This window comes from Cytobacillus luteolus (genome assembly GCF_017873715.1).
Classification (GTDB): Bacteria; Bacillota; Bacilli; order Bacillales; family Bacillaceae_L; genus Bacillus_BV; species Bacillus_BV luteola.
The window spans coordinates 55,895-106,251 of sequence record NZ_JAGGKM010000009.1 but is presented as its reverse complement, the minus strand read 5'-3'; the positions used below and the strand labels follow the sequence as shown (position 1 = coordinate 106,251).

53 protein-coding genes, 13 tRNA genes, 1 rRNA gene and 1 pseudogene (1 of these 68 cut by a window edge) are annotated in these 50,357 nt (G+C 36.1%); 51 read left to right on the top strand and 17 right to left on the bottom strand.

Annotated elements, in window-relative coordinates; genetic code table 11:
- From rrf to J2Z26_RS20380, 16 genes are all read left to right on the top strand, one after another.
- Positions 1-94 (top strand): 5S ribosomal RNA (gene rrf / locus J2Z26_RS20455); the annotation flags it as partial.
- A gap of 311 nt (positions 95-405) precedes the next feature.
- Positions 406-481 (top strand) — tRNA-Thr (locus J2Z26_RS20450).
- A 23-nt stretch (positions 482-504) separates the two neighbouring features.
- Positions 505-588 (top strand) — tRNA-Leu (locus J2Z26_RS20445).
- A 39-nt stretch (positions 589-627) separates the two neighbouring features.
- Positions 628-702 (top strand) — tRNA-Gly (locus J2Z26_RS20440).
- A 24-nt stretch (positions 703-726) separates the two neighbouring features.
- Positions 727-815: transfer RNA gene (locus J2Z26_RS20435), tRNA-Leu, on the top strand.
- Between the two features lie 100 nt (positions 816-915).
- A tRNA-Arg gene (locus tag J2Z26_RS20430) sits at positions 916-992 on the top strand.
- Positions 993-1,004: 12 nt separating this feature from the next.
- Positions 1,005-1,081, top strand: a tRNA-Pro gene (locus tag J2Z26_RS20425).
- A gap of 16 nt (positions 1,082-1,097) precedes the next feature.
- Positions 1,098-1,170: transfer RNA gene (locus J2Z26_RS20420), tRNA-Ala, on the top strand.
- Between the two features lie 8 nt (positions 1,171-1,178).
- Positions 1,179-1,271, top strand: a tRNA-Ser gene (locus tag J2Z26_RS20415).
- A gap of 30 nt (positions 1,272-1,301) precedes the next feature.
- A tRNA-His gene (locus tag J2Z26_RS20410) sits at positions 1,302-1,377 on the top strand.
- A gap of 133 nt (positions 1,378-1,510) precedes the next feature.
- Positions 1,511-1,585, top strand: a tRNA-Gln gene (locus J2Z26_RS20405).
- A gap of 20 nt (positions 1,586-1,605) precedes the next feature.
- Positions 1,606-1,679, top strand: a tRNA-Gly gene (locus J2Z26_RS20400).
- A gap of 11 nt (positions 1,680-1,690) precedes the next feature.
- Positions 1,691-1,767 (top strand) — tRNA-Ile (locus J2Z26_RS20395).
- A gap of 93 nt (positions 1,768-1,860) precedes the next feature.
- A tRNA-Ser gene (locus J2Z26_RS20390) sits at positions 1,861-1,951 on the top strand.
- A gap of 190 nt (positions 1,952-2,141) precedes the next feature.
- Positions 2,142-2,432: a DUF6407 family protein gene (locus J2Z26_RS20385; RefSeq protein WP_193535084.1), complete on the top strand. Its 291-nt coding sequence runs from the start codon at positions 2,142-2,144 to the stop codon at positions 2,430-2,432.
- A gap of 189 nt (positions 2,433-2,621) precedes the next feature.
- Complete coding sequence (locus J2Z26_RS20380; RefSeq protein ID WP_209794424.1) at positions 2,622-3,443, top strand: hypothetical protein; 822 nt, start codon at positions 2,622-2,624, stop codon at positions 3,441-3,443.
- An 84-nt stretch (positions 3,444-3,527) separates the two neighbouring features.
- Here J2Z26_RS20380 and J2Z26_RS20375 read toward each other — a convergent pair whose 3' ends face one another.
- Positions 3,528-3,692 (bottom strand): hypothetical protein, encoded by a 165-nt coding sequence (locus J2Z26_RS20375; RefSeq protein WP_193535082.1) that lies wholly within the window; start codon positions 3,690-3,692, stop codon positions 3,528-3,530.
- A gap of 220 nt (positions 3,693-3,912) precedes the next feature.
- Here J2Z26_RS20375 and J2Z26_RS20370 point away from each other — a divergent pair, with 220 nt between their 5' ends.
- The gene (locus tag J2Z26_RS20370) at positions 3,913-4,416 is read left to right on the top strand and encodes a GNAT family N-acetyltransferase (protein WP_227413644.1); all 504 of its coding nucleotides are present in this window, start codon (positions 3,913-3,915) and stop codon (positions 4,414-4,416) included.
- A 104-nt stretch (positions 4,417-4,520) separates the two neighbouring features.
- Here the strand turns inward: J2Z26_RS20370 and J2Z26_RS20365 are convergent, their stop codons facing one another.
- On the bottom strand, positions 4,521-4,814 hold the full coding sequence (locus J2Z26_RS20365; protein WP_193535080.1) for a hypothetical protein: 294 nt from the start codon (positions 4,812-4,814) through the stop codon (positions 4,521-4,523).
- A gap of 248 nt (positions 4,815-5,062) precedes the next feature.
- Between J2Z26_RS20365 and J2Z26_RS20360 the strand changes: the two genes are divergently transcribed.
- The 3 genes from J2Z26_RS20360 to J2Z26_RS20350 all read left to right on the top strand — a co-directional run bounded on the left by J2Z26_RS20360 (position 5,063) and on the right by J2Z26_RS20350 (position 8,659).
- The gene (locus J2Z26_RS20360; RefSeq protein WP_193535079.1) at positions 5,063-6,121 is read left to right on the top strand and encodes a C40 family peptidase; all 1,059 of its coding nucleotides are present in this window, start codon (positions 5,063-5,065) and stop codon (positions 6,119-6,121) included.
- A gap of 94 nt (positions 6,122-6,215) precedes the next feature.
- Complete coding sequence (locus tag J2Z26_RS20355) at positions 6,216-7,016, top strand: PhzF family phenazine biosynthesis protein (RefSeq protein ID WP_193535078.1); 801 nt, start codon at positions 6,216-6,218, stop codon at positions 7,014-7,016.
- A 95-nt stretch (positions 7,017-7,111) separates the two neighbouring features.
- On the top strand, positions 7,112-8,659 hold the full coding sequence (locus J2Z26_RS20350; RefSeq protein WP_193535077.1) for a histidine kinase N-terminal 7TM domain-containing diguanylate cyclase: 1,548 nt from the start codon (positions 7,112-7,114) through the stop codon (positions 8,657-8,659).
- 123 nt (positions 8,660-8,782) lie between these two features.
- On the opposite strand, the gene J2Z26_RS20345 is transcribed toward J2Z26_RS20350, so the two are convergent.
- Together J2Z26_RS20345 and J2Z26_RS20340 are read right to left on the bottom strand one after the other, a co-directional pair.
- Positions 8,783-9,835: a DUF4030 domain-containing protein gene (locus J2Z26_RS20345; protein ID WP_193535076.1), complete on the bottom strand. Its 1,053-nt coding sequence runs from the start codon at positions 9,833-9,835 to the stop codon at positions 8,783-8,785.
- A 1-nt stretch (position 9,836) separates the two neighbouring features.
- The gene (locus J2Z26_RS20340; RefSeq protein WP_193535075.1) at positions 9,837-10,397 is read right to left on the bottom strand and encodes a sigma-70 family RNA polymerase sigma factor; all 561 of its coding nucleotides are present in this window, start codon (positions 10,395-10,397) and stop codon (positions 9,837-9,839) included.
- A 222-nt stretch (positions 10,398-10,619) separates the two neighbouring features.
- Here J2Z26_RS20340 and J2Z26_RS20335 point away from each other — a divergent pair, with 222 nt between their 5' ends.
- The gene (locus tag J2Z26_RS20335; protein WP_193535074.1) at positions 10,620-11,012 is read left to right on the top strand and encodes a DUF4181 domain-containing protein; all 393 of its coding nucleotides are present in this window, start codon (positions 10,620-10,622) and stop codon (positions 11,010-11,012) included.
- A 634-nt stretch (positions 11,013-11,646) separates the two neighbouring features.
- Here J2Z26_RS20335 and J2Z26_RS20330 read toward each other — a convergent pair.
- Genes J2Z26_RS20330 through J2Z26_RS20320 form a run of 3 tightly spaced genes read right to left on the bottom strand, consistent with a single transcriptional unit; the run spans position 11,647 to position 14,004 of the window.
- Positions 11,647-12,378, bottom strand: coding sequence for an ABC transporter permease (locus J2Z26_RS20330; RefSeq protein ID WP_193535073.1), 732 nt, complete (start codon positions 12,376-12,378; stop codon positions 11,647-11,649).
- Positions 12,375-13,094 (bottom strand): ABC transporter permease, encoded by a 720-nt coding sequence (locus J2Z26_RS20325; RefSeq protein ID WP_193535072.1) that lies wholly within the window; start codon positions 13,092-13,094, stop codon positions 12,375-12,377. Before J2Z26_RS20325 ends, J2Z26_RS20330 begins: the two co-directional genes overlap by 4 nt.
- Positions 13,069-14,004 (bottom strand): ABC transporter ATP-binding protein, encoded by a 936-nt coding sequence (locus tag J2Z26_RS20320; protein WP_193535071.1) that lies wholly within the window; start codon positions 14,002-14,004, stop codon positions 13,069-13,071. Before J2Z26_RS20320 ends, J2Z26_RS20325 begins: the two co-directional genes overlap by 26 nt.
- Positions 14,005-14,179: 175 nt before the next feature.
- On the opposite strand from J2Z26_RS20320, the gene J2Z26_RS20315 reads away from it, so the two are divergent.
- From J2Z26_RS20315 to J2Z26_RS20295, 5 genes and pseudogenes are all read left to right on the top strand, one after another.
- On the top strand, positions 14,180-14,851 hold the full coding sequence (locus J2Z26_RS20315) for a response regulator transcription factor (protein WP_193535070.1): 672 nt from the start codon (positions 14,180-14,182) through the stop codon (positions 14,849-14,851).
- Positions 14,848-16,206, top strand: a complete 1,359-nt coding sequence (locus J2Z26_RS20310; protein ID WP_193535069.1) for a sensor histidine kinase — start codon at positions 14,848-14,850, stop codon at positions 16,204-16,206. The genes J2Z26_RS20315 and J2Z26_RS20310 overlap by 4 nt, the downstream gene beginning before the upstream one ends.
- Positions 16,207-16,228: 22 nt before the next feature.
- A complete protein-coding gene (locus J2Z26_RS20305) occupies positions 16,229-16,720 on the top strand; it encodes a hypothetical protein (RefSeq protein WP_193535068.1) in 492 nt (163 codons plus the stop codon).
- A 224-nt stretch (positions 16,721-16,944) separates the two neighbouring features.
- Positions 16,945-18,645 (top strand): methyl-accepting chemotaxis protein, encoded by a 1,701-nt coding sequence (locus J2Z26_RS20300; RefSeq protein ID WP_193535067.1) that lies wholly within the window; start codon positions 16,945-16,947, stop codon positions 18,643-18,645.
- Positions 18,646-19,013: 368 nt separating this feature from the next.
- Positions 19,014-19,316: pseudogene (locus tag J2Z26_RS20295) on the top strand (hypothetical protein); the annotation flags it as partial.
- Between the two features lie 63 nt (positions 19,317-19,379).
- Here J2Z26_RS20295 and J2Z26_RS20290 read toward each other — a convergent pair.
- The gene (locus J2Z26_RS20290) at positions 19,380-19,838 is read right to left on the bottom strand and encodes a staygreen family protein (protein ID WP_193535065.1); all 459 of its coding nucleotides are present in this window, start codon (positions 19,836-19,838) and stop codon (positions 19,380-19,382) included.
- An 86-nt stretch (positions 19,839-19,924) separates the two neighbouring features.
- Positions 19,925-20,296, bottom strand: a complete 372-nt coding sequence (locus J2Z26_RS20285; RefSeq protein WP_193535064.1) for a GtrA family protein — start codon at positions 20,294-20,296, stop codon at positions 19,925-19,927.
- A gap of 235 nt (positions 20,297-20,531) precedes the next feature.
- On the opposite strand from J2Z26_RS20285, the gene asnA reads away from it, so the two are divergent.
- Both asnA and J2Z26_RS20275 read left to right on the top strand, forming a co-directional pair.
- On the top strand, positions 20,532-21,527 hold the full coding sequence (gene asnA, locus J2Z26_RS20280; protein ID WP_193535093.1) for an aspartate--ammonia ligase: 996 nt from the start codon (positions 20,532-20,534) through the stop codon (positions 21,525-21,527).
- 217 nt (positions 21,528-21,744) lie between these two features.
- Entirely contained in the window at positions 21,745-22,257 is a 513-nt protein-coding gene (locus J2Z26_RS20275; RefSeq protein ID WP_193535063.1) for a methylated-DNA--[protein]-cysteine S-methyltransferase, read from the top strand.
- 247 nt (positions 22,258-22,504) lie between these two features.
- Here J2Z26_RS20275 and J2Z26_RS20270 read toward each other — a convergent pair whose 3' ends face one another.
- The 4 genes from J2Z26_RS20270 to J2Z26_RS20255 form a co-directional block, all read right to left on the bottom strand.
- Complete coding sequence (locus tag J2Z26_RS20270; protein ID WP_193535062.1) at positions 22,505-22,885, bottom strand: CPBP family intramembrane glutamic endopeptidase; 381 nt, start codon at positions 22,883-22,885, stop codon at positions 22,505-22,507.
- Positions 22,886-22,934: 49 nt separating this feature from the next.
- Positions 22,935-23,372, bottom strand: a complete 438-nt coding sequence (locus J2Z26_RS20265) for a ferritin-like domain-containing protein (protein WP_193535061.1) — start codon at positions 23,370-23,372, stop codon at positions 22,935-22,937.
- A gap of 150 nt (positions 23,373-23,522) precedes the next feature.
- Positions 23,523-24,665 carry an acyltransferase family protein gene (locus J2Z26_RS20260; RefSeq protein WP_193535060.1) on the bottom strand — a complete coding sequence of 381 codons (1,143 nt, stop codon included), beginning with the start codon at positions 24,663-24,665 and terminating at the stop codon, positions 23,523-23,525.
- Positions 24,666-24,804: 139 nt separating this feature from the next.
- On the bottom strand, positions 24,805-26,136 hold the full coding sequence (locus J2Z26_RS20255) for a YheC/YheD family endospore coat-associated protein (RefSeq protein WP_193535059.1): 1,332 nt from the start codon (positions 26,134-26,136) through the stop codon (positions 24,805-24,807).
- A gap of 208 nt (positions 26,137-26,344) precedes the next feature.
- On the opposite strand from J2Z26_RS20255, the gene J2Z26_RS20250 reads away from it, so the two are divergent.
- Together J2Z26_RS20250 and J2Z26_RS20245 are read left to right on the top strand one after the other, a co-directional pair.
- Positions 26,345-26,911 carry an MOSC domain-containing protein gene (locus J2Z26_RS20250; RefSeq protein WP_193535058.1) on the top strand — a complete coding sequence of 189 codons (567 nt, stop codon included), beginning with the start codon at positions 26,345-26,347 and terminating at the stop codon, positions 26,909-26,911.
- A 17-nt stretch (positions 26,912-26,928) separates the two neighbouring features.
- The gene (locus J2Z26_RS20245; protein ID WP_227413637.1) at positions 26,929-27,345 is read left to right on the top strand and encodes a GNAT family N-acetyltransferase; all 417 of its coding nucleotides are present in this window, start codon (positions 26,929-26,931) and stop codon (positions 27,343-27,345) included.
- A gap of 138 nt (positions 27,346-27,483) precedes the next feature.
- On the opposite strand, the gene J2Z26_RS20240 is transcribed toward J2Z26_RS20245, so the two are convergent.
- On the bottom strand, positions 27,484-27,642 hold the full coding sequence (locus J2Z26_RS20240) for a hypothetical protein (RefSeq protein ID WP_193535057.1): 159 nt from the start codon (positions 27,640-27,642) through the stop codon (positions 27,484-27,486).
- A 185-nt stretch (positions 27,643-27,827) separates the two neighbouring features.
- Here J2Z26_RS20240 and J2Z26_RS20235 point away from each other — a divergent pair, with 185 nt between their 5' ends.
- The 6 genes from J2Z26_RS20235 to J2Z26_RS20210 all read left to right on the top strand — a co-directional run bounded on the left by J2Z26_RS20235 (position 27,828) and on the right by J2Z26_RS20210 (position 32,195).
- Positions 27,828-28,142 (top strand): DUF3892 domain-containing protein, encoded by a 315-nt coding sequence (locus J2Z26_RS20235; RefSeq protein ID WP_193535056.1) that lies wholly within the window; start codon positions 27,828-27,830, stop codon positions 28,140-28,142.
- Between the two features lie 210 nt (positions 28,143-28,352).
- A complete protein-coding gene (locus tag J2Z26_RS20230) occupies positions 28,353-29,333 on the top strand; it encodes an ABC transporter ATP-binding protein (protein ID WP_209794426.1) in 981 nt (326 codons plus the stop codon).
- An 11-nt stretch (positions 29,334-29,344) separates the two neighbouring features.
- Positions 29,345-30,145 (top strand): ABC transporter permease, encoded by an 801-nt coding sequence (locus J2Z26_RS20225; RefSeq protein WP_193535054.1) that lies wholly within the window; start codon positions 29,345-29,347, stop codon positions 30,143-30,145.
- Between the two features lie 3 nt (positions 30,146-30,148).
- Entirely contained in the window at positions 30,149-30,946 is a 798-nt protein-coding gene (locus J2Z26_RS20220; RefSeq protein ID WP_319638028.1) for an ABC transporter permease, read from the top strand.
- 142 nt (positions 30,947-31,088) lie between these two features.
- The gene (locus J2Z26_RS20215) at positions 31,089-31,304 is read left to right on the top strand and encodes a hypothetical protein (protein ID WP_193535053.1); all 216 of its coding nucleotides are present in this window, start codon (positions 31,089-31,091) and stop codon (positions 31,302-31,304) included.
- Positions 31,305-31,691: 387 nt separating this feature from the next.
- The gene (locus J2Z26_RS20210) at positions 31,692-32,195 is read left to right on the top strand and encodes a DoxX family protein (RefSeq protein WP_193535052.1); all 504 of its coding nucleotides are present in this window, start codon (positions 31,692-31,694) and stop codon (positions 32,193-32,195) included.
- A 51-nt stretch (positions 32,196-32,246) separates the two neighbouring features.
- Here the strand turns inward: J2Z26_RS20210 and J2Z26_RS20205 are convergent, their stop codons facing one another.
- Positions 32,247-33,356, bottom strand: a complete 1,110-nt coding sequence (locus tag J2Z26_RS20205) for a metal ABC transporter solute-binding protein, Zn/Mn family (RefSeq protein WP_193535051.1) — start codon at positions 33,354-33,356, stop codon at positions 32,247-32,249.
- A 355-nt stretch (positions 33,357-33,711) separates the two neighbouring features.
- On the opposite strand from J2Z26_RS20205, the gene J2Z26_RS20200 reads away from it, so the two are divergent.
- From J2Z26_RS20200 to J2Z26_RS20155, 10 genes are all read left to right on the top strand, one after another.
- Positions 33,712-34,716, top strand: a complete 1,005-nt coding sequence (locus tag J2Z26_RS20200; RefSeq protein ID WP_193535050.1) for a permease — start codon at positions 33,712-33,714, stop codon at positions 34,714-34,716.
- A 15-nt stretch (positions 34,717-34,731) separates the two neighbouring features.
- Complete coding sequence (locus tag J2Z26_RS20195; protein ID WP_193535049.1) at positions 34,732-35,667, top strand: TIGR03943 family putative permease subunit; 936 nt, start codon at positions 34,732-34,734, stop codon at positions 35,665-35,667.
- 275 nt (positions 35,668-35,942) lie between these two features.
- Positions 35,943-37,610, top strand: coding sequence for a ribonuclease J (locus J2Z26_RS20190; protein ID WP_193535048.1), 1,668 nt, complete (start codon positions 35,943-35,945; stop codon positions 37,608-37,610).
- Between the two features lie 146 nt (positions 37,611-37,756).
- Positions 37,757-37,939: a hypothetical protein gene (locus J2Z26_RS20185; protein ID WP_193535047.1), complete on the top strand. Its 183-nt coding sequence runs from the start codon at positions 37,757-37,759 to the stop codon at positions 37,937-37,939.
- Positions 37,940-38,497: 558 nt separating this feature from the next.
- Positions 38,498-39,025, top strand: a complete 528-nt coding sequence (locus J2Z26_RS20180) for a hypothetical protein (protein WP_209794418.1) — start codon at positions 38,498-38,500, stop codon at positions 39,023-39,025.
- Positions 39,026-39,051: 26 nt separating this feature from the next.
- Positions 39,052-40,194, top strand: coding sequence for an FAD-dependent monooxygenase (locus tag J2Z26_RS20175; RefSeq protein WP_227413636.1), 1,143 nt, complete (start codon positions 39,052-39,054; stop codon positions 40,192-40,194).
- A gap of 138 nt (positions 40,195-40,332) precedes the next feature.
- Positions 40,333-41,424, top strand: coding sequence for an endospore germination permease (locus tag J2Z26_RS20170; RefSeq protein WP_193535045.1), 1,092 nt, complete (start codon positions 40,333-40,335; stop codon positions 41,422-41,424).
- On the top strand, positions 41,405-42,889 hold the full coding sequence (locus J2Z26_RS20165; RefSeq protein ID WP_193535044.1) for a spore germination protein: 1,485 nt from the start codon (positions 41,405-41,407) through the stop codon (positions 42,887-42,889). The genes J2Z26_RS20170 and J2Z26_RS20165 overlap by 20 nt, the downstream gene beginning before the upstream one ends.
- Positions 42,889-44,028, top strand: coding sequence for a Ger(x)C family spore germination protein (locus tag J2Z26_RS20160; RefSeq protein ID WP_193535043.1), 1,140 nt, complete (start codon positions 42,889-42,891; stop codon positions 44,026-44,028). The genes J2Z26_RS20165 and J2Z26_RS20160 overlap by 1 nt, the downstream gene beginning before the upstream one ends.
- Positions 44,029-44,054: 26 nt before the next feature.
- Positions 44,055-44,549 (top strand): YfbM family protein, encoded by a 495-nt coding sequence (locus J2Z26_RS20155; protein ID WP_193535042.1) that lies wholly within the window; start codon positions 44,055-44,057, stop codon positions 44,547-44,549.
- 137 nt (positions 44,550-44,686) lie between these two features.
- Here J2Z26_RS20155 and J2Z26_RS20150 read toward each other — a convergent pair whose 3' ends face one another.
- Positions 44,687-45,109 carry a DUF1284 domain-containing protein gene (locus J2Z26_RS20150; protein ID WP_193535041.1) on the bottom strand — a complete coding sequence of 141 codons (423 nt, stop codon included), beginning with the start codon at positions 45,107-45,109 and terminating at the stop codon, positions 44,687-44,689.
- Between the two features lie 170 nt (positions 45,110-45,279).
- On the opposite strand from J2Z26_RS20150, the gene J2Z26_RS20145 reads away from it, so the two are divergent.
- Positions 45,280-45,963: a 5'-methylthioadenosine/adenosylhomocysteine nucleosidase gene (locus tag J2Z26_RS20145; RefSeq protein WP_193535090.1), complete on the top strand. Its 684-nt coding sequence runs from the start codon at positions 45,280-45,282 to the stop codon at positions 45,961-45,963.
- A 67-nt stretch (positions 45,964-46,030) separates the two neighbouring features.
- Here the strand turns inward: J2Z26_RS20145 and J2Z26_RS20140 are convergent, their stop codons facing one another.
- Positions 46,031-46,957: an SDR family oxidoreductase gene (locus J2Z26_RS20140; RefSeq protein ID WP_193535040.1), complete on the bottom strand. Its 927-nt coding sequence runs from the start codon at positions 46,955-46,957 to the stop codon at positions 46,031-46,033.
- A 137-nt stretch (positions 46,958-47,094) separates the two neighbouring features.
- Here J2Z26_RS20140 and J2Z26_RS20135 point away from each other — a divergent pair, with 137 nt between their 5' ends.
- From J2Z26_RS20135 to J2Z26_RS20120, 4 genes are all read left to right on the top strand, one after another.
- Complete coding sequence (locus tag J2Z26_RS20135) at positions 47,095-47,274, top strand: hypothetical protein (RefSeq protein WP_193535039.1); 180 nt, start codon at positions 47,095-47,097, stop codon at positions 47,272-47,274.
- A 154-nt stretch (positions 47,275-47,428) separates the two neighbouring features.
- Positions 47,429-47,986 (top strand): cysteine hydrolase family protein, encoded by a 558-nt coding sequence (locus tag J2Z26_RS20130; RefSeq protein ID WP_193535038.1) that lies wholly within the window; start codon positions 47,429-47,431, stop codon positions 47,984-47,986.
- Between the two features lie 318 nt (positions 47,987-48,304).
- Positions 48,305-49,531, top strand: coding sequence for an MFS transporter (locus J2Z26_RS20125; RefSeq protein ID WP_193535037.1), 1,227 nt, complete (start codon positions 48,305-48,307; stop codon positions 49,529-49,531).
- Positions 49,532-49,780: 249 nt separating this feature from the next.
- Positions 49,781-50,357 carry the 5' portion of an alpha/beta fold hydrolase gene (locus J2Z26_RS20120; protein ID WP_193535036.1) on the top strand. The gene runs 224 nt beyond the window's last position, so the window shows 577 of its 801 coding nt (coding positions 1-577); it begins with the start codon at positions 49,781-49,783; its stop codon lies off the right edge, out of view.

Here is a 50,357-nt window from a genome sequence, read left to right as displayed (position 1 = left end):
TCACACCCGTTCCCATGCCGAACACGGAAGTTAAGCTCTTCAGCGCCGATGGTAGTTGGGGGTTTCCCCCTGTGAGAGTAGGACGTCGCCAGGCTATGTCCCTTAATTGGGGCTATTATTTTGCCCAAAACTAAAATGGGCCCATTGGTGAAGCGGTTAAGACACTGCCCTTCACGGCAGTAACACGGATTCGAATCCCGTATGGGTCACCAGGGTTTTTCACGAAGTGAAAATAATCTCCCTTAATTTCTTAATTCGCCGGTGTAGCTCAGTTGGTAGAGCACGGCCGAATAAGCTTCTTGAATAATCTTCAGCGTACTAACCGAGCTGCTACTTGAATATGCTTGCTGAGATTAGGACGACAAATACAAATAGCAACCCTTAATATTAAAACTATCTTAATTCGCCGGTGTAGCTCAGTTGGTAGAGCAACTGACTTGTAATCAGTAGGTCGAGGGTTCGACTCCTTTCGCCGGCACCATTTTCTTTTTTAACTCTATACATGCGGGTGTGGCGGAATTGGCAGACGCGCTAGACTTAGGATCTAGTGTCATTGACGTGGGGGTTCGAGTCCCTTCACCCGCACCAACGTTTTTTGCGCTAGCAAAAGAACGTTCCATATGTGTTGCGGAAGTAGTTCAGTGGTAGAACACCACCTTGCCAAGGTGGGGGTCGCGAGTTCGAGCCTCGTCTTCCGCTCCAAAAATTGTCTGCTTTCTTTTATGTGCCGGGGTGGCGGAACTGGCAGACGCACAGGACTTAAAATCCTGCGGTAGGTGACTACCGTACCGGTTCGATTCCGGTCCTCGGCACCAAAGTTTTTGCGTAACGAAGTGGAGAAAAATAACTTTTCCGAAACATCGCAAAGCGAAATGAACTTTCCTTAAAGTGACCAGATTATTTTGTTAATATCATGCGCCCGTAGCTCAATTGGATAGAGCGTCTGACTACGGATCAGAAGGTTATGGGTTCGACTCCTTTCGGGCGCGCCATTATTTTAATTACGGGGAGTAGCTCAGCTTGGTAGAGCACTTGGTTTGGGACCAAGGGGTCGCAGGTTCGAATCCTGTCTTCCCGACCAGTTTTAGTACTATTAAGGGGCCTTAGCTCAGCTGGGAGAGCGCCTGCCTTGCACGCAGGAGGTCAGCGGTTCGATCCCGCTAGGCTCCATGTTAAATGGAGGAATACCCAAGTCCGGCTGAAGGGATCGGTCTTGAAAACCGACAGGGGTGTCAAAGCCCGCGGGGGTTCGAATCCCTCTTCCTCCGCCATTATTCTATTGTGGCATTTAACTTAATTTGGCGGTTGTGGCGAAGTGGTTAACGCATCGGATTGTGGTTCCGACATTCGTGGGTTCGATTCCCATCAGTCGCCCCATTTATTTAAATATTATTTAAGAAACTCCTTTCGATGATAATTAGTGATATTTCCTTTTAAATATCCTAAAATATCCTCTTGCGGTGTTTTTTTATGAAGTAAGTCTAGAAGTTTATTCATGTTGATTATTCAATGGGCTATAGCCAAGCGGTAAGGCAACGGACTTTGACTCCGTCATGCGTTGGTTCGAATCCAGCTAGCCCAGCCATTACTTTATAAGAATAAATTGCGGGTGTAGTTTAATGGTAAAACCTCAGCCTTCCAAGCTGATGTCGTGAGTTCGATTCTCATCACCCGCTCCATTTGTTTTAATGGGCCTATAGCTCAGCTGGTTAGAGCGCACGCCTGATAAGCGTGAGGTCGATGGTTCGAGTCCATTTAGGCCCACCATTTCTAAATTAATCCATAAATTTTGTTCCACAGTATGTCAGTGGTTGAGTTATCGGCTGTTAACTGATAGGTCGTAGGTGGGAGCTATATATTGGGGAAGTACTCAAGTGGCTGAAGAGGCGCCCCTGCTAAGGGTGTAGGTCGTGTAAGCGGCGCGAGGGTTCAAATCCCTCCTTCTCCGCCATGTTAAAATAACTACATAATTGTAAGATCTTATATTTACTCACGGCCATTCAAAATAGAATGACAAGTAGGATATAGGATCTTTTTTATTTTTTTCAAAAGAGTCCTTTAAAGGAACAGGATATTCTTATTTTAAAAAGAAGAAACTAGAGAAAAGCATTCCATTTTTTATCTCTGTTGGAGGTTTTAGTTTGATTAAAAATATATATACTTTTGTGAGTGAAACAATTGAAAATACAAAGTATTTTGATTCTAGTAATAGAGAGTGTGTTCAAGGATTAATCAGAAAAGCAATTAATTTTTACAAATTAAATTCTTACGAAGAGATTGAAGAGACTAATGCTGGAAATATACATACTATCCACATTGCTTCTATGATTGAAGAGAACCTTCTATCTAAAGTCGTTGAGCATTCAATGAACTCTGAACGTGATATAGATATTGAGGATATTTATAAAGGGAAGGTTTATCGTCATTATTAAGATCATATATATTTTGTTACTCTGGCATTAACCTCAATGGGGTAAATGCTTTTTTTAATAGAGTGGAACTTTCCTTTACGTTATACATATTTGTAGCAACAACTAAGAATACTAAAGAAACCTTTTGTATATGCAATTGATATTTTTATCTTCATGATTGGTTTCAGGCTGAGAAAGGAAACTCCATTTATGAAAAATCGACTTCCTTTTATACTATTAGCAACTATACATACATTTCTGCTAATTTTTACATTTTATCGTAAAGGAAAAAAAACCTTCTCTTTGCTCATGATAAGTATAGGGATGGCTTATGTATTTGAATACTTTGTTTTGAATATCTTTAAAATGTATTGGTACTTTCCTAAGTTTTTTAAAAATAATTGGGTTGATTCAGTATTCGGTGCCTTCATGTCTCAATCATTATTTGTACCAATAGCTGGGACAATGTTAACTTTATTTAATAAAGGGTGGAAATGGAGAGTAGGAGTTTCTTTTACTTACGTAGTGGTAGAACGAATCTTTACCAAATTGGGTATTTATAAGAATAGAAAATGGAGTACAGCCTACACATTCACTGCAATGCCTTTTTATTTCTTTATCCTATCAAAATGGTGGGATAGTGTGCAAAAAGGGAATAAAATGATCGTCTATATATCCGTCTTTTTGGCTTACTGGGTGAATTATACTAATGTCCTTTATTTTTGTTTAGTTCTATTTAATAAATACAGATTTAGAATAGGCTTGTTAAGAGATAAATATTGGGAGCATTTTATTCTTGTGCCACTTTATACATTCGTTTCAGGGTTTATTGGAACTTTGACAACATTACATTTAAATCGAAAGGTAAAGTTGGCTGGTATTGCCGTCCTTCATTTAATTGATCGGCTTTTGTTTAGATATAAAACCATTCGTCCGTCTAACTCATTAAGTTTATTTTCCCTTATACCAATTCATTTAATGGTGCTATTAATTGGTGAGTATTATTACAGTTTGATTAGGAAGATAAAATAATAATCATCCCCTTCAGTAAAGGAATATAAAAAAAGGATAGTTGTAACAGAATGGATTTCTGTTCAACTATCCCTTTTATGTTGGTTAGCTAACCTTTTTAAAGTTAGTTTTGACAGCTATATTTTTAATATTTATATGTAAGTCTGCTAATTCTTGCTCGTCTGTTTGTTTAACTCCATTCATAATTAAAACTGTTGCAGATAAACAAAGTAAAATAAGACTGAATGTAATAATCCAAGCTAAAATCATGTTATTTCCCCCTTATAAATGGTAACTTAACCTTAGCTTACTAGATTTTTAACTTATTTTATGTGACAAAAATCACAAGAAAATAAGTTTTGTATGATATTAATTAAAGAAACATTGAGTTTTTACTAACCAATGCAAACAAGGAGGGAGGAGATATTAAGTGAGAGTGACTCAAACAGAATACTTAATAAAAGATCTTCATTATGTAATACGTTCAGCGATGGAATCTGATGCTAGGCAGTTATCTGAAGTTAGATTGCAAATTGATGGTGAAACTGAGAATATGGACCGTGAAAAGGGAGAGGCATATATAGATCAAGAAGGTTTTATAGAAATCATAAAAGAAGATACTAATAGATTATCTAACGTGTTTTTAGTAGCTGTAGTGAATGGTAGAATTGTTGGTTTTTCCAGGTGTGAAGGAAGTACCTTGAAAAGGTCGTGCCACAAAGTAGAATTTGGTGTTTGTGTGTTAAAGGAATTCTGGGGACATGGAATAGGGGAAAACATTTTAAAGGAATCTATAATCTGGGCAGATAATAATGGATTAAAGAAAATAACTCTGAATGTACTTGAAACAAATGAGAAAGCAATCAAACTTTATAAAAAATATGGTTTTGAGGTAGAGGGTGTTTTAAGAAGTGATAAGCTATTATCTGATGGTAACTATTATAATACGATTATAATGGGAAGGCTTTATCCATCAACTGTTAGAGAAAGTTGATGGATAAACAATTTAAGATTACGAAGAAGCCATTAGTTGCTTAGCTAATGGTTTTTTATTGTAAAAGGATACCCATATTAAAATGGGTATCCATAAAAGAGAGTCTATTCCATGTTATTTTGTCTGCGTTTCGGCGTCAATTCTTTTGAAAACTCTGTAAGTGTTGCTAGGTTAAAATTTGGAATTGAACCTTTTTGACCAGAGTTTACATTATTAGTCATGTTTTTAATGGAATCCATCATATTACGATTCTTTCCTAAACTAACCAAAGCAGCACCAATTCCCATACCAATAATTGAACCCCAAAGCCATCCTTTAGAATCCTTTTTTCGTCCAAACATACTTAAAAAGTCTTGGTTTTTCATTAAATTCAAAAGTATACCCAATATGTTGTTCATCAAACTCACACCTTTAAACAGATTTTGGATGCTTCTTCTCCTCAACTATTACTGTTTACTTAAAGTGAATGAAGTATGATTGAAAGTTTATGGTTATGGAATCAATTCTGATACTTTCGACAAAATTCTACAATCATTTCCCGAGAAATAGAACATATGTACCATTCCATAATATACAAAGAATAAAACAATAAGCTCCAACGGAACCTATTATAGATGGGAAAAACTTAGCAGAGGAGCAAATTGCGATGGTAAAAAGACATAGTAAAAGACTGCAATGCGCAATTATTACTTGTTTAATCCTTGTATTTTCCATAAGTGGGCCAATTGGTGTACATGCACAGTATAAAAATGTACCAACTAGCGGAGTAGCGATTAATGGTAAATTGGTGAATGGTATTAATCCAATTTTAATTGGTAGCACCTACTATCTACCGCTGGTTCCTTTATCGAAAATCCTAGGATATAACAATATCCAATTTAATCAAAGTACATTAACTTATCAAATAACAGATGGATCGACTACGGTACGAACAACGATGGGTGGAAGTAGAGCAAAGAAAAGTAATGAATACATTAACATTGATGCACCAAGATGGATCAATAACACCGCTTATGTAACACTTCATGCGGGTAGTTCATTGTTTAATGTATACATTTCCTTTGAACCTAGCAATGGGTCCTTCCAGATTCAAAAGCCAGCTCAATTGTATATTGTTCAGAATGGGGACTCATTATGGACCATTGCAAGAGCTCACCATACGACGGTAAGTGCTTTAAAGGTTGCTAACAACTTGAAATCAAATGTCATTTACAATGATCAAGTTTTAAGAATCCCACCAAGAGAGAAAACGAAAGAACTTGAGCCAATTCGTGAAAAACAACCTGTAAAAAGTAGTAAGGGAACGACACTCCAGGAAAAGAGACAAAATATTATTATTGAAGCAAGAAAATTCATTGGTGCGGGCTATAAGTTCGGAGCAACATTAGCTGAAGCGCCAAGACTATTTGATTGCTCCTCTTATACTCAATTGGTTTTTAGAAATAACGATATTTCTATTCCAAGGGTATCTAGGGACCAAGCAAGTATTGGTACGTATGTCAAGGAACTTCAAGAAGGAGATTTGTTGTTCTTTACAGATAGTAGCTTATATTCTGATGGAAGAATTGGTCATGTTGGAATTTACATGGCTAATGGAGGTATGATTCATGCTTCTTCTTCAAAAGGGGTTATTATCACACCGAATGTACTAGCTAACCCTTACTGGGGTAAGAACTATTTATTTGCAAAAAGAGTGATTCAATAGGTAAGGAAAAGCCGCTTCTTGTGAGCGGTTTTCTTTTTTCAAAATGATAAAGGTCAGGTATACTAAAGATAAAAAATGTGAGGGGATATTCCAAATGAGGATACCAATTTATCAAATTGATGCTTTTACACATGAATTATTTAAGGGGAATTCGGCAGCAGTTTGCCCTTTGAATGAGTGGATTGAGGATGAGTTGATGCAAAAGATTGCCGCAGAAAACAATCTAGCTGAAACTGCTTTTTTTGTGAAAAAAGAGAGTGACTATGAGTTAAGATGGTTCACTCCAACGGGTGAGATTGATTTGTGCGGACATGCAACATTAGCATCTGCTTTTGTTATCTTTACATACTTAGAAATTGATCTACGAGAGGTAAAGTTTCATACAAAAAGTGGTCTTCTAGAAGTGACACAGGATGAAGGTTTACTTACTCTAATTTTCCCGTCTAGGGAAGGGGTTATATGCGGTGACATTCCAGAAATGCTTAGTAAGGCACTAGGTAAGGAACCAAAAGAAGTATATAAATCCAGAGATTATTTAGCTGTATTTGAATCTGAACAGGATATTTTAGACATTGCTCCAAACATGGATGAATTGAAAAAACTAGATGGAGTAGGGGTGATCGTCACTGCAAAAGGAAACGAGGTTGATTTCGTATCAAGATTTTTCGCACCAAAAATCGGAATTAATGAAGATCCTGTAACTGGGTCAGCCCATTGTACTCTTGTCCCTTATTGGAAGAAGGTCTTAGGAAAGAGCAAATTTATTGCATTGCAAGTTTCAGAAAGAGGCGGAAAGCTTTATTGTGAAGACTTAGGTGATATGGTGAAAATGTCAGGGGAAGCAGTTGCTTATTTAGAAGGGTATATTAATGTAAATAATATAGTCCCTAAATAAAGACTTACCAAAGATTTCTATTCTAGCTAGTAAGTTAAGTGTAGCTACTATATAATAAATTGAAAACTATAAACCTACCTTTGGAGTTAACTATTATGAATCAAGAACTTTTGGGATTTGTCGTACTCACCTTTTTAGGTGGAGTACTTAGTTTAATTTTATGTATTTATGCGTATTTAAATATAAAGAATACACCAGGTGGTAAATATTATATATTAGCTACGCTTATGGCGTCCTTCTTTACATTCTCTTATGGGTTTGAATTACTTAGCTATGAATTGGAACAAATAAAGTTTTGGTTAAGGATGGAATACCTAGCTCTACCGTTTATACCAGTCTTTATCTTACTAATGTGTCTTGACTATGTTGGAAAAAAGCTTAATCGAATTTTTACATTTGTCCTATTTGGATTACCATTTGTGACGATTACCCTTCATCTTACAAATGACTTTCATCATCTTTACTATTCATCTGTATCATTGAAAATAGATAGTCCATACCCTATCGTAGAGCTAGAGCCTGGACTTGGGTTTGTTGTTCACTCTGTCTTTTTATATGGGGTAGTTGCGGCTAGTGTTGTTGTGCTACTATTGGAACTTAGAACATTATCCACTAAACTTAAACAACAAATCTTGTTAATGGTAACTGGAGTGTTAATACCGATCATTGCTAGTGTTTTTTATATTACAGGATTAAGCCCAAATGGTGTGGATATTGGTCCAGTTTCAATGTGCTTTTCGTTTGTGTTTCATGGTATTGCTTTATTATCTTATAAAATGTTTGATATTACGCCTATAGCTAGGGAACGGATTTTTGAAAGCATTGATGAAGGTGTATTAGTTCTAAATCAAAGTAATGTTATTGTTGACTATAATCAGGCAATGATTAATGTGTTACCAGGGTTAAAACCTAATTACATTGGCCAGAAATTGCATACTATCAATGATATAGATTCAACCTTCTTATCACTTGCAATGAACGAGACAGAAACAGATTATCACTATACTAATGAAGGAATCTCACACTATTACCAAGTCAAGTTTACTTCAGTATTGAACAGTAAAAATATACTAATTGGTAAAATAATCACCTTTACCGATGTAACTAAGCGAGTGGCACTTGAGGAACAACTTAAAAGGTTGGCAAGTACTGATGGCTTAACCAACATTTACAATCGTACCTATTTTGTGAAATCAGCCGAGGAATATCTCAATAAGGGTGTATCCATCTCAGTCATTATGTTTGATATTGATCATTTTAAGAAAGTTAATGATACATATGGCCATGCATCTGGGGACGCGGTTCTTTGTAATGTGGTTGAAATTGTTAAGAGTTGTTTGAGGGAAGAGGATCTATTCGGTAGATTCGGTGGTGAAGAGTTTCTTATTTGTCTATCAGGAACGATTGATGAAGCTATGAATGTAGCGCATTCAATAAAGGATATGATTCAAAACATGCCTACATTAGTTGGTGGTCATTGTATTTCGTTAACATCTAGTTTTGGAGTTACTAATACAGCCCATATTGAAGGCGAAATATCTGTACAAGCTCTTATAAGTCAGGCAGATCAGGCTCTTTATGCAGCCAAAGAGAATGGAAGAAATTGTGTGATGTCATTTAAACAATCTGTTGAGGTTTCTTAGTTTCAGTAGGAATGGAAAAATATCCGAAGCAATTGACATAACAAAGAAACAATTTAGTTTAGCTAGATAGTTATCAAAAAACCTCTCTGACCAAGTCTTAAGGTGGGAGAGAGGTTTTCTTCTTTAATTAAGCTTCTTTTTATCCTTACTTAAAATCGTTAACTCGTACTCTTCATTACGAACATCTTTTGTTCTCTCATCCAATTTGATAAAATCATTGATTTCTTTTTCAATTCGTTCAACGTATTCTTTTGCATCAGGATCAGATGATTTGATGGATGTTTTCAACGTAAACTGTAGCGGGTAAGGGTGGAAAGAAAACGAAAATCCTGTTACCTTAAAATCTTTATTTTCCATTAATCCAATTCCAATTGTTTGAACAATCCCTCCCATTCTAATTTCTTGTTCACGTGCTTTCCTATCAATTTGAGTTATTCTCATTCTAAATTCCCCATGTTCTGCGGAAATCTCTTTCAATCTAGCTTTTAACTCTTTCGTTCCTTTTTCGGTTTTGAATACAGAGACATACATGAAATTATCGGTGAAGCGTACCTCTAATGGGAAGGCTAGCTCATAATTAAGCTCTTCTAGTAACACTGTAATTTTTGCTTTAAGTTCTTCAGCTTTCTTTTCGTTTTCTATCTCCTCCGGCCTAGGCTTGTAAAGATAAGCAGGTTGTTCTTTTACATCTTTTACTTGGATTTCAAATTTTCCGAGGTCTTTAGATTGTAATGCAGTATTTAGATTGGAGATTACTTCGTCTTCTGTGTTACTGACTTCTTCCTTTGTTCCAGCGATAGAAACAATGATTTTGTTATTCTTAATTTGAATATCTCCAAGTTTATACTCATTCTCTCTAATTACATTATAAACAGTATCGAACAATTCAACCTTGTGTTCTTCTTGCTTAATAAATTGGCTAAGATATGGAATCGTAGAGACAACCTTTGCCATGGCAGGTGAGACATAAGTTGAGCCAATTAATAGGAAGACCAACGCAGCTATGGCTACTCCAGTAAACGAAATTCTTGTTGCAAATCTTCCGAGGCGATTCGGTTCATTTTGTGTATTTGTATCTTTAAGATTTCTTACATTCTGTAAAACATATTGTTTATGTTTTTGTTCAAAACGGAGATTGTTTTTTTCTTGATCAGGGTAATCCCATTTTTCTTTCATACTATACTTCCTCCTTTATTGAACTTTTTAATGCAGCTCTCGCTCGATGAAGTCTGGATTTAACAGTATTGGCTTTGATACGGAGTAACTCTGAAATCTCTTCAATTGAAAGCTCTTCATAGTAATAAAGAATAATTACTTCTCTGTAGTTAACATTTAGCTCTAACACTCGTTGAAATACTTCCTCATTTTCTTCAAACTCGATTAGGCTATCCTCTGTTGATTTGGTGCCACTTGTAAAAAGTGAACTAACAATATCTTTATAATGGATGTTTCTAGATGACCAACTACCGATGGCATCTTTACATTTGTTCACTGTTATCCGATAAACCCAAGTTTTATAAGATGCTTTATGTTGAAATCCATCTAGATTTTTATAACAGCTAATAAAGACCTCCTGTGAAATATCTTCTGCAAGCTGCATTTGTTTCACGTAGGTATAAGCAAGTCGCAGGACCATATCTCCATACTCATCCATTAACCATTCAAGCTTAGCTTCCTTTGATGAATGATTCACATCAGAGAGGGAGGGGGAGTTGATTTGGATCGCTTTTACATGCATGTATGTAGTGCCTCCTTTCTGTTTTTAAAAAGGCTATTAGTTAGTTTATAAGACCGGTCTTACATAAGGTTAGACGATGCTATTTAGTTTTGGTTCCGATTTTTATTTGATTTTTTCAAAGTAAGCTTTTATCCATGGTACAATATCTTTATATGTATTTGGAAAAATAATACTTATAGATTATAACTCTACTAGAGGGTAATGGAAACGGAGAGCGATTCTATGAATGTCAATGTGATTATTAGCTGGGTTATTTTGTTCAGTGTATTTTTCTTAATTAGTCATTACTTAAAGAAGCATCTTGGCATTAAAAATAGAGAATGGGTATGGATGTTGTCAGAAAGAAGAAAACCTGTTTTTAGAATTGTTGATTCTAGTATCTTTGTATTGTTTTTATTTGGTATGTTTCAGCTGAATTTTGAACCTGGCTCAGAAACTTATTCAAATGCTGTAAGAGTAAGTCCTTTGTTTGGAATGATGTTTCTTCAAAGTATTGTGAGTGGAATTGAGCAATGGGTGACGGATCGTGAGAGGAAAGCCTATTACCATGAGTGGCTTGGGACTATCTTGATAGTGGGATCATATCTAATCATATTGATATTTGGGGATTCGTGAGGATAGTGGTTTAAGGGGGAGAAATAACCAGAAATCGGGGTAATCAGGTTACGTACGTGAACTTATGAGCCTCAAAACCAAGAAACCCGCGAACTGAGGTCACATAAACGAAGTTATGAGCCCTCCAAACCACGGAATCCGTGATCTGAGGTCACATAAACGGATTTATGAGCCCTCAAAACCACGAAATCCGTGTGATCTGAGGTCACATAAACGAAGTTATGAGCCCTCAAAACCACGAAATCCGTGATCTGAGGTCACATAAACGGATTTATGAGCCCTCAAAACCAAGAAACCCGCGAACTGAGGTCACATAAACGAAGTTATGAGCCCTCCAAACCACGGAATCCGTGATCTGAAGTCACATAAGCGGATTTATGAGCCCTCAAAACCAAGAAATCCGTGATCTGAGGTCACATAAACGAAGTTATGAGCCCTCAAAACCAAGAAATCCGTGATCTGAGGTCACATAAACGGATTTATGAGCCCTCAAAACCAAGAAACCCGCGAACTGAGGTCACATAAGCGGATTTATGAGCCCTCAAAACCAAGAAACCCGCGAACTGAGGTCACATAAACGAAGTTATGAGCCCAAAAACCACGAACCCACGAACCTGAGGTCACATAACCCTCTTTAATACACTCTCCTTACAAACATTCTCAACCCACCAAAAAAGAAAACAAGGAAACTACCTAAAATCACAAAAATAAGAGTTTGAATACTGAAGAAGAACATACTCTCTGGTCCTTCCATTGGAATCATGCCAAAAAAAGGCTGAGCCCACGGATAATACGGACCGAACTTTTCTGAGTTTGCAGCTAGAATACTTGGAAAGGTGAAAATGACATTAATCGCCATTGGGGCTGCAAAGCTTTTCCAAGCCGTAGAAACCCAAAGTTGCAATGCAACCAATGGGAATGTTGCTATCCATCCACCCAATAGACTTGTCAACACAAGCTCTAATGGAAAAGATCCGGCCATTCCTTTCACTGTACCAGCTAAAAATAGACCTGGGAGGAAAAGGAGTTGCATGAGCCCAATCAATAACATGATCATCGTAAACTTCACAATATAAAGCTGATAACGCGGAATTGGAAGTGTTAGCATCTGCTTCCAACCACCATCCAAATGTTCATATCGACAAACATAACAAGCAAAAATTCCTGTAATCATAGGAAGAAATAACGTTCCATGTGTAAATACCATTGCATAATAGGAATTAAGCCATTCATTATCAGATACAGCAAATCCACCACTAAACGCGATGATGGTGCATATCAAAGGACTTACGATGATTAATTGAGTAATATTGGTTTTTCTAATTTTTAAAAACTCTGAACGTAAGGTATTCATAAATACACTCATTCTTCCACATCCCTCTTTGTAAAATGAATGGTGGCCATTAGAAAAATGACAAGTGCTGTTCCCATGCCCAAATACGCACTATATGCAGGTACATCCCAATTATTTAGTAACGAAGGCCATTTCCAAATCACCCAGTCAGGCATTTTAAAGGAGTAGGTTGAAAATAAAGCTCCCAGAATACCAATCGTAATTGCTGCCCCCTGGTGACTATAAACAACTGCAATCCATAGCTGAAGTGCTAATATAGGAAGTGCAGCTAAATAAGAGAAAAAGGCCATTTTCGTTATTTCCATAAGAGGGATAGAATCTAGTCCAAATCTCAAAGAAACACCCAGGATTACCGTTCCAACAACAAGTAGTAAACTAGCAACTCCTAATAGCACACTGCTGACAATGAATTTGGCTAAAAGTAAAGAATGCTTGTTAATTGGCAATGAGAGCAGATGCTTCCATGAACGATTTTCATGGTCAACATGGGCAACTATGGATGTAATGATGGCCATTCCCATAATTAATACAGCTGGCACTAATGATTGAACATTTCCTAATAGACCTCCCCAAAGGTCATCCTTATATTGCTTCGTTAAATATTCGTAACGAACCCCGAAGTTCAAGGCTTGAAGTGCTACCACTCCAAATGGGCCGAGGAAAATTAGGAACCAGGCCCACTTACGCTTTAGCTTAAGAAATTCAGATGCTAGTAGATGTTGCAACATGCCCATTGTCCTCCTCAATAATCTTCAAGAAAATCTCTTCAAGTGAGGAGGTATGTCCCTCAACCCGATAGACTGGAATATTGTTTTTCACAAGAGACTCAACTACCATGGCAACATTAGAGTGATCTGCATTGTGTAAGTAAATAGAATCGTCTATTTTTTCACACTCAAGTCCTTTTGTGAGAAGTAAATTCCAAGCCGCACGTGTTTGCCCCACCTCAAAACGTATTGAACTTCTTGATTTTTTACGTAACTCTTCAATGGAATCTTGGAAAATAAGTTGCCCTTTAGAGATGATACCTACATGTGTAGCCATCTGATCAATTTCGCTTAGTAGATGACTAGATACAATAATGGTTAACCCATTTTTAGAAGCAAGTTGTTTTAATAAGTTACGAATCTCTTGGATACCTGAAGGATCAAGACCATTGGTCGGTTCATCAAGAATTAAGATTTCTGGATTTCCAAGTAAAGCCGTAGCGATCCCAAGGCGTTGCTTCATTCCTAATGAAAATTCCTTAACCTTTTTTGTGGCAGCATGTGTCAACCCAACGACTTCTAATACTTCCTGTATTCGCGTTTTGCTTACACCTAGTATTTTTCGATATATTTCTAGATTTTCAATCGCATTTAAGTGTCCATAATAAGATGGCGACTCTACTAATGATCCTATTTTCCTTAAAATCTCTAATTTATTCTTTTTGAAACTTTTACCAAAGAATGATATGTCACCTTGGGTAGGAGTGATTAAACCCAATAACATTCGAATTGTCGTAGTTTTACCTGCACCATTTGGACCTAAAAATCCATAAATCTGTCCTTTCTCGATTTTTAAATTAACTGCGCCAACAACATATTGCTGATGTCCATATTTTTTAGTTAAATTTCTCGTTTCAATAAAATAGTTCATGATTTATCACCTCGAAACTCAGTATAAACAGGCAAGGTTAAAATCTGAGGGTTATGAAGTTTAAGTTTTGTTTAAATCTACCATCTATTTTGATTAAAACTTGGAAAATAATGTTTTCAAATGAGAGCAGATTGTTTACGATAGGGTGAGAGATTAATTTATGGAGCTGAGAAACATGAAAAGCATTTTATATATAGAGGATGAAATCGATATTGGAACATGGGTAAAAGAAGAGCTCGAAAGTAGTGGATATGAAGTTACATGGTTAACGTCTGGGGATACCGCAATGGAACATCTGGAAAATACAGATCTTATCATACTGGATGTGATGCTTCCTGGTTTAGATGGATTTTCATTAGGGCAGCGGTTTAAGCGTGAATACCCAGAGACTCCTATCTTAATGCTCTCTGCAAGAATAGCAGTTGAGGATAAGGTACAAGGGTTAACGTTTGCGGATGATTATGTGACTAAACCCTTTCACCCTAAAGAGATTATAGCCAGAGTCGAAGTGCTTTTAAGAAGATATAACAAGTATCAGGAAAAGACAGTGCTATTGAGACATCTTGAAGTCAATGTTGAGGAAAACTGTATCCTAGACACACGGACGAATGAAGAGATTATCTTAACGGGAAAACAGTATCAAATCTTCTTTTATCTATTAAAACACTTGAATCAAATATTAACGAAAGAACAAATTTATGAGGGGATTTGGAATGAATCCTTCATTGAAGGGGACAAGTCGTTGATGGTCCATATTCGCCATTTGCGAGAAAAAATAGAAATTGATCCTAGTAATCCAACCATCCTTGAAACGATACGTGGGATAGGGTATAGGGTGAAAAAATGAAATTGAAATTATCTCTGCAAACAAAATATCTTATATTAATTATAGGAGCCATTTTAGCTATTCCTTTCTTTCTTACTATTTTATCGATGGTTGTATTTCTACCTTTTATTTATGTATCCCAAGATGAGTATGGTCAAGTCTATCAGGCGAATGAACTTGAAGCAATGTGGCATGAAGAAGCCAAACAGTTAGAAGGAAAAGGGGAAGAGGAGATTAACCAAACGTTAATACATGTAAAAGATCAATACAAGGAAGCGGGTATGTTTTGGGTTAATCAGGATGGAGTCACTCAGGAGTTAATTAATCCATTTGGAACGATTCCAAAGAAGTGGTCTGCTTCAGATAGTATATCTTTCATGAAAAAAAGCTTTGGCGGGGATCCGTTTACAGTTGTTGCTTTTCTAAGTGAGGAAAGAAATCAAGGTTTTATGGTTTTTCAAATGCCGAAAAAGTATATGGAACCTCCACTGGTCCGTCTAAGAGATCAATATAGTTACATATATATCTTAACATTTATAGGTTTACTATCTTTGTTTCTACTTATCTCTTGGTTGTTTTTCAAAGGAATTCGTAAAAGACTTGTTCGCCTTCAGGAAGCGATGTCAATACCAATTCATTCATCCATACCGAGCCCGATAAAGCTAACTAAAGAAGATGAAATAGGAAGATTAGAAGAGTCATTTAATAAAATGGTAGGTGCATTAAAAGAAAGTAGGGAGAAAGAGCAAAAGGAGTTAAAGTTGAGACAGCAGCTCATTGCTAACCTTTCACATGATTTAAGAACGCCTTTAACTGTTTTAAGAAGCAATCTATATAGCTTGAAAAAAGAAGTACAGTCCAAAAAATCAATAGAGCTAGTTGAAACAATGGATGACAAAATTAGTTATGTTGCAGATTTAATTGAAAATCTTTTGTCTTACACATTACTGTTATCTGGAAAATACCCGTATGAGCCTCAGCAAATAAACATTGTTCGACTAGTACGTAACCATATTGCTACTTGGTATTCAGTTTTGGAGGATGAGGGGTTTGTGGTAGATATAGACTTACCTGAAAAAGGGCTATTTTGGGAGATAGATGAAAAGTGGTTGAAACGAATTTTGGATAATCTCCTTCAAAATGTGTTGAGACATGCAAGAAGTGGCAAGTTTGTCCGAATCACTATAAGTGAGAGGACCCTAATTGTAGAAGATAGAGGACCTGGAATGGACGTAGCAACAAATGAAACAAAAGGTACAGGAATAGGGCTAACGATCATTTCAATGATGACAAGAGAAATGAACATCAAATGGAAGATGGAATCAAGGGAGAGTGGATTGAAGATGACTTTTCAGCAAGGGGAAAAGGTATTCTAAATACGTATTGTAGGTGGAAATATTGAAAAAGGGAATTTTGTTTACGTTAGGGTATTGTTTATTCATAGTACTGGCTGCTGGTATAGGATTTTATTATTCTAGTGAAAGTACCCAGGAAGATAAATTGACTAGACAAAATGAAGTGAAACAGGCCTTCAATGAAGCGCTAAAAGCTGAAGAGGAAAGAATTGAAAAGAAAAAGGAATCAGAAGACTCGGATAAGTGGACTCCTTCACCAGGATTTATGTTAACTGCCATTTCAATTGGGGCTATCGCAGATATCGTTATTGTAATCTTATGGGCACGTCATGAAAACAGAAAGAGGGAGCTTGAAGCAGGAACCAATCTAACGAGAAAAAAAAGATTAACAGATTCAAATCTGTTTTGGTGGGTAATAGGTTTAGGGATTGTTAGGAAGAGGAATGATAAATTAATTGTGGACTGGAAGTATGTTGTGGGTTATTTAATACTGGGATTGCTTTTAAAAGTATGGTTAACAAATGAATTATTCTAAGAAAAAGGCAAGTGTAGGACTAGTCTATACTTGCCTTTTCGGGTTTAAAAATAGAAGAAAATATGAATTTTTGTGATAAAAGTCACTTTAAAATGAAAGCTTTTATTATAAAGTTATTTTCAACGTGATTCCTTTTCACTATAATTAACATAAGGCATTCATTAGTTTAATGATGTCTAGTACAAAAGGACTGTTATAATATTATTTCTTAAGAGGAGGCAACTATGAAATTCACCGTAGCAAAGAAATTGTATCTTGGTTTTGCATTTGTCCTTATTTTGATGGGAGGCCTAGGTTGGGTCGCTATTGATAAAATGGCTGTTATTAATAGTAAAACTACAGAGATTGAACTCAACTGGCTTCCTTCTGTAAATTATGTTGGAGACATTACGTACCTAACAGAGAGTATTCATGCATTGGAAGCAAAGCACACAATCGCAGCAAATTCTGTAAAAATGAGTGAGTATGAAGCAGAAATTGAACAAGTTATAGCTGAACTTGAACAAATATTTGTCGAGTACGAAAAATTAATCTCTGATGATTATGAAAAAAGCACTTATACAACTTTTTTAGGGGCTTGGGCGGAATATATAAAAATACATGAGCAGGTCATCACAGCTAGTAACTCAAAAGATGCCACTAGAGGGGGAGCTTTGATTGTGCAAGCTGACCAGAAGTTTGATGAAATGCAGGGGTATTTGTTGAAGTTAAGAGATATTAATTATGAAGGTGCTGTAAATGCTAGTCATGAGGCTGATAAGTTATTTGTTAATGGTACTAGAGAAACAACTATTTTACTTATAGCTGCCCTAATATTTGGTATTGGAATTGCTTACGTAATTAGCCGTCTAATCTCAAAACCTGTACAGTCAATGGCAGTTCTTGCTGAACAAATCTCAAACGGAGATTTAACAGCAGATGAATTGCATGTTAAAAATCGTGATGAAATTGGCGACTTAGCTAAGTCATTTAACATAATGGCATCAAACCTTCGCACTTTGATCCAGCAGGTAGGTTCTACAGCTGAACAAGTGGCTGCATCTGCTGAAGAATTAACAGCAAGCGCTGAACAAACGAGTCATGCTACAGAACAAGTTGCTTCAACCATGCAGGGAGTAGCAGCAGGCGTAGATCAACAGGTTCATAGTGTTGAAGAGTCTTCACAGACCATTAACGAAATGTCAGCAGGGATTCAACAAATTGCAAGTAATGCACAAAGTGTGTTAAATACTGCAATGGATGCTTCAGACAAAGCTGCTGAAGGTGGGAAGGTTATTCACACGGCAGTTGAGCAAATGAACTCAATTAACGCAACCGTGACTGGTCTTGGCAGTGTGGTTAAAGACCTTGGAGCTCGTTCATCTGAAATTGGAAAAATTATTGAGGTAATCACAGGAATTGCTGAACAAACGAATTTGTTAGCTCTAAATGCAGCAATTGAAGCTGCGAGAGCAGGGGAACATGGCAGGGGATTTGCTGTGGTAGCTGATGAGGTTAGGAAATTAGCAGAGCAATCAGCACAGTCAGCTGGGCAAATCTCGCAACTAATTTTTATGATTCAAGGAGAAACAAACAAAGCTGTTCAGTCCATGGAAATAGCGACTAAAGAAGTACAAGCTGGGATTGGTGTGGTTAACACGGCGGGAAGTTCTTTTGAACATATTCAGACTTCAGTAAATGATGTAAATGTTCAGATCCAAGAAGTCTCTTCGGCTGTACAACAGATGGCAGCAGGAACTGAACAAATGGTTCATTCGATGAAATTAATCACTGAGATATCAGAAAGTTCTGCTTCAGGAACACAAGAAGTGTCAGCAGCTACAGAAGAACAATTGGCATCTATGGAGGAAATAACAACTTCAGCTGGTTCTCTATCTAAAATGGCAGAGGAATTGCAGACGTTGATTAGTAGATTTAAAGTATAATACGAATCAATGTAAAAAGTCATTGGGGGTTCCCAATGATTTTTTTTGAACAGATATTTAGATTAAAACCTTTTAGTGTGCAGAGTGAGCCAATAGATTAGGCTCTTTTTCTGTCGAGTTCATTTATTAATTCTTTTATTTTGAAATGGTGGTAAACGGTTAGAGAAATTATTACTGTACTAAACAGACTTGAAAGAACAGAACTACCTAAGAGCAAGCGAACTACCTGCCGATTAAACATTATTTCACCTCTGATTTCTATACCTTATGATAACAATATCGTTTGCTGAGAATACAAAGTTTATGTATTGAGTTGCTAGGTGAATTGTTATTCCGAAAAATAGGTTAGCTCCCGAGTCGAGCTTCATCTATGGTCTTATCCTTATCAATTAATTATTGTTCTGCCACGACTCATTCCGATTGACCAAGGTATTATCATCGTGGCCAATATGTTTTTATATCAGTATTATAAGAGCTGGAAGAGCTTTGTTCTCGCTAATATCATCATGGCAATCATTTTTAGCTATATTTTTGAACCAATTACAGTATGGTTAGGCATATACAAGCTGGAGAATTGGAAATACACCTTTTCATTACCCATCTATGTTATAAAAGCAGTATTTATAAGATGGCTAGTAGATGAAGTACTACGTAAAAAGAAATATTCATAAGTAAATGAATTGGAGACAAGCTTTATTATTTCATTTCTCTTGCTTACCTCCAACTCAAAATGATTAATTAACACGATAATTAGAAAACTGACCCCAATATTCAACCTTATTATATTCTGAACTAGTAGATAGAAAATGAACAATAATGGGAGACGCGTCTTGCCACGGGTAGGCATGAAAGAAGGTTTGATCACCATAGCGAATGGCCTCTAACGCAAGAGGTAATTCACGTCTGAAAATGGTGTTTCTTATTTTTACAGTTTTCTGATCGAATTCACCACTATCTACATATAAATGAATGTAATACATCCAATCCCCATGTACATTTACCCATTCACCAAGCACTTCATCTCTCATTGTTTTATTTATTTTGTCATAGGCAAATTGTATGCCAATCGTTAAGTATAACTCACCTGTATCGTCTGAATGAGTGAGAGTGTGGCGGCGGTGACAAACAGGGAAAAGGGGAGTTGCTCCATCTCTAAATTCCACTGAAAGCTTACTAGGATTTAACTTGCTCATTCCATATCACATCCTATAATTATGGTCATCATATCGTATGCTATAGGCGCGTATTGGTACCCAGCGAACTAGGGATAAGAGGTTTATTATTTATTATTAAATGTCCAATAATAATTCAAAAGAAAGTTAACAGCAGGAATAATGAGTACGGTAAATAACTCTCCAATCAAGTAATGTAAAGCTATAATAGAGACAATTGTATACATTATGCCTACATTTAAGACAAAGCCGACAGAGGCTACGATCATGAACTTCACGAACTGTGTATGAGAATAAGTACCACCGAAGGTATATCGTTTATTTAGGATATAAGAACAAAGAGTCATGATTATAAAGGAAATGGTCGATGCCAAAACCGGTTCAATGTTAACTTGCTCTACAAAAATAAACATGGATAAAAAATATATGGCAACACATAGTACTCCCACTAGACTATATTTCGTGAATTTTTTTATCAAGGGTTGACTACTGAGCATAACAGATTCCTTTCATGATAAATCATTAATAAATGGTTTAAACCTTTAATATAATAAAGGAAAAATGTTAAGTTTTGCAATCTCAAATTTTGTTTAGAGTTATAAGGTTTTAACATTAGTAGCCCAATGGGTATCATATTATCTAGTCACATCTCCAGCATGGTGTCATACAGTAAATTAATTATTTTGATGTGGAGGATGATGATACTTGTCTAAACTGAAAACAACGTATGAAAGTAAACTTGGTTTACTTCAAACCGAAATAGCGATAAAACAAACGAAGGATTACTTTGAATCAGAATTGTCTAAAGCCTTAATATTAACAAGGGTTTCGGCACCACTTTTCGTACAAGAGGGAAAAGGAATAAATGATAACCTAAACGGAAGTGAACGAACAATTTCTTTTGATGGACTACATTTGGAGTCTGAGAAGCTTGAAATCGTCCAATCTCTTGCAAAGTGGAAGAGGATTGCTTTACAAAAATATGGTTTAAAAGTAGGCCAGGGGCTTTGTACAGATATGAAGGCGATTAGAAGAGATGAGGAATTAGATTATTTGCACTCTTTTTACGTAGAACAATGGGATTGGGAAAAAGTCATATCATCTGAGCAAAGAAACATTCACACATTAATGTCAGAGGTGAAAATGATTTATAAGGTTCTACAAGAGACTGAGAACTACTTATTTGAACTTTATCCTGAACTTGAACCAGTTTTGCCAGATGAAATTCAGTTCATCTCTGCTCAGGAGCTTGAGAATCTATTTCCTACATTAACCCCAAAGGAAAGAGAAGATAAAATTGCTGAGCAACATGGAGCGGTATTTATAATGCAAATTGGAGGCGAACTTCGCTCTGGAGTAAAACATGACGGTCGTTCTCCTGATTATGATGATTGGACATTAAATGGTGACCTCATTTTATGGTATCCAACCCTAGGGTGCTCTGTTGAGATTTCTTCTATGGGTATTCGTGTTGACAGAGAAACCTTAATGCACCAATTGCATTGTTCAGGAAATCAAGATAGAAAAGAACTAAAATACCATCAAATGATATTAAATAATGTACTTCCATATTCGATTGGTGGTGGCATTGGTCAATCGAGATTATGTATGTTTTTGCTTAAGAAAGCTCATATTGGCGAGGTTCATGCTTCCGTTTGGAATGAGTCCATTATAGAAGAATGTAGAGAAGCAAATATTCCTTTATTATAATTGAATTTAAAGTTTCTGGTCACGAATATACAAAAGGGGCATATCGTAGGTGTTTTCGGTATGCCCCTTTATATTTATTGAAAGTAGTCCAAATCCAGAGCACTTACATTAAAAATTTGAGTTGCAATGCCTCTTTTTTTGTGGAATATAATATAATAGGTGTTAGTTATTAGTCTTTAAAAGAATACCGGGATAGTTCCCGGTCGGAGGAATTAGTATGAAATCTACGAACAATCCGATCTATTGGTCTTTGCTTAAGCATCAAGACTGGAACCTTTATCTTGCCGCAACATCAGAGGGATTGTGTTTTGTTGGTTCACAAAATAAGCCTTTTGAGGAACTGGTTGAATGGGCTAGAAAGCGGTTCCCTGGAAGTCCTCTATATAATGATTCTGAAAAACTAAAAGATTATGTAGACGAGATTTCCGAATACTTAGAAGGAAAGAGACAAAGTTTTACTCTTCCATGTGAGTTTAAGGGAACCGATTTTCAGCTTGCTGTCTGGGATGCTCTATGTGAAATACCTTATGGACAGACATGGTCTTATTCAGACATAGCAAATCATATCAATAAATCATCTGCTGTTCGAGCGGTAGGAGCAGCTATCGGAGCGAATCCTGTTTTAATTACAGTCCCATGTCATCGTGTTGTCGGTAAAAACGGTGCTTTAACAGGATATCGCGGCGGTCTAGATATGAAAATGAAACTATTGGAACTTGAAAAGAAATAGGGTGATGCATCTGCTATATTAGGATGCATTACCCTATTTCTTTTTCTTTACTGGAAGCACCGGAGACTTAGACTCAGCTAACACCTGTCTGTATCGTACTTTATTGTGATAAATTCTCTAGTTGATTTAATAACGTGGTTACCTCCGTAATTGTCGTGACTTTTGAGAGTTCTCTAATTGCATGATGACTAGATTTCTATTTCCATCACATTATTAATCTCGGTTAAAAGTACTTCATTTTTCGCTACTAACTCTTGATGTATGCTTTCCACAATCGCCTCATCAAGTTGAGGGATTGAGTTCGGTGAATAAAAGTAAGCTCAAAGCATAAAAAGACTTTGAGCTTTTTGTGGTTATTTTTGACCATACTAACTGTCATATTGTTTGTGACACTTATTTTTTCCCCCTTATTAATCATCCAAACAAAAACAAGTAGGTAAAATACAATGAGTACAAGTCCAGTATCACCTGTGATATAAGTAACAATTGATTTTGCTTCTTGAGTAAGTGAATCACCATAGTTCCACGCAGTGTTATGAACCGAATGTGCAATGAATGCAGGCCATATACTTCTTGTTGCATACGTAAGGTAAGTCATAAACGCACCAGCTAATGTAACAGTGACCATAGGAGGATAGGTAGATCAATATGTAACCTATCTATCCTATTTCGTCTTTTCATTGATTTTTTTGTGAAAAAAACAAAAACCATACCGCATGATTTTGTTCATCTGCTGCTGCGCGTTGAAACGTTTTCTTGATATAAGGATCTTCCGATTGGTCAGCAATATCTAAGTAAAAATCAACGGTTTTTTGTTCATCTACAAATGAGAATTCTACTCCATCAATATAGGAGTCTGGACATTCTTCAGTGTGCTCAGAAAGTGCTGGATTTCCTACTAATAATCTGTAAATCTTGCGAAATTCTTCATAGTGACGTTGTTCATCCTCACGTATCTCTAAAATCTGTTCTTTTTCTAAAGGTGATGGTGCTAATTGGGCTAATTTTTCATAACAGGCAATTGCGCTATATTCCCCATTAATGGCTTTTTGGATATCCCTTATTAATTGAGCGGTGTTTCTAAGGTGGGAATAATAATTGTTATATTGATTCATGACGATCCTCCATATTAAAAATAGTCATTTATCCTATGCTTCAAAAAGTGTTGGAGTGCAGGGATCGATCTTTTAATAGGATTGAATCTTTTTTACATAATAAAAGAGGGACAGTTCCAATATTCTGTGCCCTAGGCATTATAATTTACATTATTTTGAAGTGAAAGTAGAAAAAGTCGTATCGCTCTTCACCTTATTTTGCACTTTCATCCCAAATAAAAATCGTAAACTATTAAATCTTCGAATGATAATATGATAACTAAGCATAATGATAACAAATGAGACTACAGCAAGTATTAACAATTTTACATAAATTGGCCATGATAAATCATGTAAAAAATAAGCGATCAAAACAATAACTGGTTGATGTAATACATAAAATGGCATGGATGCCTCACTTGTGTAAGTTAAAAATTTGTTGGAAAAGGATAGATATCGATCTGCGAAATAGAAAACACATAGTAGAAGACTCCAGCAGCTAAATGTTCTTACTGCAAAATAGATCCAACTTTCAATCGTACCTGGCTTTGGGAAGCCACTCATAAACCAAACGATGTAAACAATTGTAGTGACAACAGCTATGAACATGTGAATCTTAATGGTTGCTTTAAGAGCGGTTTTAAATAATGGACTTGAAAGAAAATAATACCCATACATAAAAACAATTAAATAAAAAATGAGATCCCAGCCACCTAATCCTTGTGTTTTAATGATGTTTGATAGAAATAGGAAAATAGGTAGTATATAAAAATGATGGGTTTTGAATTGTTTTATTCCTACTTTTTGGAATAAAGGTAAAGTTAGTAGTGAAAATACAAGTAATACAAGCAAATACCATAAATGTAAACCAAAAAAAGCGAAATTCCCAGAACCACCAATGTCTAAATAAATTCCATCAAAAAAATGAGGAAGAAAGGAAAAGAATGAGCCATCATATTGTCCGTTTGTTATTCTCTCAATATAGATTTGATGAGGAGTTAAAATCAAAACACCAAATGCTAGGGGTACTCCTAATTTAATAAAGCGTTCCTTCACATACCCGGACATTGTTCTGCTTTTCAATGCGTAGGAAACACTCATACCTGAGATGACGAAAAATAAGGGCATAATCCATGCTCCTACAAAAAGTGAAAAAACTAAAATGCCATCTGAATCAAGTTCGTTGTTTTTAATGTGCCAGGGAAATGGGTTTACAAACATTGTACAGTGGTAAAGAAATACAGCAAGTGTTGCTATGACACGAATCCAATCTAAATCGTATTGTCGCGTTAATGAAGAAAAGTCCTTTTCCATAATTCACCTCAAATAGTATGTAGACAAACATATATTACCATTTATGTGAAAAAATAAATAGACTTCTGATATCAAAATATACTGCACACCAATTGAGTCTATCAATTGGTGTGCAGCGATATAGTTCAAACTATCTACCTTAAAAATTGGTGAGAGCTTTTGCATATTCAATTGGGGTTGTTAGTATTTTTCGAAGCATTTTAAATTTCTTCAATCTTTGTAAGCTCTTAAGTCCGTAGATTCGATTGTTTATTTCTAAAACCCATGTTTTTTTATTCTCATCTATAACCACATCAAATACGATATCTCCGTAATGCCCCATCTCTTTTTCAATAAGCTGACAAATAATCATGCAATCTTCAATAGTCTTATTAAGTATTTCTTGTGCATGATTGGAATCAGTCTGAAAAAGTAACTGAATTGCTTTATTTCCTGACAGTAGGCCTGATAAATGCTTGTAATTTGTTACAATTCGATTTTCTTTAGCTACTCTACCAACCGTTCCCTGACATATCCATTCCTTGTTTTTATTCTTTTGAAAATAAAAACGGAAATCAGTGTGTTTATCCTTATATAAAGTTGGAATCCCTTGTTGCAAAATATAACCATGTTTATTCGTTAACTTTGTATTCAGATAATCCATTGTGTTATTTATTGAAGGGAACTTTACTTTATTGCCTTCACCATCAGTAATAATATACTGGTCATCTTTCTTTTCTATCCTAATAATACCTATCCCTTGCATCCCTCTGATGGGTTTTATATAGACTTGATCATGTTTCTCTACCATGTCTTCTATATCTTCTTGATTCTTATAAAACCTGCTTTCTGGTAAAAGTTTTTTAGCTTCACTATCACCTGAGCAGACTTCCCAAAGTTTTAATTTATCAAAGTAATGAGAATTGAAAATAGTGTCACCCATTTGATTAAGCAACTCTTTTTGAAGGACTTTTTGAATTCTAACTCGTTTGAAAAATGAGTCAGGGTAAGGGAAGATTCCTTCCTGCCATTTCATTTTTTTATTCCTTGCATTTGGATTGTAGTAATATCCTTTTATAGTTCGCTCTTCCATATTGATCCCTGCTTCAGAGCACAGAAAGACCACTCCGTTAATTTCGTTGTAGTTCCGGAGCCTAGAGTTGTATTTTTTGAACTCATATTGCTTAAAGTTACTTTTTTGTTTTGCAAGAATCCCAATTATTGGGCCAATATGAATCATATTGTCTTCTACCTTTATTTCATAAGTTAAATTGGCTGGTAAAGTAAATGGAATTTTAGATTTTGGAAGACCGATTGTGTCATCAGATAAAACATTTGATTCAATTATATTAAACTGTTTGGACCACTGTCCGATTTTTAATGTAACTACCTTACTTGTAAGGTTAAATTCTTGTATAAAATTTTTAGAAAGACGAATCTTTCTCTTATAATATTTTTTGTAAAGAATGTTATATTTTTTCAGGTTAACCACCCTCCTTTTTGTTGAGCTCTAAACTTATTTTATGTTTGGTGGAGTATGAGGGTGAGGACATGTATAGCAGCATAAACGTGGAAATAGCATCCTTTGGTAAAAATAGTCATCATAACCTCTGAGCAAGTTTTAAATGGGTAGGTGGGGTTATTAATAGAAGGATGGAAATAATAGTTGATAATTGACATAAGCATGAGGAGAGAGAAACTTGGAAAAAGCAGTATTAAAAGTGGAAGCCATATTAGTAGCATTTGATCCTGAAACTTTTGTAACAGAGCGAGTGAACGAGGTTAATGTTGAGTTTGGAGGATTACCAGGTGACCGACACTATGGTATGACAAGACCAGCAGATGTTCGTCAACCTATGTATGAGCGTGGAACAGAAATCCTTAATAGACGACAAGTTACCATTGTATCGGTGGAGGATTGTAGGCTTATTGCAGACCAGCTAGGTGTTCCTGAAGTTAAACCTGAATGGTTAGGTGCAAATCTATTAGTAAGTGGGATATCAGATTTCACAAAATTAACAATGGGTTCTCGTTTAATTTTTCCTGACGGGACAGGCCTTATTTGTAATGGTGAGAACTTACCATGTAAATTACCGGGAAAGGAAATTCAAAAAGCATTTCCAGACATTCCGAATCTCGATAAAATGTTTGTACTAGCAGGAAGAAAACGTCGAGGAATTGTCTGTAGTGTGGAAAAACCTGGTATAATTGGAAAAGGAAATGAAATAAAATTATTTATCAATAACTATGAGAAACCAATGCAGTAAAAGCTAGGGGGGAAAAAATGACCAATTTGGATGGATTTCAAATTAAAGTGGCCACAACTGAGGATAGTGGCCGAATCATTTCCATGTTAAAGGATTTGGCGATGTGGATGAGAGAAAACGAAATCAAGCAATGGGGTTATCTGTTAGAAGGTGGAGATGACGAAGAAATAGAACAATCTATTTCAAGTGGTGAGACGTACCTTGTATTAAAAGACACTGAACTAATTGGGACTTTTACGGTTTTAGAGGCACCTAGTGAATGGGATAGGCATGTTTGGGGAGAAGATGCTTCCTTAGAAGGACTTTACTTACATAGGTTAGCTTTGATTCCTTCCTTTATGAGCATAGGTTTAGGTAGAAGTTTATTGAATTGGATCCAATCCAACCGATATGATAAAGAGTATATTCGATTAGATTGTGTTTCAGAGACGTAGATTAAATCATTTTTACAAAGAAAATGGGTTTGATTTGGTAGGTACCAAGGATGGGCATAATAAATATGAAAAGAAGATTAGAAGCTAGCGTGGCGCAGAACCAAGCTAGCTTGTATACCGTGCTTTTCTAAAAATCGTCTATTTTTTCTCTTCGTCATCCTTGGTCATGTTCTCAACCGCTTCAGCAATTGCATTTGACATTTGATCAACTTCCTCCATTGTTCCTCCATGAAGCTGGCCGTCAATACCTGGTTTGTTTCTCTTACTTGGTTCAACTGGGTTGATTAATCTAGCCATACGAACACCTCCTATGTAATAGGGTGTTTACGTCTAATAATTTTTAATCATTAAAAAAACGTTAATGTTTACCAGTTAGTATTGCTCAAGAAGTTAGAGAAGTATTGTTTGAACAAAATTAGAATTAATGCTATAAAAACACCACCTTCCGTTCATACTAAACGTATGTTCGGAGGTGTTTTTTAATGGATATTAAAGATTATCAACAAATATTTAATGAGTACAAGCATCAGGGAGAAGAACAAGCAAAAGTAGAGGCTTTTGACAATGTTTCATCAGGAGCTGAGGAAATCGTAGCTGTACGCAAAAATGATGATGGTGATCTGATTGCCTTTAAAACAAGCAGCGGCCGTGAATTAGACTATGTCACGGCATTGAACGAAGCAAAAGGTGGAAAGCTTGCCCATGTTGACGTCTTTCACAAATATGGACGAGACATCCTACGAAGCGAACCAGATGGTGTCAAAGAAAATAACCTCGACAACTTACCACAGTTTTAACTCTGTCTAATTGTGTCTTCTGGGGCCTGACCCCCGGCGCGTTAAAGCTTTAACGCGTTGCGGGTCAGGCTTTATAGTGCAACCGTTTGTATTTTTTATAAATTTACATTTTAAGTATTGTGCTTAGGGTAGAAGATATTGTAAAATTAGGCGTTTTCTACAAAATGAAGAATTATCATGTGGTTTTAATGGAGGTCATAGCTCGTGAGCATCATTGAAGTAAAGAATTTACGTAAAGAGTATAAAATCAGTGAGAAGGATGTAGGGTTGATTGGGGCAATTAAAAACGTTTTTCGTCCCAAGTTCAGAACGAAAACGGCAGTGGATGATATTAGTTTTTCAATTGCTGAAGGAGAAGTTGTTGGGTATATTGGGGCGAATGGTGCAGGCAAGTCGACCACAATTAAAATGTTAACCGGTATTTTAACACCAACGAGTGGTGAGGTTCTTATTAATGGATTGGTTCCACAAAAAAATCGTGTTCGAAATAATAAGCAGATTGGTACTGTATTTGGTCAAAGAACACAACTTTGGTGGGATCTGCCAGTGATCGAGTCTTATAATCTTCTACAAAATATCTATGAAATACCAAAAGATATTTTCGAAGAAAACTTGAATCGGTTTAGAGAGTTACTAGATTTGGATGAATTATTGAAAACTCCAGTACGACAACTAAGCTTAGGACAAAAAATGCGATGCGAAATTGCAGCTGCTTTTTTACATAACCCAAGAGTTGTTTATTTAGATGAACCTACAATTGGATTAGATGTAATGGTTAAAGAAAAAATTCGAGAGTTTATTAAAACGGTTAATAAAGAGAGAAAAGTCACCGTTATTCTTACAACACACGACATGCAGGATATTGAAGAAGTATGTTCAAGAGTGATGTTTGTTGATTATGGGAAAGTCATTTATGACGGTGACCTTGAGAGTGTTAAAAATGTACTTGGTAAAACAAGAACGGTTGTGTTTAAAGTAAAATCCAAAAGTGAAGATCTATATGATGTGATCGAGAAGAGTGAAGGTTTGTCTCTTTTAAAAGAAGCTGAAGATACACTAGAAATCCAGTTTAATAGAGAAACCGTTACTGCAACACAAGTCATCAATATTGTTTCTCCTTATTGTGAAGTTGTTGATCTATCGATTCAAGAAGTGTCAATTGAAACGATTGTAAAGAGTTTATATAAATAGAGGTGGTTAACATGTGGACATTGCGTAAAATGGCTACACTTGGTGCAATGGGTATGAAAACCACCTTGGCATATGTTGCTTCGGTATGGGCATCGGTTTTTGTAAACATTTTGCAAATTATTGTGTTTTATTATATTTGGACAGCAGTATACAGTGACAAAGAAGTATTAAAAGGAATAACCTTTCAAGAAATGATTACATATGTCATTCTTTCAAGAATTTTGTTTATTGCGATCAGTTGGGGCGTGAATAATTGGATTGCACACCAAATTCAAACAGGGCAGATATCGATGGAACTACTGCGACCAGTTGACTATCAGTTTGCGATGTACTCTACGAGGGTCGGAGATTTTTTAATGTTTACGGTATTAAATGGGGCACCAGTACTTATTATTTCGGCATTGATGTTTGGCTTACTTGGGCCAGCGGGTATAAGTTCGGGTATGTTCTTTGTTATCAGTATTTTTATGGCAATTACGATCGCTTTCTTTATAGAGTTTATCGTCGGGTTACTATCATTTTACACAACGAATGGCTGGGGATTACAGGTATTGAAAGAGGCAATTATGAACTTCTTTTCAGGAGCAATTGTTCCACTGGTGTTTTTTCCTGGAGTTTTGCGAGATATTGTAAGTTTCCTGCCATTTAAGGATATGGTCTATACCCCAATCTCCATTTATTTAGGCTTTGTCGAGGGACAAAAAATGGTTGAGTCACTTCTGTTTCAGTTGTTATGGGTAGTTGTTCTGTGGATCCTTTCACGGATGTTCTTTAAGCATGCATTGAAAAAGATTGTGGTTCAAGGAGGGTAAGAGGTGAGATCGATTGTGAGATATATTAAATTGTATTTAGAATTTGTGAAGCAAAATTTTAAAGTAATGCTTGAGTATCGAGCGGATTTTTTGATAGGGTTTTTCTCAACCTTCTTACTTCAGGTCGGTGGAATCTTCTTTATATGGGTTATTTTTGATAACATCGGTGACATACAAGGCTGGACGTTTTATGAGGTTACATTGATTTACGGAATGTTAACACTTGCAAAAAGTATCAATCATATCTTCTTTGATAACCTGTGGGTGCTAGGTCAGCAATATGTTAGGCAGGGCAAGTTTGATGTATTGCTATTAAGGCCGATTTCACCTCTGTTTCATTTGGTGGCTGATAAGATTCAACAAGACGGGTTTGGAAACCTGGTGATTGGCATTATCCTTGTCACGAAATCAGTGATGGAGTTAGGGATTGGATTTACAGTTTTGGATTTCTTCATGATGCTGGTGTTTGTGATTAGCGGTGGCTTTATCTTTGCTGCGATTAACTTAATTACGACAACGACCAGCTTTTGGTTTGTTGAAAGCAATATGTTCATGTGGAGCACATTTTCACTATCTGAATTTGCATTATATCCACTAGGAATCTATCATAAGGCAATTGGTATTTTACTAACATGGCTAATTCCATATGCCTTCGCAAGCTATTATCCAGCAGGCTTTTTCTTGGATAAAGGACCAATCATGATGAGCTTGCTAACACCAGTGATAGCCGTAGTACTATGGTTCATTGCTCTCCGTGTATGGAACTTTGGCATAAGTAACTACTCGAGCACTGGATCTTAAATATGTCTTTTGGGGCCTGACCCCCGGCGCGTTAAAGCTTTAACGGACTGGGGGTCAGGCCCCATATGGATAAAAGGGGAATTATTACAAGTTTATGGTAACAATAATCACTAATAACTCTTTTTTACATGAGGTGAAGTATATGGCTTGGCTACTCGTATCACTACTTGGATTACTAATCATGGTCCTTAATATTAGATATCACTATAAAGAAACAGAAGATAGCAACAGTAAGGGTAAGCAGTGGTTCGTAACCCTCTTTTTTTTGCTGATTTCGGTAGGAAGTCAAGCATCATTATTATATTTAGGGTTATTACTAGTCTTGTTCGGACTCGTAATGGCAACTGGATTGCTTTAAGGGGGAGGATAATACCAATTATTTGGAAATACTTAACTAAATCACTAAATTACTTAATTTTAGCCATGAAATACTTACCAATATAATTAAAATACTTAAACTAAATCCCATAATACTTATCTAAAAAAGTAAAATACTTAATTAAGAACGAAACAAACGCTAATAACGAACTTATATCCCATCCCTAAGCCCCTCAGAATCCTTTCTCTCTTATACAGTAAGTGATTAAACCCCGATTAATAATGCCATTTTTCCCTACTGGAAAATCAGGAAAAACCAACCATATTTGGGCTTGTTTATGTGATAAATCTCACATTTATTAACACAATTTTCATCTATTCTTTAGTTAAGGGAAAACCTTACAAACTCAAAGAAAAGGTGATTTAAATGGTTGTTGATTTCTTAAGAAATAATCGCATTGCATCTGGTATCTTGCTGGTTTTAAGATTGTATCTAGGGTGGTCATGGATGGTCGCGGGATGGGAAAAGGTAACTGGGGATTTTGATGCAGGTGGTTATTTACAAGGAGCAGTAGGGAAAGCAACCGGGGAACATCCAGCAGTTCAAGGATGGTGGGCTGTGTTTTTAGAAAATGTAGCGATTCCAAATGTAGGTCTTTTTAATATACTCGTTTCATGGGGAGAATTATTAGTAGGTATTGCACTATTACTTGGTACATTTACAACGTTTGCGGCATTAATGGGTATTTTAATGAACTTTGCATTCTTGTTCTCTGGAACTACGAGCACAAACCCACAAATGGTCTTACTAACGATTTTCATTTTAGTAGCAGGTGCAAATGCAGGGAAATTAGGTCTAGATAACTGGATCCTTCCAACATTAAAAAATAAATGGAAAAAATCTACGCGAGATAAAACAAGAGCAATCTAATCTTACCTACAAAAAAAAGCCCACATACTTAGTATGCGGGCTTTTAATCAACTAGTTTAGAGCAGTTCTCAGAGTTTCAATATTTTTTCTCATTAAACTAAAATAATCTTCATTGTTCTTTACGTCGTCTTCCGAAATAGATTCAAGGTTATTGAGGTAAAGAACATCTGCTCCAATTTCATTTTTAACAACATCTGATATTTTACTAGTTACATTTTGTTCAAAGATAATGTAGGTTAAGTTATTTGCTTTCGCTGTTTCAATAATTTTTGTTAATTGTTTTTGTGATGGTTCTTGGGTTGGTGACAAACCAGTTACAGCAATTTGTTCAATGCCATAGCGTGCTTCCCAGTATCCATAAGCTGCGTGGGCTACAAGGATTTTCTTATGAGCTGCCTCGTTGATTACACTACTAAATTCAGTATCTAACTTTTCTAGTTCTGCTTTTACCGTCAGGAAGTTCTGTTCAAACTCATCTTTTGCTTCTGGTTTTAATTCTACTAAAGCATTTTTAATGTTTTCAGCCATTTTGATTGCGTACATTGGATCAAGCCATACATGTGGATCTGTGTCGCCATGATTGTGGTCTTGGTGTCCTTCTTCGTTAGCATGCTCATCTGTATGTTCTTCATCAGAATGGTCATGAGCGTGTTCATCTTTATGTTCCTCATCAGAATGTTCATGGTCGTGCTCATCCTTATGTGCTTTCTCATCGTGACTGTGTTCATCGTCATGGGCATGCTCATCTTCTGTTTCTGCATGTTCCCCATGTGCAAGTAATTCAATACCATCTGCAGCCTTTACTAGCATTACTTTTTCTTTTTCTAAAACTTCAGAAGCTGCTTCAACAAAGCCTTCAATTCCAGCACCACTGTAAATTAGTGCATCTGAACTTGCAATATGTGTCATAGTCTTTGCTGTTGGCTCATATGAGTGTGCATCCACATTTGGTGGGTAAACATTTTCAACTTTTACATGCTCGCCACCTATTTTCATCGCAAAATCATACAGTGGAAAAATCGTTGTATAGATGGTTAGGGGAGTTATATTACTTGTCTCTTTTGTAGTATCCTCTTGTTCATTAATAGTTGCTTTTTCATTTCCACATCCGTATAAAAACATAGAAATGATAAGTAATAGAATGGTAAGTTTGTTTTTCATTTGTTTCTCCTCTCAATATTTTCGGAATGATTACGATTTATAATCCGGGATTGTTTTTTTAAATAGAGTCGTTAATTAGTATATATCGTAATAGTTTCGATTTACAGAATATATATTAAAACAATTTAGAAGTTATTACAAGTAGTATTTTTTCTAGTAAACTGTTACGCTTTTATTTACATTGGCGTATGTATGCTTTAAAATATAAAACGTAATAATTACGATTGAATTTCGATCACAATGACTATCATAAACTAAGACGACACCTAAATTCAAGAGAAATCTACTGGAATTTATTTAAACTTTCTACATAAAGTTGACGTCTTCGAAAATCTGAAACATATAGGAGGAATCCATGAAACGGACACTTCGTGGCAGCATAATTGATATTACTGGAGTTCTACTTATCATTTTTGTTTTGCTAATGCTCACTCCAGGGATTGGTGGATCAAGTTCATTAGCGATACCACCTTCAATATTAAACTTAAATATGATTTTTCTTAGTATATTAATAGAAGCCTTGCCATTCGTTCTCATCGGTGTTTTGATTGCAGGTTTAATTCAAATCTTTATAACAGAAGAGCATATTCAACGCTTCATTCCAAAAAATAAATATATGGCTGTTGTAATGAGTTGTGTAGTTGGGGCTATATTCCCTGCTTGTGAATGTGGGATTGTACCTATCGTACGAAGACTTATCTCTAAAGGTGTACCAATCTATGCATCAATGGGTTTTATGTTGACAGGACCACTGATTAATCCTGTTGTTATTGCATCTACTTATATGGCTTTTGGAAATAATATTGAAATTGCAGCTTTAAGGATGGGATTAGGGTTCTTAATCGCGTTACTTATTGCCTTAGTTGTAGGTTGGATTTTTAAAGGAACTCAATTTAAGAAATCTATTGAGATGCAAGTAACTCATCAACATAGTCACGGACCTAAAAAATCGTTTGGTGATAAATTTTGGTCAATGCTAACACATTCAATTGATGAATTCTTTGATATGGGGAAGTTTCTTGTAATTGGAGCTTTTTTAGCAGCTGTTTTACAAACCTATATGCCAGCAGAAGGTTTGTTAGAGGCTGGTAGTGGACCAGTTACTTCGTTATTAGTTATGATGGGACTAGGGTATATTTTATCACTATGTTCTGAAGCAGACGCATTTATCGGTGCATCTTTTAGTAACTTGTTTCCACAACATTCTATTTTAGGTTTCTTAATTCTTGGACCAATGCTTGATTTGAAAAATACATTAATCATGTTAAGTGTTTTCCGTTTTAAATTTGTAATGGGGATGCTCGCATTAATATCGTCTATGGTATTTATAACGTTGATGGTTGTCCAAAGTATTCTATAGGGGGAGGAGATATGTATGCAATTTCATTTTCAACAAGCTCTTAGAGCATTGATTTTAGTAGCATTCTCCGCCATGATCGTTAAGCTTCATTTGACAGGAGATATTACGAAGTATATTAATCCTAAATATGACTTTTTAAGTCAGTCAGCTGCAGTTTTATTTTTTATATTGTTTTTGATTCAGTTGGCTAGGGTTTGGACTGTTAAAGAAGAGGATGATCATCATTCTTGTAGTCATGAAGACCACCACTGTTCTCATGACCATGGAACTTCATCTTTCTCAATGAAGAAATTTATTTCTTATTGTATTCTCGTAACTCCCATTCTCACAGGTTTTGTCTTTCCTGCAAAAGTCCTTGATGCTTCAATTGCTAGTAAAAAAGGGGCGATGGTGTTGCTTTCTAGTCAGCAACAATCTGTGCAAAATGATAGGGATGAAGCTGAATCGGCGGATTCTGATGAAGTATTTGAGGGTGAGGATTCACTTTATGACCATGAAGCCGCTGAACCCATAACAATGGGTGAAACAATCTCAAATAAAGAGTACGAAAAAATCATTGAAGAGCTTCGGAATAGTACTGATATCATAATGGATGATTATGTTTACAGCACTTATTATGAAGAGATAAGTAGTGACTTAAACCATTATAAAGGTAAAAAAATGAAGCTAAACGGATTCGTATATAAAGAAGAGGGGTTTGCTGAGAAACAATTAGTTCTAGCAAGATTTTTAATCACACACTGTGTGGCTGATGCAAGCATTGTTGGCTTTTTATCGGAAATGCCAGAGGCATCTAGTATAGATGTCGATACATGGATTGAGGCAGAAGGGGTTTTAGAGGTTACTACTTATAATGGTGTTGAAATGCCTGTACTGAAGATTACCCATTGGGAAAAAATTAGTGAGCCAGAAGAACCTTATTTGTATCCAATAAATGTGAAATTATTATAATGTAAAAAGAGGAGTTGCGTTTAGCGCTCCTTTTTTGTATTAATTGGGCAAAGTTAGATAGGGAAATTATTATATCGAATATCCCGATGTTTTCCACGTCTCAAAGTATTGGTAAATGAGCATTAACCCTTTCTAAGACCTCAAACTTTTTCATAACGTATGCCTTCTTCCTAGAGCAATTTCACAATTAATATCTTATTTTCAAGAGGAAATTATCAATTAATTTTTTAAAAAGGGTCATACTAAGCATATTATGTATGCTTGGAGGGGATTTTGTGAGCAAGAACGAAAACGCACTATCAATTTATGCTCTTGGTGGACTAAATGAAGTTGGTAAAAATATGTATGCCATCGAGTGTAATAACGAAATTCTTGTCATTGACTGTGGGAATAAGTTTCCTGATGAAAGCTTACTAGGGATTGATTTAATCATCCCAGACATGACTTACTTAGAAGATAATCGGGAGAAAGTCAAAGGACTACTTGTTACCCATGGACATGAAGATCATATTGGTGGTATTCCTTATTTCTTAAAGAAGATTAATGTTCCAGTGTATGGTACTCGCTTTACTTTAGGATTGATTGAGCTAAAACTAGGTGAACATAAGCTCTCAAGAGAGACGGAGCTTAAAGAAATCAACTCAGAAACCAATTTATCTTTTGGTAAAATTAATGTTAGCTTTTTTAAGGTAAATCACAGTATTCCTGATTGCCTAGGAATTGTGTTTGACACACCTGAAGGAGTGATTGTACATAGTGGCGACTTTAAATTTGACCTGACACCTGTGAATAATCAATATTCGGATATTCATAAGATGGCTGAAATCGGAAAAAAGGGAGTCCTGCTTCTATTATCTGAGAGTACAAATGCAGAACGGTCTGGATCGACTCCATCTGAGAAGAATGTTGGTGCACATATCGAGGAGGCTTTTGTGAAGGCTACTCGAAAAGTGTTATTATCAACCTTTGCTTCAAATATTAATCGCGTTCAGCAGGTTGTAGATGCTTGTATAAAAACGAATCGAAAACTTGCGCTGTTAGGACGGAGCATGGTGAATGTAGTTGATGTTGCGATGGAGCGTGGATATTTAGATGTACCAGAAGGAATGCTGATCGATCAAAATGAAATTAATGAACTTCCGCCTGAAAAAGTAGCTATTTTATGTACTGGTAGCCAAGGCGAGCCGATGGCAGCATTGGCACGATTATCTACAGGAAATTTCCGAGGGGTTGAAGTTTTACCGGAGGATACAGTAATTTTAGCAGCAGGACCTATTCCTGGTAATGAAAAGAATGTTTCGCAAGTAATAGATAATTTATACACTCTAAGAGCCAATGTTATTTACGGATCAGGTAAAGGGATGCATGTGTCAGGGCATGGTTACCAGGAAGATTTAAAGCTTATGTTGACCTTGATACAGCCAAAGTACTTTATCCCAATTCACGGCGAATATCGTATGCTTTATCATCACCGTTTGCTTGCTGAGTCTGTCGGGGTGGAACAAGAAAACACATTTGTTATGGGCAATGGTGATGTTGTTGATATTAATGATGGTATAGCCCGCCAAACGAGGGAAATTCATGCGGGTAATACGTACGTGGATGGAATAGGTGTTGGAGATGTTGGAGAAGTTGTGTTACGTGACCGTAAGCAGCTTGCCGAAGATGGAATGCTTGTTATCATTTTAACAATGAGTAAAAGAAATGGTAAATTGATTTCAAATCCTGATACGATTACTCGTGGTTTTGTTTATGCTAGGGATTCAGAGGAGCTATTACGAGATGTGAACAAACTTATCACTAAAACCGTAAATGAGCTAGAACATGAACGTAAGCGTCAATGGGGTGACATCAAGCACCAATTGAAAAAAACAGTTGGTCAGTACTTATTCCAACATACTAAGAGAAAACCGATGATTCTACCGATTATAATTGAAGTGTAATTTCTTGAAAAATGCAGGGTATTCGTTTAGAATCCCTGTATTTTTTTGTTGGGCTATAAATAGTGAAAAATAAATGAAAAAGAGCTTAAGATTAAGCTCTTTTCAATGGTACACTATAAGGAACTACATAAGGTGGAGGCAGTTAAGTGGAGATTTCAATCATTCAAATCATTCTATTAGTAATTATTGTTTTAGCTATTATTGGGTCAATTTTAGGCTGGTTAAATACTCGTGCGATTTTGAAAGAATTACAAGATATTAAAAGAGAACTAGGAATTAAGGACGTTCGAAAGCCTTCTATTTTTGACAATGATTTAGATAAGGATTAACTAAAGGTAACAAGCATGGTTGGTACATAGGTGTAAAGCGTATAGGAAACAATAGGTACCTGAGGTGATGACTATGGTTGTTTTCCTACTGGTATTCTTTCTTTCAATTGTTATGCTGGTGACTTTTTGGAGATTTCTAAGGAAAAAAGATACATTTGAGAGTGTCTTCCTCTTCCTGTTTTGTTCATTTATCTGTCAGCACATTAATTTCAAGTTATTTTCTGCCTACGATAGACTATCAGTAGTTCAGGAATTGTTCCCAAGATTGGTCAGTTATTTACATTTCGGGGTCATTTTACCCGTTATTTTAATTTGGATACTTTATGCTTTTAGACTTCAGTTAACATGGTTTATTAAAGGTTTGTTTACATCTCTTTGGATTGGGCTTGATATTCTCTCTAAATACTTTTATATAATGATAGGGGTATTAGAATCTAAATCAGATTCTTGGTATCCAACCGTCGATTTAGGTATTTCACTGGGTATTATCATCTTGTCTTCTTTCTTTGTTAGGAAGTTTCATTCTATTCTAATAAAAGAGAGGATTGTTGTTCACTGATGAAATTTCTTGAGTTGTTAGAACCTATGACGCCAAAAACCTTTGATAAAAATGAAGTATACGTAATTGCTATCATGCTATTTATATGGATGTTATTTTTTACTATTCATAAAAAGGAACGGCGGTTACTATTAACAGAGATTGTATGCATCTATATTTTCAATGTATTATTTGCTACGGTTGGAGATCGGATACTAGCAGAGCCACCACTTGATTTTTATGACACGCTTGATTATGGCCATGGTGAGTTTTATGACATCGTTTTGCAGCTTTGTGTCTATCCTTTACCAATACTTATTTTGATACATTTTTATCGTAAGTACAAGCCTAGAATAGTTACCTACACTCTTTTATGTGCTTGTATTCTTTCTGGACTAGAATGGATTTCCGTTCAGTATTTCAATCTGTTTCAATACAAGGAGTGGAAAAATTTTTATTCATTTCTATTTTATATTTTTGCAGTACTGACTAACATTCTTTTAAGCATTTTGCTAAAGAAATTTATAGCAAACCGTCAAAATAGATAGATTTCTTAAAAGGGGAGGTTGATGGTTTGAAAAAGGAAGCAATTATCATTGGTGCAGGTATAGGTGGATTATGTACAGCCATTGCTTTACAAAATAAAGGGTGGAATATTTCTGTTTTTGACAAAGCTACTGCACTGACTGAAGTAGGGGCAGGGATTGTGTTGGCGTCTAATGCACTACATGCTCTTGATAAACTTGGTGTTGGCCACCTAGTTCGGGCAAGAGGAGCCTCTGTAGGACGAGCAGAGATTCGTACTTGGCATGGTGACCTACTTGTAGACTTTTCAACATCGGAGCATACTGAAAGCTATCTTATCAATAGAGGTATACTACAACAGATTTTATTGGATTCATTACAAGCAGGGACATCTATTCAGTTAAACACAACTCTCGTAACCATAAATCAAAACGATGAGAAAGTTGAAGCTGTTCTCTCTAATGGAGATAAGATAGTGGGGGATGTGCTTATCGGTGCGGACGGCTTTCATTCGGTAGTAAGAGAGCAATTATTTGGTGTAGACGAACCTAGGTATGGCGGATATACAGCTTTAAGAGGAATTTGCAATTTTAATGATTCAAACTACGCAACAGAGCACGGTGGCGGCTTCGAGGCTTGGGGTCGCGGAAAAAGGTTCGGTTTCTCACATATTGGTCAAGGGAAGGTGTTTTGGTTTGCAGCGATAAACATGCCTCAAGGTATAGAAATCCGAAAAGGCGAGAGGAAAAAGGTAGCTTTACAAGCTTTTGATGGCTGGTATAACCCAGTCGAAGCTGTTATAAAAGCCACCGACGAGTCAGCTATATTGCATCATGATATCTTTGACCGCAAACCAATAGCACAATGGAGTAAAGGAAAAATAACATTGGTGGGTGATGCTGCTCATCCCATGCTTCCAAACTTAGGGCAAGGCGGAGCACAAGCTATGGAAGATGCAGTCGAACTGGCTAACTGTTTATCTACTCCTCATCCAGTTGCTGAATCTTTACGTATTTTCGAAAAGAAGAGAATACCGCGTACAAATAAAATAGTCACACAATCGAGACGAATGGCTAGGCTTGTTCAGATGGAAAATCCCTTAGCTATTAAAGCGAGGAATCTAGTGTTTCAAATGGTTCCATCAAGTAGACTATCGGGACGTTTACGTTGGCTGGTTGATTATAAGGTGTAAGATCTATTTTTTAAAAAACCCACTAACGCTTGGACATCCAGGCGTTTTTTTATTGAAGATAACTATTTATCCATATATAGATAATTTTTCCTCTTTAATCACATACTATTCCCATCTGAGGGAGGGAGGAGAGAAAATATGTCAAAAATAGGAGGGTATCATCTATTTGCCATTATCCTGTTATCAACAGGGCTGATGAATCATGTTATCATTGTCCCTCTATTATTAGTTCGTTCAGGACGTGATTCTTGGATGGTAATTCTATTAATAGGTACTCTCTTTTTACTCCTCAGCTTACCTTTGCATTATATTCATAAGAAATCAAACAGTGAGCCAATCTTTTCTTGGGTTGAGTCAAGGCTAGGAAACAAGATGTCTGTTTTTCTCTCATATGTATCGGTCTTTGTTTTACTCCTTCTATCGATGGTTACTTTAAAAGACACGGTTACATGGGTGAAATATTCTTATCTGCCAGATACACCAGTTGTTGTATCAACTATTCTTTTACTCCTCCTTTGTTGTATTAGTGCTTATTATGGATTGGGGACCATTGCGATAAGCGCAGGGTTTATTTTCCCAAGTATTATTATCTTAGGTCACTTTGTTATGGCTGCAAATCTCCCCAAAAAGGATTATAGCCTACTCTTCCCATTATTTGAAAATGGGTATGGAACCATAGTACAAGGAGCCTTTGTCGTCGCCGGAGGTTTGTCGGAGCTAATTATTATTCTCTTTTTACAGCACCATTTAAAAAGTAGACTTAAGTTATGGGTGCTCTTTCTCTTAGCTTTCATGCTAATGGGGCTAATTATTGGCCCAGTTACAGGAATTATCTCAACATTTGGACCTTACGAGGCCAGTGAATTGCGATACCCAGCTTACACTTTATGGCGATTGCTCCAAATCGGAAAATACATTACAAATGTCGATTTTCTCGCTTTATATCAATGGTCATCCGGTTCATTCATTCGCCTGTCCCTCACCTTTTTACTGGTGATTGAACTTATTGGAATTAAACAAATAAGAGCTAAACTAGTGATGTTAAGTGCTCTGTTTGTCCTCATGCTTGTTACTGTATTACTTCCTATAAGTGATAATCAGCTACTTTATCTTATTCATACGTATTACTTTCCCATTGTAGTAGGGTGGTTCTTCCTATTGTTGACCGTTTTTGGCATTGTGAGTTTCCTATCAAAAGAGGTGATACAACATGATGAAAGCAAACAATAATATCGAAGATGTTCCTATGCCCATAAAAGTGGAGGAAGGCTACTTTAAGGAAGTATTCAAAAATTGTGGAGATGTAAAATTTGAAACCTATACACTAGGTCTTAAAGCAACAGACTACATTTTTATCTATACAGAAGGATTAATTGCTTCTGATAAAATTAATGAAATTATTTTGCCTAGCCTAAGCAAAATGCAGACAAATCAAGACGGAAATGTACAAATAACCCATAGATTACTTCAAATTAACCCTATTGAAGTTAAAACTGCAAAAGATATGACTGACGTGATTACAAAAATTTTTTCAGGGGAATTAATCTTATTAACGAATGAAGAGCTGTATTCAATAAACATCGCCAACCCTCCTATTCGTACTCCAGAAGAATCGAATACAGAATCGTCTATTAGAGGACCACGTGATGGATTTATTGAGGATATTACAACGAATATTGCTCTCATACGAAAGCGTTTGAAAACTAAATCACTTGCTGTTGAAAATTTTGTCCTTGGCACAAGGAGTAAAACGAAAGTTTCCTTGCTATATGTTTCGGATGTGATAGATAAGTCAATCGTTGACGAAGTAAAGAAGAGGATTAACAATATTGAGATCGATGTGGTAGTTAGTAGCAGTGAGTTAGAGGAACTTTTAGCAGATAGAAAGCTTTCCTTGTTTCCTTTAATTGATTACATTGGTACTGCAGATTTTGCGGTTACATCTTTAATTAGAGGAAGGTTTATTGTGATCATTGATGGTGTGCCGAATGTATTAATTGGTCCAACCAATTTGTTACATTTGTTAAAATCACCTGATGATGCCCATTCACCATTCTATATTATTGCATTTCAGCGCTTACTACGATTAGTAGGGATTACTTTAGCTATCTTTCTTCCAGGGTTTTGGTTATCTGTTTCCGTTTTCAATATGGATCAAATTCCTTTTCCGTTACTTGCTACAATTACGGTGTCTAGAATGGGACTTCCTTTTTCGGCGACAATTGAATTACTTCTTATGCTTGGTTTATTTGAATTGTTTCGTGAAGCCGGGATACGTCTTCCAAAGGCAGTTGGCCAAACCGTTGCGGTAGTAGGAGGATTAATAATCGGAGAATCAGCAATACAAGCAGGAATTACTTCTCCAACGATGCTTGTTGTTACAGGTGTAACTGTAGTGTCATCGTTTACACTAGTTAATCAATCTTTAAATGGTACTGTTGTACTTCTAAGGTTCTTTGTCGTCATTCTATCAGCCTTTTTAGGGATGTTTGGATTTATCATGGCTCTTTTATTTATCGTTCTTTATCTATCAACTATTAAAAGCTTTGGGGTTCCATATCTAACCCCAATTTCTCCACTTGTTTTAGAGGAATTAACTGGTGCGGTTTTAAGATTGCCATGGTCGAAATTAAGAAAACGGCCAGAATCACTAAGAGCTGTAAACACTACAAGACAAGGAGATGATACCCCGTAATGAAAAGAGCTCTATATCTTTTCTCGTTTATATGTTGCCTCTTACTTCTTACTGGGTGTTGGGACGCACACGACTTGCAAACTGAAAACCATGTGTCCAGTTTAGGATTTGACTACAAAGAGGGAAACTATATTGTGTATGCACAATTGTTTAGCTTCGGTAATCTTGCCAAGCAAGCAGGTACACCTTCTGGGAAACCGTCTGTATATATAGGAAAAGGAGAAGGAAAAGCCATCCTATCAGCAATTGATAATCTTGTCAGTAACTCTCATTTACGGCTTAACTTCTCTCATGTAAAGACAATTGTTTTATCTGAGGAATTTTTGGAACATGGGGAATTTGATAAGTTGATAGATGGTATGACGCGGAACCGACAGCTTCGTCTGAAACCTTATATTTATGGTACAAAGGAAAAGGTAGAAGACATCCTGACTATCTCAGGATATTTTAACTTACCGCCAATGTATACCAACTTAGTGATGCCAGAAGATCATTTTAAGCAAAGGTCTCATATTCCACCAATCATGCTACATGAATTTATCATTGATATTTATGAACCTGCTACTACGGTTCAACTGCCTTCTGTAAAGATTACAACAAAGTGGAAAGAACAAGGCAAAGAAACTGAAGTGGTAACATTGGATGGGATTTATGCTATTGAGAAAGGGAGATTAAAAGGGTGGCTTTCGGAAAGTGAACTTAACGGTAAACGCTGGCTGAATGGAGATTATAATAAAAGCTTGACTACATTAGAATCGAATAACGAGTTGACGGTTGTTCAAATATTCAAACCTAAGGGGAAGGTTGTAATTAACACTACAAATCCCCTCAGTTTTAGATTACATCTAACAGGAAAAGGTGCCATTATTGAACAGGGAAATAAATTGGCTGAAAATGCAATAGAGAAGGAATTGAACAAAGTCATTACAAGAGAAATTGAGACCACTTTCACAACAGCAATTGCGCAGGGAATTGACATTTACAATGTTAAAGAAAAAATCTATCGTTCCAATTTGCAAGGATGGAAAGAGATTCAAGATAATCAAGTAGAATTGACGAGGGAATCATTAAAGGACATTGTCATTGATATTGAATTAACGCATGCTGGAGATCGAAAGATGAAGAACAAGGGATATTAATTAGTATTGGTGATGGAGGAATGATGATGGGAATGATTGCAACATTTTTTAGAGTGCCAAACACACTATTGACTCTGATCAAAGCGGAACCCAATAATATCGAAGAACTTGTTTTAGACTCAGATGATGTTCAAGATACAGCACTAGATATAGATAAATCATGGCATGGTATATATTTTCTTTTAACAGGTGAACCTGATATAGAAAAACCGATTGTTTCATTTGTTGGAGAAGCTATCCTCGGGGGTACAGCAGTTGGTGAGGATTTTGGGTATGGCCCCATGCGTTATCATGAACCAATAACTGTTCAGAACCTTTATCGTGAATTACAAAAAATCACTCTGAATAATCTCTCAGACCGTTACGATATCAAGAAATTTAATGAGAATAAGATTTATCCAATGAATGGTAAATGGAGTCTGGAAGATAGAGATTACTTAGTTGAGAATTTTGAATTTCTGCTAGGATTTTATAAAAAGGCGGCTGAAGAGCAGGAAGCCATTTTAGTTGTTATTGAATAACATTATAGCCAGATTATTATTTATAAGTTTTATTAATGAAGTAGTAAATATATAAAAAAGGCTTAGATGAGCATAAAATTTCAGAGGAAACCATGAAATTTTATGCTTTTTCAAATGGTTATTACTAGAGGTAGAATTTACTTAACCTCTCTTAAGCCCCTTCCTTCAAGAATATCTTGAATTCCTTCTTCACAAACTCCATATGATCGCCAGTTACAGGTTTCACAAACATGTTGAATATCGGAGGGGATGACATGCTTTTGAACGCTTGATTCAATTTCCTCCCATTTCAATATTTGTCCAAGTTTTAGTCCCATTTTTTCTAATATAGCAGCATCTCTTACATAAATATTTTCATCTTCACAATGGTATGTATCCGGATCAGAATCAGGGTATTTTTCACACAACTGATCGGGGCCCTTTACTAGTTGAACCAACGTTTTGGGATTATCTCTTAAGGTTTGATGCAAGCGAGTCATATTCTCCACATATTCTTCGGAATAACCCATTCCACGATAGCCAAGAAGGCAAAATAAATGATGACCTCGAAGCTTATACATAATTATCCCCCATTTTCAAAAGTACATGTTAACCGTTAACTAAACTTCAGGTGTAGTTAACACATTTATCATAACATAATCTATTAAACTTCCCAGTGTTTTGAAAAGGAAAAAGTGATAAATGGTCGAATTAATGTTAGATGCTAAATAAGTTGAGAGGAAAAAATACAATGAAGAAGATAGGCATTATAGGAGCAATGCAAGTCGAAATAGATTTACTTATTGCTAGAATGGAAACTTATGAAAACTCTACTGTCGCAGGCTTCCCTTTCTACACGGGTACATTATTTGGAAAAGATATTGTTTTAACACGTTGCGGGGTTGGGAAGGTTAATTCAGCTGCTTGTACACAAATTCTAATTGATCGGTTTAATGTGGATTGTATAATCAATACGGGGATTGCAGGGAGTTTACGAAAAGAAATTGGGATACTAGACCTGGTTATTTCTTCAGATGTCACACACCATGATGTGAGAAAAGCCCAAATGAAAAATTTGTTTCCTTATCAAGAATCGTTCATTGCGAATAATAGAATGATAGTATTGGCTCAAAAGGCATGTGAAACTTTGGAAGTTAAACCTAATTACCATTTTGGAAGAATTGTAAGTGGTGAGTGCTTTGTAAGCGATACTAGGTTAAAAGAAACGATAATAAATGAATACTCACCTGCATGTGTAGAAATGGAAGGCTCTGCAATAGGGCACGTCGCATTTTTAAACAATATTCCGTTTCTCATCCTCAGATGCATTTCAGATCAAGCTGATGATGAAGCAGCAATGTCCTATGAAAATTTTGAGAAGCTAGCGGCAAATCAATCAGCAGCTGTTGTATTAGAAATGATTAAGATGATGTGATATTAACTAAGATATTATAAATAAAATACCCCCAACTGAATTTTTAAATTTTATTGGGGGTATTTTTTTATGACGCTGTGAATTGACCGCCATTAACATGTAATGTCTGACCTGTAACGAAGCGTGAATCATCTGATGCAAGGTATACAAATGTCGGAGCTATCTCGAAAGGTTGGCCCTGGCGATCCATCGGATTTCCTGCAAGAGGTACTTGGTCAGCAGAGAAACTGGAGGGGATGAGAGGGGTCCAGAACTTCCCAGGCGCCACTGCATTCACACGAATTCCTTCCTTCACCAAGTTGTTAGCCAATGCCCGTGTAAATCCTACGTTTGCAGCTTTTGTTGCTGTGTAATCAATTAATTGTTCATATCCAACATAAGCTACAACTGAAGCGGTATTAATGATGGAACTACCTGCTTTTAAGTATTTAAGTGCTGCTCTAGTAGTGTAAAAATGTGAATAAATGTTTACCTTAAATGTGTCGTCAAACTGCTCATCTGTTATATCAAGTAAGCTTAATTGTTGAAATTGGATACCAACATGGTTACATAAAACATCCAACTTACCAAAAGCTTGGATTGTTTTTTCAACTATATCTACACATTGCTGTTTCTGTCTTAAATCACCAGGCAGCAATAGACATCTCTTACCTAGTTCTTCTATCCGGTTCTTCGTCCGGGTTGCATCCTCGTACTCATCTAAATATGCAATCGCTATATCTGCTCCTTCTTTAGCAAATGCAATGGCAACTGCAGCTCCCATTCCACTGTCTCCACCTGTTATAAGTGCAACTTTCCCTTTTAGTTTTCCACTACCTGTATAATTTGGATTTTCGATGATTGGTCGAGGGACCATTAGGTTCTCTACTCCTGGTTGACGAACTTGACGCTGTTCAGGAACAGTTAGAGCAATTTCTTCATACTTAGTTATTTTCCCGTAATTTGGGTACATTGGATACTCTTGATTATTCTGATTGCTTTTCTCTTTAGCCATTCGGTATCCTCCTAAAAAGTTCATTCCGAATTACATTATGTAATATGGGCTAATGAAGTGCCTGGCCTGGCAAAAGTGTCAAATGATTAAAAGATTGAATATTGTAGGAAGAAAGAAAAAGTCAGAGGGGGATTCGTATGCAAGCCGCTGGTTATCAACTAAATTGGGAAATAGAACTGATGCTACTCTACCAATCGAATGAAAAGGAAGTAATTTTATATAATGACAACCCTTATTATTTTCAAATCTCTAAAATTGGTTTTAGGCCGCCGTATTACTGTAATCCAAAATATGAACAGTACTATCCGGTCATCTGAGAAGAAAATCAAACATACTTTATCTACCATCTTTATCCCTTTTTAAGGGATTTTTTTATTTTTGGAGCTGGTAGGAATTGGGACGTTTTCGTAGAATACCATAATATCCTGTAAAGAAAGTTTAATTAAGGTGTTTTTTAGGAGGAAAAAGAGTATGTCAAAAACAGCTGTTCTTGTCATTGATGCACAAGTAGGCATCATTGAAGGCCCTTCGATTGGACCTGTTTTTAGGAAAGAACAAGTTCTCGAGGTTATGAAAAATGTGATTGAAAGAGCAAGAGAAGACAATTTGCCTGTTATTTATGTTCAAGATTTAGATGTGGGTGCGAACAATCCAGAAGAGCAAAAGATACATCCAAGCATTGCTCCTCAAGAAACAGAATTTGTCATCCAAAAGACAGCAACCAATGCCTTCTATTTGACTACTCTTTCTGAAACCCTAAAAGAGTTAAATGTAGAGCATTTAGTGATTGTTGGATGTAAGACGGAGTTTTGTGTGGACACCACATCTAGAAGTGCGACTGTCCTTGGATTTGATGTTACGTTAGTAGCTGATGGGCATTCAACAACTGATAATAATGTATTATCGGCTGAGCAAATTATCGCTCATCACAATTGCAATTTACATGGATTAGACAATGTAAATCACTTTATCTTAGTCAGAAATTCGACAGAATCAATTTTCGAACATAAGCATTTGGAGTATAAATAACAGATTGTAAGCGGGCTGCCCAAGGTAGCTCGTTTTTATTAAGTGTTACTTCTCGTAAAATTAGAGTTGTTGATAAAATATTTAACCGAGTGGATTGGAGCGGAAGGCACTTGACTCCTGCGGGAAGTAAAGGAAAGGTCGAGGCCCCGCAAACGGTACGTTGAGGAGGCTCGACTTCCTCCCCGCGGAAAGCAAGTGCCTGCAGCGGAAAGGAACGTCAAATTTCAAAGTGATTAAACAAATATTTTTATAAAGGTATTACAATTTTCCTGTCGAAAATATCCTATATAATTCATCGCTTGGTGATGGGGGATTCTGATGAAAAATAACGTAGCGTTTTTAAAAGAAGAAAAGAAATATACTCGATTTCTGACTTCAGTTTTTATTAGTGGGGTTGGAGATTGGTTTCACAGTATTGCTGTATTTAGTCTACTCATGCACCTTTCAAATACAAGTGTGGCCTTGGGGATTACAATGGCTTTGCGAGTGTTACCTCATCTGTTATTCGGACCAATAGGTGGCTTACTAGCAGATCGTTTTTCTAAAAAGAAGATTTTAGTCATTTGTGATTTTGTTCAGGCTTTGGCCGCTTTTTCGCTTATCTTTGTTTCGACTGCTGAAGATATTTGGATGATATATGTTTCAACATTTATCTTGATGTCAGCTACAGCTATTCAAATGCCAACTCGTTCTTCTTCAATACCGTTATTGGTCAAGAAAGAGAATATTCTTAAGGCAAATTCCTTACATTCAACAGCCTTTGGAATCATGATGGTTCTGGGTTCGATGCTAGGAGGAATTGTTACAACTATCTTAGAAAGTAATTTAGCCTTTGGTGTTAATGCAATCACTTTGGTGATAGCTGGATCAATTATGCTAACAACTAGATTTCCAAAACATGAGTATGATGAAACAAATGAAAAATTCTCTCTTAAACAATATAAGGTTGTATTTCCATTAATTCGAAAGGTTCCGATTATCCAGTTGATCTTAATTTATTATGTTCTCTGGGCTATTGGAGGAGGGGTAATGAACTTAATTCCTAATGTTTTTGCCTTTGAAGTCTACGGATTAGAGAATATCGGAGTTGGCATATTGTATGCCTGTTTTGGGATTGGACAAATTTTAGGTGGTTATCTTTCACCGTATTTTGAAAAGTGGCCAAAGCAAGCGATTGCCATTGGTTTTCTAATCGAAGGAATAGCCTATACCTTTTTCAGCTTTTCACCGAATATTTTAGTAGGAGGGTTGATGCTAATTATTGCTCTTACTGGCGTAAGTGTTGGAAACACGTTTGTCGGGACTATGGTTATGCAATACATACCAGAAAAGTATCTGGGGCGACTGTTTTCTGTTATCTATACTTTAGTTAATGTTATCCTTGGCACGACAATGATTCTTACTGGTGCTTTACTCGCAAAAATAGCACCTGAACAAATGGCGCTGCTTTCTGGACTACTAATAACAGTCCCAGCAATAATTATAGGCTATGGGATCCTAAAATCAGGAACACTTCAATCAGAACTAGTAGAAAAAAATATGTAAGGTTCTCTTACTAATTTCCTGTTATTTAATAATGCAAAAAATCTCATTTTATAGTATTCTGTATTTAAGTGAATAGGGACCTCCTAAAGGGGAGTAGCTTTTACGGCAAGGATCGTCATTACGGAGTATACCTCCCGGCCTTGTTGGCAAAATTAATTGTTAGCGAGACCTTTATCAATCATGTATTGATAAGGTCTTTTTATAATGAATAATTACTTTCTTATCAACTAGTGCATTCAGGAGGACAAGATGCTTTATTATAAAACATATGAACTAAGTACGAAACAGGACTGGGTTGTATTTATCCATGGAGCTGGTGGAAGTTCGTCCATTTGGTATAAACAGTTGAGAGAATTTAAAAAACATTTTAATATCCTGTTAATTGACCTTAGAGGACATGGGAAGTCTAAGGACCAAAAGATGCTCGGTAAAAACTACTCTTTTAAAGATGTGAGCCTAGATATTTTAGAAGTCATTAATCATTTGCAAATTAAATCAGCCCACTTTATTGGAATCTCACTTGGAACAATATTAATTCGTAATATTGCAGAGATTGATCCTACGAAGATAAAATCGATGGTATTAGGTGGAGCGGTGATTCGCTTAAACACTCGTGTTAAAACGCTTATTACATTAGGTAACTTAGGGAAAAAGCTAATACCATATATGTGGTTATATAAATTTTTTGCGTGGTGTCTGATGCCTAAAAAAAGACATGTAGAATCTAGATTGCTATTCGTTAATCAGGCAAAAAAGTTATGTCAAAAAGAATTTATTAAGTGGTTCAAACTTACAACGGATGTTGCTCCTTTATTGGTTCATTTTG

Coding starts and splice junctions, on each gene's coding strand:
- J2Z26_RS20380 (WP_209794424.1), top strand. CDS start 2,622: ATGAAAAATCGACTTCCTTTTATACTATTAGCAACTATACATACATTT.
- J2Z26_RS20375 (WP_193535082.1), bottom strand. CDS start 3,692: ATGATTTTAGCTTGGATTATTACATTCAGTCTTATTTTACTTTGTTTA.
- J2Z26_RS20370 (WP_227413644.1), top strand. CDS start 3,913: ATGGAATCTGATGCTAGGCAGTTATCTGAAGTTAGATTGCAAATTGAT.
- J2Z26_RS20365 (WP_193535080.1), bottom strand. CDS start 4,814: ATGAACAACATATTGGGTATACTTTTGAATTTAATGAAAAACCAAGAC.
- J2Z26_RS20360 (WP_193535079.1), top strand. CDS start 5,063: ATGGTAAAAAGACATAGTAAAAGACTGCAATGCGCAATTATTACTTGT.
- J2Z26_RS20355 (WP_193535078.1), top strand. CDS start 6,216: ATGAGGATACCAATTTATCAAATTGATGCTTTTACACATGAATTATTT.
- J2Z26_RS20350 (WP_193535077.1), top strand. CDS start 7,112: ATGAATCAAGAACTTTTGGGATTTGTCGTACTCACCTTTTTAGGTGGA.
- J2Z26_RS20345 (WP_193535076.1), bottom strand. CDS start 9,835: ATGAAAGAAAAATGGGATTACCCTGATCAAGAAAAAAACAATCTCCGT.
- J2Z26_RS20340 (WP_193535075.1), bottom strand. CDS start 10,397: ATGCATGTAAAAGCGATCCAAATCAACTCCCCCTCCCTCTCTGATGTG.
- J2Z26_RS20335 (WP_193535074.1), top strand. CDS start 10,620: ATGAATGTCAATGTGATTATTAGCTGGGTTATTTTGTTCAGTGTATTT.
- J2Z26_RS20330 (WP_193535073.1), bottom strand. CDS start 12,378: ATGAGTGTATTTATGAATACCTTACGTTCAGAGTTTTTAAAAATTAGA.
- J2Z26_RS20325 (WP_193535072.1), bottom strand. CDS start 13,094: ATGTTGCAACATCTACTAGCATCTGAATTTCTTAAGCTAAAGCGTAAG.
- J2Z26_RS20320 (WP_193535071.1), bottom strand. CDS start 14,004: ATGAACTATTTTATTGAAACGAGAAATTTAACTAAAAAATATGGACAT.
- J2Z26_RS20315 (WP_193535070.1), top strand. CDS start 14,180: ATGAAAAGCATTTTATATATAGAGGATGAAATCGATATTGGAACATGG.
- J2Z26_RS20310 (WP_193535069.1), top strand. CDS start 14,848: ATGAAATTGAAATTATCTCTGCAAACAAAATATCTTATATTAATTATA.
- J2Z26_RS20300 (WP_193535067.1), top strand. CDS start 16,945: ATGAAATTCACCGTAGCAAAGAAATTGTATCTTGGTTTTGCATTTGTC.
- J2Z26_RS20290 (WP_193535065.1), bottom strand. CDS start 19,838: ATGAGCAAGTTAAATCCTAGTAAGCTTTCAGTGGAATTTAGAGATGGA.
- J2Z26_RS20275 (WP_193535063.1), top strand. CDS start 21,745: ATGAAATCTACGAACAATCCGATCTATTGGTCTTTGCTTAAGCATCAA.
- J2Z26_RS20270 (WP_193535062.1), bottom strand. CDS start 22,885: ATGGTCACTGTTACATTAGCTGGTGCGTTTATGACTTACCTTACGTAT.
- J2Z26_RS20265 (WP_193535061.1), bottom strand. CDS start 23,372: ATGAATCAATATAACAATTATTATTCCCACCTTAGAAACACCGCTCAA.
- J2Z26_RS20260 (WP_193535060.1), bottom strand. CDS start 24,665: ATGGAAAAGGACTTTTCTTCATTAACGCGACAATACGATTTAGATTGG.
- J2Z26_RS20245 (WP_227413637.1), top strand. CDS start 26,929: ATGACCAATTTGGATGGATTTCAAATTAAAGTGGCCACAACTGAGGAT.
- J2Z26_RS20240 (WP_193535057.1), bottom strand. CDS start 27,642: ATGGCTAGATTAATCAACCCAGTTGAACCAAGTAAGAGAAACAAACCA.
- J2Z26_RS20235 (WP_193535056.1), top strand. CDS start 27,828: ATGGATATTAAAGATTATCAACAAATATTTAATGAGTACAAGCATCAG.
- J2Z26_RS20225 (WP_193535054.1), top strand. CDS start 29,345: ATGTGGACATTGCGTAAAATGGCTACACTTGGTGCAATGGGTATGAAA.
- J2Z26_RS20215 (WP_193535053.1), top strand. CDS start 31,089: ATGGCTTGGCTACTCGTATCACTACTTGGATTACTAATCATGGTCCTT.
- J2Z26_RS20210 (WP_193535052.1), top strand. CDS start 31,692: ATGGTTGTTGATTTCTTAAGAAATAATCGCATTGCATCTGGTATCTTG.
- J2Z26_RS20205 (WP_193535051.1), bottom strand. CDS start 33,356: ATGAAAAACAAACTTACCATTCTATTACTTATCATTTCTATGTTTTTA.
- J2Z26_RS20200 (WP_193535050.1), top strand. CDS start 33,712: ATGAAACGGACACTTCGTGGCAGCATAATTGATATTACTGGAGTTCTA.
- J2Z26_RS20195 (WP_193535049.1), top strand. CDS start 34,732: ATGCAATTTCATTTTCAACAAGCTCTTAGAGCATTGATTTTAGTAGCA.
- J2Z26_RS20180 (WP_209794418.1), top strand. CDS start 38,498: ATGAAATTTCTTGAGTTGTTAGAACCTATGACGCCAAAAACCTTTGAT.
- J2Z26_RS20170 (WP_193535045.1), top strand. CDS start 40,333: ATGTCAAAAATAGGAGGGTATCATCTATTTGCCATTATCCTGTTATCA.
- J2Z26_RS20165 (WP_193535044.1), top strand. CDS start 41,405: ATGATGAAAGCAAACAATAATATCGAAGATGTTCCTATGCCCATAAAA.
- J2Z26_RS20160 (WP_193535043.1), top strand. CDS start 42,889: ATGAAAAGAGCTCTATATCTTTTCTCGTTTATATGTTGCCTCTTACTT.
- J2Z26_RS20155 (WP_193535042.1), top strand. CDS start 44,055: ATGGGAATGATTGCAACATTTTTTAGAGTGCCAAACACACTATTGACT.
- J2Z26_RS20150 (WP_193535041.1), bottom strand. CDS start 45,109: ATGTATAAGCTTCGAGGTCATCATTTATTTTGCCTTCTTGGCTATCGT.
- J2Z26_RS20145 (WP_193535090.1), top strand. CDS start 45,280: ATGAAGAAGATAGGCATTATAGGAGCAATGCAAGTCGAAATAGATTTA.
- J2Z26_RS20140 (WP_193535040.1), bottom strand. CDS start 46,957: ATGGCTAAAGAGAAAAGCAATCAGAATAATCAAGAGTATCCAATGTAC.
- J2Z26_RS20135 (WP_193535039.1), top strand. CDS start 47,095: ATGCAAGCCGCTGGTTATCAACTAAATTGGGAAATAGAACTGATGCTA.
- J2Z26_RS20130 (WP_193535038.1), top strand. CDS start 47,429: ATGTCAAAAACAGCTGTTCTTGTCATTGATGCACAAGTAGGCATCATT.
- J2Z26_RS20125 (WP_193535037.1), top strand. CDS start 48,305: ATGAAAAATAACGTAGCGTTTTTAAAAGAAGAAAAGAAATATACTCGA.